This is a genomic window from Streptomyces sp. NPDC005070, assembly GCF_053600395.1.
On sequence record NZ_JBSFZS010000028.1, the window covers coordinates 1 to 55,269 of the forward strand.

The following is a 55,269-nucleotide window of genomic DNA, read 5'->3' on the forward strand; positions in this document are numbered from 1 at the left end:
TGTCCGTGGCCCGCACGGCGAAGCCGAGCGCCTCCTGGTCGTTCCCGGCGCGGTGCAGCGCCCAGCCCAGCGCGTCCGCCACCGCGATGCCGGGCTGCCGCTGCCATTCGGCGCGCAGTTCCCGCACCGCGGCTTGCGGGTCGCCGTGATCCGCCTCGAAGAGCCCGAGGACCGGTTCGTCGTCCACCCCCGCGGCGCCGTCCCGTCGCGCCAGGTCCCGCAGCAGGTCGTACTGCGTGCGCGCCTCCGCGCCGCGCCCGAGCTCGTCGTACAGCTCGCCCAGCTCCAGCGCGTACCGCGGCACGGGCCGCTCGGCGAGCGCCGCCCGGTACGCGCGCAGCGCTTCGGGCATGCGCCCCAGTGCCGCCAGCGCGCGCCCCTGCCCGGCCAGCGCGTCGTACGCGTGGGCATCGGCGCGCACCGCCGCCCGGTAGTGGTCCAGCGACTCCTGGCGGTCACCGCGCTCCCCGGCCAGGTCCCCGGCCTGCGTGAGGAAGGCCGCCTGCTCGGGCGCGGTGGCCGCGCCCGCCGCCGCGTCCGAGATCGCCGCCGCCGCGTCCTCGCGCCGGCCGCGGTCCCGGTACACCCGCGCGGCGACGGCCTGGGCCGCCGGCCCGGAACGCAGCGCGAGCAGCCTGCCGAGGGCCCTGTCCACGGCCTTGTGGTCACCGAGCCCGGAGTACGCGTCGATGAGCGCCGGATACGTCGTCCACCGCTTCGGCGCCAGCTTCTCCGCGGACTCGCCCCACTGCCGCGCGGCCCGGAAGTCGCCCCGCGCGCCCGCGAGCGAGGCGAGTCCTTCCAGCGCCGCCGCGTTGTCCTCGGGCCGCAGTTCCAGCGACTTGCGCAGCGCCTTCTCGGCCTTCGGGTAGGACGCGGCCGCAGCCGTCCGCCGTGCCCGTTCCGTGTACGCGGCGCCCAGCACCGCCCACGACGCGTCGTCGCGCGGACGGGCCCGTACCCGGGCCTCGCGGTCGTGGATGAGCGCGGTGAGATCGGGCAGCGCCGCGGGCACTCCGGCACCCACCGCGCTCACCGCCCGCGCCACCGGACCCGGGGCGGGCCGCGGCGCCCCGCGCCCGTTCAGGGAGGGCAGCAGCACCAGCACACCGCCGAGCACGGCACAGCCGGCCACCGCTCCGATCAGCGTGCGCCGGGTGAGCGGGGAGCGGCGCGCGCCGGAGGGCTCGGGGGACCGTGCGGCGGAGGCCTCCGGGGACCGCTCGCCGACGGTCTCCCCGGACCGCGGTCCGGCCGGCACCGGCTGTCGCTCTTCGATCTCCATGCGGTTCACTGTGCGTCAATAGGAAGACCGCACCCCGGCATGCGAAGCCTCCCGCGAATGGGGTTCACACCGATGGCCCCGGGTGCGACCCTGTGATCATGAGCCGTATCGAAGCCCCGCGCGATGAGGACACGGCGGCGACCGGCAGCCTCCTCGACCGTCTGCTGAGCGGTCTGCCGGCCGAGGCCGTGCTCACCGACCCGGACGTCACGGTCTCCTACGCCAACGACATGGCGAGCTTCTGCGAGGCGGGCACACCCGCCGTGGTCGTCCTGCCGCGCACGGTCGAGCAGGTCCAGCACGTCATGCGCGTCGCGACCGAACTGCGCGTCCCCGTCGTCCCGCAGGGCGCCCGCACCGGCCTGTCCGGAGCGGCCAACGCCACCGACGGCTGTGTGGTGCTGTCCCTGGTGAAGATGGACCGCATCCTGGAGATCAGCCCGGTCGACCGTATCGCCGTCGTCGAACCCGGTGTCGTCAACGCCGCGCTCTCCCGCGCCGTGGGCGAACACGGGCTGTACTACCCGCCGGACCCGTCGAGCTGGGAGACGTGCACCATCGGCGGCAACATCGGCACGGCCTCCGGCGGCCTGTGCTGCGTGAAGTACGGGGTGACCGCCGAGTACGTCCTCGGTCTGGACGTCGTCCTCGCCGACGGACGGTTGATGTCCACCGGGCGCAGAACCGCCAAGGGCGTCGCCGGGTACGACCTCACCCGCCTCTTCGTGGGCTCCGAGGGATCGCTCGGCATCGTCGTACGCGCCGTCCTCGCCCTGAAACCTCAGCCGCCCCAACAGCTCGTGCTGGCAGCCGAGTTCGGGTCGGCACGGGCCGCCTGTGACGCCGTCTGCAAGATCATGGAGGGCGGTCATGTGCCCTCCCTGCTCGAACTGATGGACCGTACCACCGTCAAGGCCGTCAACGACCTCGCGCACATGGGCCTCCCGGAGACCACCGAGGCACTGCTGCTCGCCGCCTTCGACACCCACGACCCGGCGGCCGACCTCGCCCTGGTGGGCGCCCTCTGCGAGGCCGCCGGCGCGACCCAGGTGGTACCCGCCGAGGACGCTGCCGAGTCCGAACTCCTGCTCCAGGCGCGGCGGTTGTCGCTCACGGCGCTCGAAGCGGTCAAGGGCACCACGATGATCGACGACGTGTGCGTGCCGCGCTCCCGGCTCGGCGACATGCTCGACGGCATCGAACGCGTCGCCGAGAAGTACGCCCTGACCATCGGCGTCTGCGCCCACGCGGGCGACGGCAACACGCATCCCACCGTCTGTTTCGACGCGACCGATCCCGACGAGTCCCGGCGCGCCCGCGAGTCCTTCGACGAGATCATGGCCCTCGGACTGGAACTCGGCGGCACGATCACCGGCGAGCACGGCGTGGGCGTGCTGAAGAAGGAGTGGCTGGCCCGCGAGATCGGCCCGGTGGGCGTGGAGATGCAGCGGGCGATCAAGACGGCGTTCGACCCGCTGGGCCTGCTCAACCCGGGCAAGCTGTTCTGAGATCCGGGACCGGCCGTCCGCCGGGCGGCCCGTCAGGACGCCCACCGTCCGCCTCCCACCGTCCGACTCTTCGTCGGACCGGTCTTCGCCCGCCGGCCCGTCAGGACTGGTCTCCGTCCGTCGACTCGTCGGACGGCCAGGGGTCGCGCAGCCACAGATCGTCCGGGGACGGCCCTCCCGTCGGGTCTAGCGGGGCCGAGAGCCTCGGGGACGGCGCGAGCAGCTCGGCCAGACCGGCGTCCATGCCGAGCTGCCCGGCTTCCGTGCCCGGGGGGACCGCCCTGAGTGTGCGCTCCAGCCAGGCGGTGATCTGCGTGGCGGGCACTTCGAGCAGCGCGTCGCCGTCCGGCGAACTCAGCGCCATCAGGACGACGCTCCGGCCGCCGACCTTGGTGGGCCACACCCGTACATCGCCGTGACCGCACGGCCGGAACACCCCCTCGACCAGCAGCTCACGGGCGAATGTCCAGTTGACGGGATGATCGGAGCCGACGTGGAAGGTGATGCGGACGGCGTACGGGTCGTCGGCGCGGTAACTCAGGCGCGCCGGTACCGGGATGCTGTGTTCCGGCGACAGGACGAGATGAAGCTCGAGCTCGCGTTCCACCACGGTGTGCATGTCGATGCGCTCCCTTTCGTCGTACGGGCTCCTGCGGACGGGCCCGTACGAGTGGAGAGCGCCTGGCGCCGTGACCATTACGCGGGTTCGGAGAAAACTTTCGGGACCGCTTCGGACCCTGTCCGGGCACACCGTCCACAGCCTCGGACGCCCGGCCGCACGAGGGGGCCGAACCTTGCCCGAAAGGAGTGGGTACCGCGGGACCGGCCGTGACGCGTGCGCCGGTCTGGTAGATGTGGACGTCCCACACGACCCCCGAGCAGATACGGGACGACGGACATGAGCGCCCCAACCCCGGCCCCCGGTGACGACAGGCCCCGCGAAGGGTATTACCCGGACCCCTCCATCCCTGGATACGTCCGGTACTGGAACGGCGCCGCCTGGGTGCCGGGCACGAGCCGCCCGGCGCCGTCGGGCGGCGAGGCGCTTTCCCCGCCGGCCGCCGCGCGTCCCGCGCAGGTGCCCGCTCCGGCGTCGTCCCCCGAGTTCTCCGCCGCACGCGGGCAGACGGGCACTCCCGCCGTGGAGGAGACGGGCCCCCACTTCTTCGACGAGGACCTGGAGCCTCAGGGCACCGCCTCCGCCGAGCCGCAGGGCGCCGCCTCCGCCTCCGCCGAGCCTCACGGCACCGCCTCCCCCGAAGCGCACCGCGCCGCCTCCGCCGAGGCCCAGCACGGCAGTCGGCCCGAGCCGGCCGCCTCGTGGGGTGCCGACCGCTCCCGCCAGTCCGGCTTCGGCGGCGACCAGGACCGCCGGGTGTCCTGGGGCGCGCCGAGGACGTCCGGCGTGCGCGACCCGCGTACCGCGGGGTTCACCGACGCGGTGAGCGGGCCCGACGGGGCGTCGGCGCGCACGGACGGCACGACGACGATTCCGCCCGCCGACTCCGGCGCCGCCCGGCCCCCGGCGTCCCCGAGTCCGGTGGTCTTCCGCCGCCCCACCGGTCCGGTGCCGTCCACGGGACCGGAGGGCGAGACGGGCGCGGGCGGTACGAGCCGTACAGGCGGGGCGAGTTCGGACGGAGCCGTCGCGGGGCCGTCCACGGCGGACCCCGAGGGCGACACGAGGTTCCGTGCGCCCTCCCCGCGTACGGAGCGGCAGGGCGGGGGCACGACCCCGCCGAGTGCGCCGGGTGTGTCCGCCGGGTCGGGCCCGTCGGCCGCCCCTGCCGGATTCGGACCGCCCGCCGTGGCGGCCACGTCCGGTCCCTCCGATGCCCCCGCCGGGGCCGGGCTGTTCGCCGCCCCTGCCGGGTCCGGGGCGCCCGCCGTGTCCGGGGCACCGGCCGCGCCCGCCACGTCCGGTTCGTCGGCCGCCCCCGCGGCCGGTTCCTCCGGCGTGCCCGCGGCGGGCGCGGCGGCCGTACCCGGCACATCCGCGGCCTCCGGAGGCGGCTTCGGCGCCGGTCCGGGTGCCGTCGCACCGGGCACCCCGGGTGCCGTCGCCCCTGGTGTCGGGCAGGTCGCTTCCGGCCCCGTCGTCCCTCAACAGCCCGGTGGGGCCGCCCCCATGGCCTCCGGGGCCGGCGGGGGGCAGCCCTCCTGGGCGCAGCAGGTGCATCAGCTCGCGGGCGACCCGGCCGACGAGGGGCAGCGGGTCGCGCCGTGGAAGCCGCCGGTCGACGACGTGTTCCAGGCGGCCGCACGGCTCCAGGCGTCGGCCCGCCCGGCCGGCCTCGGCCGACGGCTGGCCGCCCGACTGCTGGACACCGTCGTCATCGCCGGCGTCACCGCGGCGGCAGCCGTCCCGCTGGGCACCAGGGCGGTCGACCACATCGACGCGAAGATCGACGCGGCCAAGCTGTCCGGCGAGAAAGTGACCGTCTGGCTCCTCGACCCCACGACCGCCTCCTGCCTCGGTGCCGTCCTCGCCGTCCTGCTCGTCTTCGGCGTCCTCTACGAAGTCCTGCCCACCGTCAAATGGGGCCGTACCCTCGGCAAGAAACTGTGCGGCATCGAGGTGCGCGACATAGAGGGTCACGAACCGCCCACCTTCGGCCGGGCACTCGGCCGCTGGCTCGTCCTCAGCGTGCCGTCCCTGCTGGTCGTCGGCCTCGTGGGCGTCGTGTGGTGTCTGTTCGACAAGCCCTGGAGCCAGTGCTGGCACGACAAGGCGGCGCACACGTTCGTGGCGGGCCCGGCCCGGTAATCCCGTCCCCCGGACGGCCCTTCGCCGGATGCGGAGCCGGGGGGTTCGCGGTCGACTCGGGCCATGAGCAGCGAACCGCCGCCCCCGGACTCCGGCCGGCCACCGGACGAGGACCCGTTCAAGAAGCAGCCCCCGCCCGGTGAGGGCGCGGGCTCCCCGTACGACCCGCCGCCTCCGTCCGGCGACCGGACCCCGCCGTACGGCAGCGAGCCGCCCCCGTTCGGCGGCGGTGGCGGTGGCCCCTACGGCGAGGGCGGCGCGTACCCGGGAGGCGGTCCGTACTCCGGAGAGGGGCAGCAGCCGGGCGGCGGCGACCCCTACGGCGGTGGCGGTCCCTACGGCGGCGACCCGCTCGCCGGCATGCCGCCGCTCGCCGACAGCGGGAAGCGGGTGCTGGCCAGAATCCTGGACATGATCCTGGTGGGCATCGTGGTGTGGCTGCTGTCCTGGGCGTTCGGGGTCACCGAGTACGACGTGGACTCGAACAAGATCGAGTACAGCAAGTCGCTCGGGCAGTCCCTGGTGGCCGCGGTGCTCTACGTGGCGTACGACACCGTGATGATCAGCAGGACGGGCCAGACCCTCGGCAAGCGGCTGCTCCATCACCGGGTCGCCAACCTCGACAACGGCTCCACACCCTCGGTGCAGACCTCCCTCGTCCGCGCCCTGGTGCTGTGGATCCCGTTCGCGTTCTGCTGCGCCTGCATCTGGACGGCGATCGCGGGCGGCTGGAGCTTCTTCGACAAGCCCTACAAGCAGGGCCTGCACGACAAGGCGGCCAAGACGGTGGTGGTCGACACCGGCTGAGGCCCGTCGACGACCTCGCGGTACGGGACGACCGGACAGCGGGCCGGACAGCGGGCCGGGCGACGCGTCGCCCGGCGGGAGCGCACACCGGAACGGCGGGTCCGTGGTCGACGGGCCCGCCGTTCCGGTACGAGGTCGCGGCGTCCGGGGTGCCGGCGCGTACGCGGTCTCAGGGCCCCGCGGGTTCGCGCACGGGCTCGGGCGCGGAGGACACGGAGGCGGACACGGACGCGGTCTCGCGCTGCGCCGGTACTCGCTCGTGGACGACGGCCGAGGCGGCGGGCGCCGGCTTCGGCAGGGGGACCGTCATGGCCACCAGCAGTCCGAGAGCGAGCGCGGAGAGGGTGATCAGCACGATCCCCAGACTCGAACTCGTCTGTGACAGCAGCAGCATGGCGAGGGTGGAGAAGATCACGGTGCAGGAACCGTAGGCGAGCTGTGCGGCGGTCGGACGAGGCATGGCAATCGTGTCCTCGGATGGGGGTTCTCCCCCCGGTGCCTCTCGCGATGGGGGAGGGTGCGGATAGATGTCGGGGGTGGGACAACGGTGTCGACGTGACTGTCCGCCGGCTTCCGACGTTCGCCAATCGACTCTATTCGCCTGCATGCCCGAGTGGAACGTCCGGTAAGCGTGACCTTACCCACGGTGCCGGTGCACAGGGGGCGCACGGATTCATCGCGTCCTTCAAGTGGGCCGGAAAGCGCGCCTGTTGGTGGCGTTCGGGGCCGTCCGGATACCGAACGGAGGCTCCGCATAATGCACTTGCCAGGTTCAAGTCAAGATCTGTTTTTTCTTTCGTAACTCCGGTCAAATGTCGTCACTTGAATCGCGTAGACGCGTGCGGACCTCCATGACCCGGAACCCCCTCCGCGCGAACGTGCGCGGGGGAGGACATCAAGTGACCAACAGACCATGGACGTTCAGAGCAGCCGCGGTGGGCGTAGCCTTCGCGGCGGCCACCGCCGCGTTCTCGACGTACGCCGTGGCGCAGGCCGACTCGGCCGCCGCTTCACCCGTCGTGGACCGCCACGACCCGCAGCCGGTCAAGAACACGGTCGACCACGACCTCGACGGCCCGCTGAGCAAGACCCAGGACGCCCAGCGCCAGGAGGCGCTGAACCAGGTCCTGTCCGGCGACGCCAAGGTGCAGAAGCGCAACGGCTCGCAGGTCGTCCAGCTCAAGAGCAAGAAGGGCGACAGCAAGTACGTCGAGCTCGGCCGCGAGAAGACCGACAAGATCTTCACGATCCTGGTGGAGTTCGGCGACAAGACGGACCCCAAGTTCGGCGGCACCGCCGGACCCGGGCACAACCAGATAGCCGCGCCGGACCGTGCGAAGGACAACAGCACGGCCTGGCAGGCGGACTACAACCAGAAGCACTTCCAGGACCTCTACTTCGGCACCGGCAAGAACGTCGAGTCGATGAAGAAGTTCTACGAGACGCAGTCCTCGGGCCGCTACTCGGTGGACGGCAAGGTCGCCGACTGGGTCAAGGTCCCGTACAACGAGGCCCGTTACGGCAACAACGCCTGTGGCAGCACGAACTGCCCGAGCGTGTGGAACGTCGTCAGTGACGGCGTCACCTCCTGGGTCGCCCAGCAGAAGGCGGCGGGCAGGACCGACGCGGCCATCAAGGCGGACCTGGCGCAGTTCGACCAGTGGGACCGCTACGACTACGACGGCGACGGCAACTTCAACGAGCCGGACGGCTACATCGACCACTTCCAGATCGTGCACGCCGGTGAGGACGAGTCCGCGGGTGGCGGCGTCCAGGGCAAGGACGCGATCTGGGCCCACCGCTGGTACGCCTTCGGCACCGACGCGGGCGCCACGGGTCCCGCGGACAACAGGCTCGGCGGCGCGCAGATCGGCGACACCGGCATCTGGGTCGGCGACTACACCATCCAGCCGGAGAACGGCGGACTCGGCGTCTTCGCCCACGAGTACGGCCACGACCTCGGTCTGCCGGACCACTACGACACCGCCGGCGGCGACAACTCCACCGGTTTCTGGACCCTGATGTCCTCGGGTTCGTGGCTCGGCACCGGCAAGAAGTCCATCGGTGACCTCCCCGGCGACTTCAACGCCTGGGACAAGCTCCAGCTCGGCTGGCTGAACTACGACACCGCCAAGGCCGGCAAGCAGTCCACGCACAAGCTGGGCGTCGCCGAGTACAACACCTTCGACAAGCAGGCGCTCGTCGTCTCCCTGCCGGAGAAGGCGGTCACGACCACGGTCGTCAACCCGGCGCAGGGCTCGTCCCAGTGGTGGAGCGGCAGCGGTGACAACCTGAAGAACACGCTGACCCGGTCCGTGGACCTCACGGGCAAGTCGTCGGCGAAGCTGACCCTCGACGGCTGGTACGACATCGAGGCGAACTACGACTACCTCTACACCGAGGTCTCGACCGACGGCGGCGCCAACTGGACCGCCCTGGACGGCACGGTGGACGGCGCCGCCATCCCGCGGGACGGCAGCGACAAGCCCGCCCTCACCGGCACGGTCGACGCGTACAAGAAGCTCGTGTTCCCGCTCGACGCCTACGCGGGCAAGAAGATCGACCTGCGCTTCCGCTACCAGAGCGACGGCGGCGTTGCGCTCAAGGGCTTCGCGGCCGACGAGCTCAGCGTCATCGCCGACGGCACCGCGCTCTTCTCGGACAACGCCGAGACGGCCGACGCCGCTTGGACCGCCGCCGGCTTCTCCCGCATCGGCGCCTCGTTCACCAAGGACTACGCGCAGTACTACCTCGCGGAGAACCGTCAGTACGTGTCGTACGACAAGACCCTCAAGGTCGGCCCGTACAACTTCGGCTTCTCGACGACCCGTCCGGACTGGGTGGAGCACTACGCCTACCAGACCGGTCTGTTGATCTGGAAGTGGGACACCTCGCAGGCGGACAACAACACCAGTGAGCACCCGGGTGTCGGCCTCGCGCTTCCGGTCGACTCGCACCCGAAGGCGCTGTGGTGGGACAACGGCACGCTGATGCGCAACCGCATCCAGGCCTACGACTCGCCGTTCAGCCTGAACCGCACGAGCGGTATCACGCTGCACAGCGCGGACGTCGCCACGAAGATTCCGTCGTCGAAGGGGGTGTCGGTCTTCAACGACCACACCAGCGACTACTACGACAACCGGAACCCGACCGGCGGTGTCAGGGTCACTGACACCAACACCAAGATCGAGATCGTCAAGCAGGCCAAGGATGGCTCGACGATCTCCCTCAAGGTCGGCCCCGCGGTGAAGTAACAGCATTTTCGCAGGTCAGAAGCGTATCGGCGGCAACCCCTGGCGGGTTGCCGCCGATCGTGTTTAGGTGCCTCCTGTGCCTGGCTTATTGACACCGACATCCGAACCGACTCGCACGGGGGTGTGACCGCATGGCCGCAGGAGGTTTCTGCAGACTGCCGAACGGCAGCGTCGTGGTGGCGCTGAACCTGCCCAGCCCGGCAGGTCCGGCGGGCGGCTGCGTGCGCTTCCTGGTCGTCGCGCCGAACCGCGCCCGCGCCCTGACCAGGCTGCGCAACCTGGGGCTGCGCGCCGTCTACCTCCGGGGCAACGGGTCCCCGCCGAGCCCGGACGAGATCACCGCGGTCCTGCATCACCCCGACGGGCTCATATGGCGCACGGCCCCCGAGAGCGGTTGCACGGAGCTCACCCAGGAGCTGTGGCACCCGGTCAGAACCCTGCTCAGACGCCCGGCACCCCAGCCGTGACCTGGGCGGATGCGGGCCGAGACGGCCCGGGACATGCCACGTCGCCGCCCGGCGCCCGCGTGACGGGTCCGGGCCCGGGCCCGGGATCACGGGCGGCCGGGCTCTAGACCACCGGCTTGCCCGTGAGGTCGATCCCGGCGGCGCGCATCTCCTCCAGCGCCCGCTCGGTCGTCTCCTCCGCCACGCCGGCTGTCAGGTCCAGCAGGACGGTCGTGCGGAAGCCCTGCCGCGCCGCGTCCAGGGCGGTCGCCTTCACGCAGTGGTCGGTCGCGATGCCGACCACGTCCACCTCGCCGATCCCGCGGGCGCGCAGCCAGTCGCCCAGCGGCAGCCCGTTCTCGTCGGCGCCCTCGAAGCCGCTGTACGCCGCCGCGTAGGCGCCCTTATCGAAGACCGCGTCGATCGCGCCGGAGGCGACGGCCGGGGCGAAGTTGGGATGGAAGCCGACCCCCTCGGTCCCGGCCACGCAGTGCGCGGGCCAGGAGTGCACGTAGTCGGGGTTGTCGGCGAAGTGGCCCCCGGGGGCGATGTGCAGATCGCGGGTGGCGACCACGTGCCGGTAGCCGGCCGGGGCCTGCCCGATCAGCTCCGTGACGGCGGCGGCCACGTCGGCACCCCCGGCCACGGCGAGGCTGCCTCCCTCGCAGAAGTCGTTCTGCACGTCTACGACGATCAAGGCGCGGCGCATGGGCTGTGTCCTTCGGCTATGGGGGCGGCAGACAAGGGTGCGGGCCCGGCCGTTGAACTTCCGAGCCTAGAGAATTCCGGGGTGGTGCGGGAGGGGGTATTCGGCTTCCGCGGCCCGCGCGGGCACGCTGCCGTTGCATTCCCGCTCACCGAGGGTTCATGCGCGGTGCCACTCCGGTAACGCCCGCACCACCCGTCCCTGGCATCTCAGACGTATTCGGTGGGGATCACCGGCTCGCCGCGCGAGAGCTGGGTCGCCGACAGCGGCAGCCGGGCGCGGGCCGCCGCGTGCCGGTCGCGTACGACGTCGAGCGGCTCGCGGGACAGGACCTGTCCGCCCTTGACCAACTGGACCAGGAGCTGCCGGTCGGCCAGCTCGGCGGGCACCGGCCCGACGCCGATCACCTCGGCTTCGGCGACCTCTTGTCCGTCCACGCGCCGCGCGGCCCACTTGCGGCCGCCGATGGACGTCTTGCCGCCCGTGGACTTCTTGGCCACCGGCTCCAGCGGAGCCTTCGGGTCGGCCGACTCGGCGCGGGCGACCAGTTTGTAGACCATCGAACACGTCGGATGGCCGGATCCCGTCACGAGCTGGGTGCCGACGCCGTACGCGTCCACGGGCGCCGCCGCGAGCGAGGCGATGGCGTACTCGTCGAGGTCGGAGGTCACGACGATCTTCGTCTCCGTCGCGCCCAGCTCGTCGAGCTGGCGGCGCACCCGGTGGGCGACGAGCAGCAGGTCACCGGAGTCGATGCGCACCGCGCCGAGTCCGGTCCCGGCGACCTCGACGGCCGTGCGGACGGCCTCGGCGACGTCGTAGGTGTCCACGAGCAGCGTGGTGCCGCGGCCCAGCGAGTCCACCTGGGCCCGGAAGGCGTCCCGCTCGTGGTCGTGCAGCAGGGTGAAGGCGTGCGCCGACGTGCCCACGGTCGGGATGCCGTAGCGGAAACCGGCGGCCAGGTCGGAGGTGCTGGTGAACCCGCCGACGTACGCGGCACGCGAGGCGGCCACGGCGGCCAGCTCGTGGGTGCGCCGGGCGCCCATCTCGATCAGCGGGCGGGTTCCGGCGGCGGAGGACATGCGGGAGGCGGCCGCCGCGATGGCGGAGTCGTGGTTGAGGATCGAGAGGATCACCGTCTCCAGGAGCACGCACTCGGCGAAGCTGCCCTCGACCCGCAGGACGGGCGAGCCCGGGAAGTACACCTCGCCCTCGGGGTAGCCCCAGATGTCCCCGCCGAAGCGGTACGAGGCGAGCCACCGCAGCGTGGGCTCGTCCACGATCCCGCGCTCGCGCAGGAAGCCGATGACGTCCGGGTCGAACCGGAAGTTCTCGACGGCGTCCAGGACGCGCCCGGTGCCCGCGAGGACTCCGTAGCGCCGTCCTTCGGGCAGCCGGCGGGTGAAGACCTCGAAGACCGAGCGCCGCTCGGCCGTCCCGGCCGCGAGCGCGGCCTGCAGCATCGTCAGCTCGTACTGGTCGGTGAAGAGCGCCGTAGAGGGAACATCCACCGGCAGCCCAAGGTCCGCTGTGTTCATGGCAGGGATCGTACCCCCATTTCGTCAGTTTGACGATTTCCGTCGGGGTGGCGGTTCCCGGGGCGTTCGAGCCCCTGTTCCGGGGCCCGTTTATGCGGGTGCCCCCCTCTGGTGGGAGCATGGGCGGTGTGACGGCTCCCGCACCTCTAGAGATCGAGAAGACCGAGTCGGCGGAGGAGGTTTTCGCCGTACCCGAGCCGGACGTCCCCTGGGTCACGATCGTCCACAACGACCCGGTCAACCTCATGAGCTACGTGACGTATGTCTTCCAGTCCTACTTCGGGTATCCCAAGGACAAGGCCACCAAGCTGATGATGGACGTGCACCACAAGGGCCGGGCCGTCGTCTCCAGCGGCACGCGCGAGGAGATGGAACGCGACGTGCAGGCCATGCACGGCTACGGTCTGTGGGCCACCCTTCAGCAGGACCGGAAGTAGCCGGCACCCTGTCAACCGACCGCCCGCAGGACCGGAAGTAGCGAACTCACTCCATGCCCGGACACTTCGAACCGCTCCCCGGCGGCGGCGCGGCCGTCGCGCTCGACGAGGTCGAGATCTCCATCATCCGCTCCCTCGCGGTCCAGCTCCTGGAGCTCATCGGTCCCGGCCCCGCGGAGGACGACTCCGCCGACCCGCTCGCCGAGCTGTTCGCCGAGGGCCCCAGCGAACCGCCGAGCGACCCGGTGCTCCTGCGCCTGTTCCCCGACGCCTACAGCGGTCCCGGCGTCGACGCCGGGACCCCCGAGCAGGCCGAGGAGCAGCGCGCCCACTCCGCCGAGTTCCGCCGCTTCACCGAGAACGACCTGCGTGCGGGCAAGCGCGAGAACGCCCTCGCGGTGATCCGCTCGCTGGACGCGCTGACCCCCGGTGGCGACGGGGGAGCGGTCCTGGAGCTGACCGCCGCGCAGTCCGGGCAGTGGCTGCGCGCCCTCAACGACCTGCGCCTCGCCATCGGTTCGCGGCTCGACGTCGTCGACGAGGAGGACACCGACCTCCTCTACCGCCTCCCCGACGAGGACCCGCGCAAGCCGATGGTGATGGCGTACCTCTGGCTGGGCGGCCTCCAGGAGACCCTGGTCACCACCCTTATGCCCTGATCCATCCGAAATCCGCCGCCGGGCACGCCCGTATGAGTGTTCGCTCAGAGGACGCTCAAATCCGAATAACGATCACGTCACCGTAACCGCGCCCTTTGGGGCGCGGTTCGACATTTTGTCCGGTTCTTCCTGTGGTCTGCGCAACACGAGCCGCAGCCGATCAACGCCGCCCCCGTGATAGATCTTCACGACCGCCCGGCAGGACACCACCCATGTCCCGCCGGGTGCGCCACCGAGCCGGCGGACCGCCGGCCAGGCACAGGCTCCACCTGTCCGGGGGGATCGGAAGCCGATGCGAAGCCAAGGGACTGGCTCGTTCCGGTATGGAGAAAGGCGCACCAGACATGACCTCATCGCAGGTCGACAAGAGTCGCGACGGCAGTGAGGCCGTGGGCGGCGACGCCCCCGAAGAGGGGTACGAGCGCGGGCTCGGCAGCCGTCAGGTCCAGATGATTGCGATCGGCGGCGCCATCGGCGTCGGCCTCTTCCTGAACGCCGGGGCGAACATCGCCAAGGCCGGCCCCAGCCTCATCGTGATGTACGCCCTCGCGGGCGTGATCATCTTCTTCATCATGCGGGCGCTCGGCGAGCTCCTGCTCTACCGCCCGGTCTCGGGTTCCTTCGCGGAGTACTCCCGCGAGTTCCTCGGCCCGTTCTTCGGCTACTTCACGGCCTGGACGTACTGGCTGATGTGGGTGGTCACCGGCATGGCGGAACTCACCGCCGCCGCGATCTACATCAACTACTGGTTCCCGTCGATCCACCAGTGGGTGTCGGCGCTGATCTTCCTTGTCATCCTCTTCGTGGCGAACCTGATCTCGGTGAAGGTCTTCGGCGAGATCGAGTTCTGGGCCTCGATGGTCAAGGTCACCGCGCTGATCGGCATGATCGTGATCGGCCTCGGCGTCCTCACCTTCGGCTTCAGCTCCGCCGGTGACACCGCCTCCGTCAGCAACCTGTGGCAGTTCGACGGCTTCTTCCCCAACGGCATCGGCTCCTCCCTGATGACCCTCCAGGGCGTCATGTTCGCCTACCTCGCCGTCGAGCTCGTCGGCGTCACCGCGGGCGAGTCCGAGAACCCCGAGAAGACCCTCCCGAAGGCCATCAACACCCTTCCGTGGCGTATCGCCCTCTTCTACGTCGGCGCCCTCACGGTCATCCTCTGCGTCGTGAAGTGGACCGAGTTCATGCCAGGGGTGAGCCCCTTCGTGAAGGCGTTCGCCGTGATCGGCATCCCGGCCGGCGCCGGCATCGTCAACTTCGTGGTGCTCACCGCCGCCCTGTCCTCCTGCAACTCGGGCATGTACTCCACGGGCCGCATGCTGCGGAACCTGGCCGACAACGGCGAGGCCCCGAAGGCCTTCAACAGGCTGTCCTCCACCAAGACGCCCGCCATCGGCATCACGGTCTCCGTGCTCTTCATGGGCATCGGCGTGGTCCTCAACTACGTCGTCCCCGAGAAGGCCTTCGGCTACGTCACCTCGGTGGCCACCGCGGCCGGCATCTGGACCTGGCTGATGATCCTCGTCAGCCACATCCTCTACCGCCGCGCGGTCGACGCCGGCCGGCTGCCGGCCTCGCCCTTCCCCGCCCCGGGCGGCGCGAAGTGCAGCTATGTCGCCGTCGCGTTCCTCCTCTTCGTCACCGGCCTGATCGCGTACGACGCGGACTCCCGCATCTGCCTGTACGTGATGGCGATCTGGGCCGCCGTCCTGGCCGCCGGCTGGGCGATCCTCAAGGCACGCAACCCCCAGGTCACCGAACGCCGCGAGCCGGAGCTCGAGAACGTCGGCTGACCGCCACCACGGACGCCCGGCCCACCGGGCCACCGCTCAGGACGTCCGGCATACGGGCCGTCCCGTACCACGCCTCGGTACGGGACGGCCCTTCTGTCTATTCTGACCAGCATGCTGACCATCACCGAGGCCCTGTTCGACCGGATCGTCGACCACGCGCGCCAGGACCACCCCGACGAGGCGTGCGGCGTCGTCGCGGGCCCCGCCGGCACCGGCCGCCCCGAGCGCTTCATCCCCATGCTCAACGCGGCCCGCTCGCCCACGTTCTACGAGTTCGACTCCGGCGATCTCCTCAAGCTCTACCGCGAGATGGACGACCGCGACGAGGAGCCCGTCGTCATCTACCACTCGCACACCGCGACCGAGGCCTACCCCTCCCGCACCGACCTCGCCTACGCCAACGAGCCCGGCGCGCACTACGTCCTGGTCTCCACGGCGGACACCGACGACGCCGGCCCCTTCCAGTTCCGCTCCTACCGGATCGTGGACGGTGAGGTCACGGAGGAGGAGGTCAAGGTCGTGGAGAGCTACTGATCTCACCCATCGACCAAAAAGCGTCCGGAATGCGAGATCACACTCCTGGGCCCGTACCGGGAATCGATACGATGAGCTCATGGTTCTGAACGACGTGAGCGACAAGACGCCGGGCATGCTGCTCGTGGCGCGCCTGCACGTCGACCTCTGCAGGCTGCAGAGCGCCATCTGTACGCACTGACCTGCCGCCGCCGTACGGCCGGAGAGCCGCGCCTCCGCAACCGGCGTACCCCCTGCCCCGCCCGCGCTGCCGCGCGTCGTCCGACCTGACTTCCTTCCGACAGGAGCCCGCAACCATGGCCATCGAGGTCCGCATCCCCACCATCCTCCGCACCTACACGAACGGCGAGAAGGCCGTCGAGGGCGGCGGGGCGACCCTCGCCGACCTGTTCACCGACCTCGACACCCGTCACGCGGGCATCCGGGCCCGGATCGTGGACGGCGGCGAGCTGCGCCGCTTCGTCAACGTCTACCTGAACGACGAGGACGTCCGCTTCCTCGACGGCATCAACACCAAGCTCACCGACGGCGACAACGTCACCATCCTGCCGGCCGTCGCCGGCGGCATGGCCTGATCGGACCCTGGTCACCGATGCGCTACGACTCCCCGCTCGCCGCGGTGGGCAACACCCCTCTGGTGCGCCTGCCGCGGCTGTCGCCGTCCGCGGACGTCCGTATCTGGGCGAAGCTGGAGGACCGCAACCCGACCGGTTCCGTCAAGGACCGGCCGGCCCTCCACATGATCGAGCAGGCGGAGAAGGACGGCCGCCTGACGCCGGGCTGCACGATCCTGGAGCCGACCAGCGGCAACACCGGCATCTCCCTGGCCATGGCGGCGAAGCTCAAGGGCTACCGCATGGTCTGCGTCATGCCCGAGAACACCTCCCAGGAACGCCGTGACCTGCTCGGCATGTGGGGGGCCGAGATCATCCCCAGCCCGGCCGCCGGCGGATCCAACACCGCCGTGCGCGTCGCCAAGGAACTCTCCGCGCAGCACCCGGACTGGGTGATGCTCTACCAGTACGGCAACCCGGACAACGCCGGAGCCCACTACGCCACGACGGGCCCGGAGATCCTCGCCGACCTCCCGTCCATCACCCACTTCGTGGCGGGGCTCGGCACCACCGGCACCCTCATGGGCGTCGGCCGCTTCCTGCGCGAACACAAGCCGGACGTCAAGATCGTCGCCGCGGAGCCGCGCTACGACGACCTGGTCTACGGCCTCAGGAACCTGGACGAGGGCTTCGTACCGGAGCTGTACGACGCCTCCGTCCTCACCACCCGCTTCTCCGTGGGCTCGGCCGACGCGGTCACCCGCACCCGGGAACTCCTCCAGCAGGAGGGCATCTTCGCGGGCGTCTCCACCGGAGCCGCGCTGCACGCCGCGATCGGCGTCGGCAACAAGGCCGTCAAGGCCGGAGAGCCGGCCGACATCGCCTTCGTGGTCGCGGACGGCGGCTGGAAGTACCTGTCGACGGGCGTCTACACGGCGGCGACGACGGAAGAGGCCATCGAGACACTGCAGGGCCAGCTCTGGGCGTAGCCACGTACCGGACTCACCGAGGGGCGCGCGGACCGGTCGACGGTTCCCGCGCCCCTCGTCGTTGCCACGAGCCCGCCGCGGTGCCTCAGCGGGCCAGATAACGGACCTGGTCCCACAGGACCGGATCCACCACACCCACCCGGCGCCGGAAATCGCCCACCGGCACCACCCGCAACTCGTCCGTCTCCAGGAAACTCGGCCGCCCCTGGGAGTCCCCCACGGCCCCGGGCGGCAGGGGGATCACCCCGGGCCGCTCGTCGTGGTACTTGCTGGTGATCTTCGCGACGGTCACCCGCTTACCGCGCACCACGAGCACCAGACACGGCCGGTCCTTGGCCCCCGGCCCGTCCTCGTAGGGAACGTTCGCCCACCAGATCTCCGCCGCCCGCGGCAACGGCCCACCGCGGGCCGTACCGCCCCGGCGAGGTCCCCGGGCCCGGCCCGGCGGACGCGTCCGACCGGCCGGCCGGCGCCCGCGGCGCCCCCAGCCGTCCACCAGCGTCGCGACCAGCGCGAGCAGAACCACCGCCGCCAACGCGAGCCACCAGGACGTGTCCACAGCAATGAAGGTACCGGCGCCCTCGTGCCCCCGCCCGCCCTGCGCGAACCCCGGGCACGCGGAGAGGGGCGTCCGAACTGATCCAAACGCCACCCCTCAGGTCCATCCGAACCGGTGACAGCACAGGTGAGTTCGCCCACAACAGCCCCTGGCGGAGGAGCGACCAACCCTTTTGCGCCTTACGCTCGACGGACCGCACGACCCCCGTCCTCCCCCTTCCAGTAGTCACCCGCCAGCGGAGGTTTCTGCTTTATGAAGCTCACCGTCGTCGGCTGCTCGGGGTCGTTCCCGTCCGCGGAATCGGCCTGCTCGAGCTACCTCGTAGAGGCCGACGGCTTCCGGCTGCTTCTCGACATGGGCAACGGCGCCCTGGGCGAGCTGCAGCGCCACTGCGGTCTCTACGACCTCGACGCGATCTTCCTGAGCCATCTGCACGCCGACCACTGCATCGACATGTGCGCCTACTTCGTCGCGCGCTACTACCGGCACGACGGCGGCCGCTGCGCGCCGCTCCCGGTCTACGGCCCCGAAGGCACCGAGCACCGCCTCACCACGGCCTACGCCGACACCCCCACCGCCTCGTCCATGAGCGAGGTCTTCGACTTCCACACGGTCAAGCCGTCCACGTTCGAGGTCGGCCCCTTCACCGTGCACACCGAACGGGTGGCGCACCCGGTGGAGGCGTACGGCATCCGGGTGGAGCACGGCGGACGTTCGTTGACGTACTCCGGTGACACCGGGGTGACCGGAGCCCTGGACGAACTCGCCCGCGACACGGACCTGTTCCTGTGCGAGGCCGCGTTCACCCACGGCAAGGAGAACATCCCCGGCCTCCACCTCAACGGCCTCGAGGCCGGCGAGACCGCCGCCCGCGCGGGCGCCCGCCGCCTCGTCCTCACCCACATCCCCCCGTGGACGGACGCCTCCACCAACCTGACGGACGCCCGCTCGGCGTACGCGGGCCCGGTGGACCTGGCGGTTCCGGGGGCGATGTACGAGATCTGACGCCCCGGCGTGCACGAAGGCCCCCGGAACCAGACGGTTCCGGGGGCCTTCGGCCGTAGGGGAGGACGGCTCACGCCTTCGTGAGGTCCTCGATCTCCTCCTCGGGCTCACGGCCCGGGGTGGGGAGGTTGAACTTGGTGATCGCGAAGCGGAAGACCACGTAGTAGATCGCCGCGAAGACCAGACCGATCGGGATGATCAGCCAGGGCTTGGTGGCCAGGTTCCAGTTGAGCGCGTAGTCGATGAAGCCCGCGGAGAAGGTGAAGCCCGCGTGGACACCGAGCGCCCAGGTGACCGCCAGGGACAGGGCGGTCAGCACCGCGTGGATCGCGTACAGGAGCGGGGCGATGAACATGAACGAGAACTCGATCGGCTCCGTCACACCCGTCACGAACGAGGTCAGCGCCAGCGAGATCATCATGCCCATCACGGCCTTGCGGCGCTCGGGGCGGGCGGAGTGCGCGATGGCGATCGCGGCGGCCGGCAGACCGAACATCATGATGGGGAAGAAGCCCGACATGAACATTCCGGCGCTCGGGTCACCGGCGAAGAAGCGGTTGAGGTCACCGTGGACCACCGTGCCCGCGGAGTTCTTGAAGTCGCCGATCTGGAACCAGGACACGGCGTTCACGAACTGGTGCATGCCGACCGGGATGAGCGCGCGGTTGATGAGACCGAACAGACCCGCTCCGACCGTGCCGAGACCGGTGATCCACTCGCCGAAGTTGGAGATGCCGTCACCGATCGGCTCCCAGACCAGACCGAAGAAGACGCCCATGGCCGTGCCGACGAACGCCATGATGATCGGCACCAGACGGCGGCCGTTGAAGAAGCCGAGCCAGTCCACCAGCTGCTTGCGGTGGTAGCGCTGCCACAGGACGGCGGACAGCAGACCCATGATGATGCCGCCGAGGACACCGGGGTTGTTGTAGGTCGCCGCTATGTCGGCGCCCTTCTGGATCTTCGCCTCGGTGACCGGGAAGGCCTCGAGCACCTTGCTGTAGACCAGGAAGCCGACCAGGGCCGCGAGCGCGGTGGAGCCGTCCGCCTTCTTGGCGAAGCCGATCGCCACGCCGATGCAGAACAGCATCGCCAGGTTGTCGAAGATCGCGTGACCGGCGGTGGCGAACACCAGCGTGACCTTGTCGGGCAGGTGCAGCTTCTGTGCGATGTCCGGCACTCCCAGACGCAGCAGGATGCCCGCCGCCGGAAGCACGGCGATCGGCAGCTGCAGGCTGCGGCCGACCTTCTGCAGGCCCTGGAACAGGCCGGATCCCCGCTTCTTCGCGGGTGCCGCCGAGACGGTGGCGGTGCTCATAGTTCCTCCATGCGCTGGGCGCTGCCGGGGGACGGGAAGGTACGACAGGGGTCGGCAGCGACCATGTGGTCTACACCACCAGTGGTGTAGACCTGTTTCTAGCACGGTGAAGGCCGGATAAGGAAGGTCCGAATTTTGTGGCCTCGGCCATAACGGGAATAACTGGTTCCGATCATGCCGAAGGCCCCCGGACCGGCAGGTCAGGGGGCCTTCACTGTGAGCAGCGGGCGCGGAACGCTACGCCTTCGTGGTGTCCTCGATGTCCTCCTCCGGCTCCCGCCCCGGAGTCTTCAGATCGAACTTCGTGATCGCGAACCGGAAGATCGCGTAATAGACCGCGGCGAAACACAGCCCGATCGGAATGATCAGCCACGGCTTCGTCGCCAGGTTCCAGTTGATGACGTAGTCGATCAGACCCGCGGAGAAACTGAAGCCGTCATGCACACCGAGCCCCCAGCTCACCGCCATCGACACACCCGTCAGCACCGCGTGCACCGCGTACAGCAGCGGCGCGATGAACAGGAACGAGTACTCGATCGGCTCGGTGATGCCCGTGACGAACGACGTCAGCGCCACCGAGAGCATCAGGCCGCCGATCTCCTTGCGCCGATGCGGCTTCGCGGTGTGCGTCATCGCGAGGGCCGCCGCCGGCAGCGCGAACATCATGATCGGGAAGAAGCCCGTGAGGAACTGCCCCGCGTTCGGGTCGCCCGCCAGGAACATGTTGATGTCGCCGTGCACGACCTGACCGTCGGGCTTCGTGTAACTGCCGAACTGGAACCAGATGGGCACGTTCAGGAACTGGTGCAGCCCGATGACCAGCAGCGCCCGGTTCGCCAGGCCGAACACACCCGAACCCCACGCCCCGAGACCCACCAGCCAGTCGCTGAAGTTCTCCAGCGCGTCACCGATCGGCGGCCACACCCACAGGCACAGCGAGGCGAACGCGATGGACACGAACGCCATGATGATCGGCACCAGGCGCCGCCCGTTGAAGAAGCCGAGCCAGTCCACCAGCTTCGTACGGTGATAGCGCTGCCAGAAGTACGCCGACAGCAGCCCGATGACGATGCCGCCGAACACCCCGGGATTCTGGTACGTGAACTCGGCGACCGAGTTGTCCTCCAACTGGCAGCCCAGCGCGATCTTGACGCTCCCGCCCGGACAGGTCTTCGGGAACGCGCGCAGCACGTTGTAGTAGACGAGGAAACCCACGACCGCCGCCAGCGCCGTCGAGCCGTCCGACTTCTTCGCCATCCCGATGGCCACGCCGACGCAGAACAGCATCGGCAGCCCGAGGTTGCCGTCCAGCAGTGCGCCGCCCGCCGCGCCGATCACCTTGGACAGGTTGTCCCAGCCGAGCCCGTCCGCGCCGAACACATCCGGCTGGCCGAGCCGGTTGAGAATGCCCGCCGCCGGCAGCACGGCGATCGGCAACTGCAGGCTGCGGCCCATCTTCTGCAGTCCCTGGAAGGCCTTGTGCCAACGGGCGCGCGCCGGCGATACGTCACTTACGGCACTCATGGGCGTCCTCCGGGCGGGCCGGTTTGGCGACTACCCGCCCACTGGTGTAGACCAGTTGCGGCGGGTCGCTCTGTCGTGATCGCCATCCTTCGGCACGCACGACACGGCCGCTCGCGAAGTTGGGCCAACTGTGGGTTACTGCGACAAAGCGGTTCGGATCAGGGAGTAGGACATGGCCACCAAGGCTGAGAAGATCGTCGCCGGGCTCGGCGGCATCGACAACATCGAAGAGGTCGAAGGCTGCATCACCCGCCTGCGCACCGAGGTCCATGACGCCTCACTCGTCGACGAGGCCGCCCTGAAGGCCGCAGGCGCCCACGGCGTCGTCAAGATGGGCACCGCCATCCAGGTCGTCATCGGAACCGACGCCGACCCCATCGCCGGCGAGATCGAAGACATGATGTGACCACCGGGAACCACTGAAGCCACCCGGCCCCCGACACGCGCCGCACACCGCTTCAGGAGCCGCACCGGCTCACCCATGAGGGGCTGAATCCGCCACCGGCGGACAGCCCCTCACGCCTGTGCGGATAGGCTCGACACCATGTCTCGAATCGACGGCCGCACCCCCGAACAGCTTCGCCCCATCACCATCCAGCGTGGCTGGAGCAAGCATGCCGAGGGCTCCGTCCTCGTCTCCTTCGGCGACACCAAGGTCTTCTGCACGGCCTCCGTCACCGAAGGCGTCCCGCGCTGGCGCAAGGGCAGCGGCGAGGGCTGGGTCACCGCCGAATACTCCATGCTCCCCCGCGCCACCAACACCCGCGGCGACCGCGAATCCGTCCGCGGCAAGATCGGCGGCCGCACCCACGAGATCAGCCGCCTCATCGGCCGCTCGCTGCGCGCCGTCATCGACTACAAGGCGCTCGGCGAGAACACCATCGTCCTCGACTGCGACGTCCTCCAGGCCGACGGCGGCACCCGCACCGCGGCCATCACCGGCGCCTACGTCGCCCTCGCCGACGCCGTCACCTGGGCCCAGGGCAAGAAGCTCGTCAAGCCCGGCCGCAAGCCCCTCACCGGCACCGTCTCCGCGGTCTCCGTCGGCATCGTCGGCGGCGTCCCCCTCCTCGACCTCCGCTACGAGGAGGACGTCAAGGCCGACACCGACATGAACGTCGTGTGCACCGGGGACGGCCGTTTCGTCGAGGTCCAGGGCACCGCCGAGGCCGAGCCCTTCGACCGCAAGGAACTCAACGCCCTGCTCGACCTCGCCGTCGCGGGCTGCGACGAACTCGCCGCCATCCAGCGCGCGGTACTCGAAGAGGCCTCACAGGCAACCGCGGGTTAACCCTTAGCGTTCTTATGGGTACGGGCGTACGGTCCTGCCGTGCGCCCGCCGGCCCCCTCGGGCGGATCGGGCCGACCGCGCAGCGGACCGGTGCGATGCGGTCGGTGTGGCCGCACCACACCACGCCCACGGGGAGGGACCGTTCCATGGCCGCGCGCCACCACCATCGCCGCCGTACCGCCGCACTTGCCGCCGTCGCCGCACTCGTCGTCCTGCCGGCGGCCGTCGGCTGCGACGCCGTCAGCAAGGCGCTCGACTGTGTACAGACCGCCGACTCGATAGCCGACAGCGTCACCGACCTCCAACAGGCCGTCGAGAACGCGGCGAACGACCCGTCGCAGACCGACGCGTCGCTCAACGCCATCGAGAACAACCTCGACAGGATCGGCGACCAGACCGACAACGCCGACGTCAACAAGGCGGTCGACGAGCTGAACAAGGCCGTCGCGAACGTCCGAACAGCCGTCAAGAACGGCGACGCGACCCCCGACATCAGCCCCGTCACGGCCGCGGCGGGCGAACTGACGAAGGTGTGCACGCCGTAAGAGGCGTCAGCGGGCGGGGGCGGCGGGCGCACGGGAAACCCGGCCCCCGAAGCGGGCTGCGGGACCGTCAGGAACCGGTCCCGGACCGGATTCGGCGATACTGGCGGGCATGACCCGCCTGATCCTCGCCACCCGCAACGCCGGAAAGCTCACCGAGTTGAAGGCGATCCTCGCCGACGCAGGGCTCACCCATGACCTCGTCGGCGCGGACGCCTACCCCGACATCCCCGACGTCAAGGAAACCGGCGTCACCTTCGCCGAGAACGCCCTGCTCAAGGCCCACGCCCTCGCCCGGGCGACCGGCCTGCCCGCCGTCGCCGACGACTCGGGCCTGTGCGTCGACGTCCTCAACGGCGCCCCCGGCATCTTCTCCGCCCGCTGGGCCGGCCGCCACGGCGACGACCGGGCCAACCTGGACCTGCTCCTCGCCCAGCTCTCCGACATCGACGCCCCCCACCGGGGCGCCCACTTCGCCTGCGCGGCGGCGCTCGCCCTGCCGGACGGCACGGAACGCGTGGTCGAGGGCCAGTTGCTCGGCACCCTCCGCCACACCCCCACCGGCACGAACGGCTTCGGCTACGACCCGATCCTCCAGCCGGACGGCGACACCCGCACCTGCGCGGAACTGACACCCGCGGAGAAGAACGCGATCAGCCACCGGGGGAAGGCGTTCCGGGCCCTGGTGCCGGTGGTGCGGGAGCTGTTGGGCTAGCCCGGCCCGCGGGAGCCGCACGCATGGAGGCCCGGTCCGGATGTCCGGACCGGGCCTCCACTTCGTAGCTGTGCGGTCGGTGGGACTCGAACCCACACGGGATTTCTCCCACGGGCACCTAAAACCCGCGCGTATAGCCCATTCCGCCACGACCGCGTCAAATCGAACATCTTGCCTGTCCGTGCTGCTCCGTGCCGATCAGTGTACGGGTGACTCCGCACCGACTGAAGGTCGCCCATCTTTTCGGCGGCACCATGTCGACGTCAGTGCACGGCAGTTCGGGCACGGGTATCGCAGGTATTCGGCTCGATTGTCCAGGCGGTCGCCGTTGACGTGGTCGATCTGCAAGGTGATCGGCTGGCCCGACCACTCACCGGTGTCGAGATCGAGGCGAAGGCTTCGGAGATGACCGCATCCGGGGCTTGCGACCGGGGGATCAGTGGCCCGATGTCGCCTTCAGGCCTACCACCGACGCCAGGAGCAGGCAGATGAAGAAGATGCGGGCCGCTGTCGCCGGTTCGCCCAGGAGGGCCATCCCCAGGATCGCGGCGCCGGCCGCGCCGATGCCGACCCAGACGCCGTAGGCGGTGCCGATGGGGAGCGATTTGGCCGCGTAGGAGAGGAGGACCATGCTCGCGACGATTCCCGCGCCGGTCAGGATGCTCGGGACGGGACGCGTGAAGCCGTCTGTGAACTTCATTCCGATCGACCAGCCGACTTCGAGCAGACCGGCGACGATCAGCAGGACCCAGGCCATGGGAGGTACCTCCGGGAGACGACGGCATCACAGGGTGCGTCGTCTTTGCCAGGCCCGGTACGGCGCGTCTCGTCGGGGTCCTTCCAAGGTAGCAAAAGAATGGCAAAAGGGGCTGGTGACCATGGTCACCAGCCCCTTCAGGCGGCGTGTGCCCTACAAATACAAGCCCGTCGAGTCCTCGGACCCCTCGAAGCGGTCCGCGGCCACGGCGTGCAGATCCCGCTCGCGCATCAGCACGTACGCGGTCCCGCGCACCTCGACCTCGGCCCGGTCCTCGGGGTCGTACAGGACCCGGTCGCCCGGCTCCACCGTGCGGACGTTCTGTCCGACCGCGACGACGTCGGCCCAGGCGAGACGGCGGCCGACGGCCGCCGTCGCGGGGATCAGAATGCCGCCGCCGGAGCGCCGCTCGCCCTCGGCGGCGTCCTGCCGTACCAGCACGCGGTCGTGCAGCATCCGGATGGGCAGCTTGTCGTCATGGGTGCTGTGCGTTTCACGGTTGGCGCTCACGCCCTGAACCTACCTGTCCCGGCCGGTTTCGTACGTGGGTGGGTCATCGGTCAGCCTTTGCGGCGCCGCGTGCCCACCACGAGCAGTCCCACGAGCCCCACCGCGACCAGAGCCACCGGCACGATGCGCTCCAGCCGGGGCGCGCCGTCCTCCGAGACGAACTGGCCCTTCACATCGCCCACGACGCGGTTGACGCCGACGTAGGCGCGCCCCAGCGTGTGGTCGATGTTGGAGGCCACCTTCGCCCTGGCGTCTCCGACGATGGTCTTCGGGTGCACCCGTACGCCGATCTCGTCGAGCGTGTCGGCGAGGGTTGTGCGGCGGTGCTTGATGTCCGCCTCGATCTGCGCCGGAGTCCTGGTATCCGGCGTTCTCGACGTATCCGACACCGCGCTGCCTCCGTGGTCGTGTAGTGACTCCCTGATTCGGACAGTCTGTCAGTTCGTACCGGACCGCACCCCTCGGCACCCCCCATTACGCTCGTTCCGTATCCATTCCACCGGCCACGTGAGGTTCCGATGAGCGAGCGACTCCAGCCCGGCGACACCGCCCCCGCCTTCACCCTGCCCGACGCCGACGGCAACGAGGTCTCCCTCGCCGACCACAAGGGCCGCAAGGTCATCGTCTACTTCTACCCGGCCGCGCTCACCCCCGGCTGCACGAAGCAGGCCTGCGACTTCACGGACAACCTGGAGCTGCTGGCGGGCGCCGGTTACGACGTGATCGGTGTCTCCCCGGACAAGCCCGAGAAGCTGGCGAAGTTCCGTGAGAAGGAGTCGCTGAAGGTCACCCTGGTCGGGGACCCCGACAAGACGGTCCTGGAGGCGTACGGGGCCTTCGGCGAGAAGAAGCTGTACGGCAAGACGGTCGTCGGTGTCATCCGCTCCACGGTCGTCGTGGACGAGGAGGGCAAGGTCGAGCGGGCGCTGTACAACGTGAAGGCGACCGGGCACGTGGCGAAGATCATCAAGGACCTGGGCATCTGATCGCCATCTCTGGCATGACGACCCCGCTCAGTGCCTCCCCCTCCGGGGTGTGAGCCCGCTCAGTGGTCCCTGGCCCGCGGTGCTGCCCGTGGTGCCGGTGTCGGTGGGGTCTCCGCCGGTCGTGGTGCCGGCCGAGGCGTCGCCGGTCGTGGTGCCGTCCGTCGTGGCGGTTCCGGTGGTGCCTCCGTCCGTGGGGGTGCCACCGGTGGTGCCGGCCGTGGTCCCGCCGTCGGTGTGACCCGGGGTGTGGCCGTCGGTCCGGCCCGGGGTGTGGCTCTGTCCCGGGGTCCGGCCGTTCGGCGTCGCCGGTGCGCTGCCGCCTGCCCCGCCGACCTCCTCGCCGCCGTCCGTGCCGCCGTCGTTCTGTCCGCCGGTGGCGTCCGGGTCGTCGGTGGCGTCGCCGGGGTCGTACATCTCCTCGGCGCCCGGCTGGAGTTCGAGATCGAAGTCCGAGACCTCGGTTCCCTCCAGGGCGTTCCGGGTGAACTGGGCCCAGATCTGCGCGGGGTAGCCGCCGCCGTTGACGCGGGCCTGTCCGAGGGCGCCGTAGAGGGACTTGTGGGCGCCGGTGGCGGGGTCCTGGCCCATGACGGCGACGACGGTGGCGAGGTCGGGGGTGTAGCCCGCGAACCATGCGGCGGTGTCCTCCTCCGCCGTGCCGGTCTTGCCCGCGGCGGGCCGGCCGGCGTTCTGCGCGGCCTGCCCGGTTCCGCCGTCGACGACGCTCTGGAGCATGGAGGTCGTCGTGTCGGCGGCCTCGCGGCTCACGGCCTGCCGGTCGGCCGACCCCTCGTCGTCCTGGGCCGGCAGCTTCACGTTCTGCGACCCGTCCTTGGTGATCTTCTCCACGAGGGTGTACGGGCCGTGCCTGCCGTGGTTGGCGAGCGTGGCGTAGGCCTCCGCCATGTCGAGGACGCTGGCGGTGGCCGGGCCGAGCGCGATGGAGGGGGAGGCGGTGAGGTCGGGGGTGTCGGCGGGCAGGCCGAGGGCCACGGCGGTCTTCTTCACGCTCGTGGGGCCGACGTCGACGGCCATCTGCGCGTACACCGAGTTGACCGACCTGTCGGTGGCGGTGCGCACGGAGATGTCCCCGTACGATTCGCCGTCCTCGTTCTCCGGTGCGTAGGTGCTGCCGTTCCAGCCCCGCACGGGCCGCTGATCGGTGCCGTCGTAGACGGTGTTCGGGGTGATGGCGCGGCCGTCCTGGGTCCGTGCGCCGTTCTGGACGGCCGAGGCGAAGACGAACGGCTTGAAGGTGGAGCCGACCTGGTAGTCGCGGCGGGTGGCGTTGTTGACGTACTGCTTGGTGTAGTCGATGCCTCCGTACATCGCGAGGACCTTGCCGCTGGAGGGGTCGATGGCGACGCCGCCGGCGCGGACGTAGGTGTCCGCCTTGCGGTTCTCCTTGTCGAGCCGGTCCGTCACCTGGTCGTTCACGGCCTCCACGAAGGCGTCCTGCTTGGCCTTCTGGAGGGTGGTGGTGATGCGGTAGCCGCCGCGGGTGAGGGTGTCCTCGTCGAGGATTCCGTTGGAGGTGAGATAGGCGGTCACGGCCTGGACGAGGTAGCCGCGCTGGCCGGACAGTCCCGCCGAGCCCCTGGCCTGCCGGGGGGCCGGGAAGGAGACGCGGTCGCGTGCGGCCCGGGTCAGCCACTTCTGTTTGACCATGCCGTCGAGGACGTAGTTCCAGCGGGCGAGGGCCCCGGCCTTGTTCTCGGGGTGCGCGATCACGTCGTACTCGCTGGGCGCGTTGAGCAGGGCGGCGAGGTAGGCGCCCTGGCCGACGGTCAGGTCCTTGGCGTTCACGCCGTAGTAGGCCTGGGCCGCGGCCTGGATGCCGTAGGCGTTGCGGCCGTAGTAGCTGGTGTTGAGGTAGCCCTCCAGGATGTCGTCCTTGCTCTTCTCCCGGTCGAGCTTGATCGAGATGAAGAACTCCTTCACCTTCCTGGTGACGGTCTGTTCCTGGCCCAGGTAGTAGTTCTTGACGTACTGCTGGGTGATGGTCGAGCCGGACTGTCTGCCCTTGCCGGTGACGGTGTTCCAGCCGGCGCGCACCATCGCCTTGGGGTCGATGGCGGATTCGCTGTAGAAGTCGCGGTCCTCGGCGGCGAGGGTGGCGTGCTGGGCGTCCTTGGAGATGTGGTCGAGGGTGACGTTCTCGCGGTTGACGTCGCCGTCGCGGGCGAGCTGGCTGCCGTCGGCGTACAGGAAGACGTTGCTCTGCTTGACCGCTGCGGCGTTCGCGGAGGGGATCTCGACGAGGAAGTAGCCGAGCGCGAAGAGGCCGGCCAGGAGCAGTGCCGTGCCGAGGACGGTGCCGAGCAGCATGCGCCAGGTCGGGACGAGTCTGCGCAGGCCGGTCCGCTTCGGCCGCTGCTCCCGCTTCCGCTTCTGCTTCGCCGTCTGTGCCGCCGGCTGCTTCTGGTTCTGCTGCGCGCCGGGGCGTGCGCCCGGTCCGCCCGGTCCTGTTCCCGGCCCCGACCGCCGGCCCGTCTGCGGTCCCGCCGCGGGGGACGGGTTCGGGTGGGGACCCGCTTCCGGTTCCCTCGGTGCCCAGCCCTGGCTGCGCTGCTGCGGCTCGTCGCTCATCTGTTCGCCGGACTCCTGTTTCGCATCGTACGTAGTCGTACGCCCTCATACGCCTGGTGCGCCCCGTATGAAGACTCTCGCACCATGTGTTCCGTTCCTCGATCCCGGCACGCGTCCCGCCGGAAAATGCCTGGCGGCCCGCGCGGGGCCGGTACTAGGCTCCTGCGCTTTGGCTCAACGCTGAGGAAAGGGACGGGTTGTGGGCACGGCGCGGTTGTACGCGGCTGTCGCGGCCGGCGGGTTCCGGCGGTACGCCACCTATCGGGTCGCCACCGCCGCCGGGGTCTTCACGAACACCGTCTTCGGGCTGATCCTGGCGTACCTGTTCATCGCCCTGTGGGACAGCAGGCCGCACCTCGGCGGCTACGACCAGGCGCAGGCGCTCACCTATGTGTGGGTCAGCCAGGGGCTGCTGATGGTGGTCGCGATGATGGGCGGCGGTTTCGAGGACGAACTGATCGAGCGCATCCGTACGGGTGACATCGCGATCGACCTGTACCGGCCGGCCGACCTCCAGGTGTGGTGGCTCGCCCAGGACATGGGCCGGGCGCTGTTCCATCTGCTGGGCCGCGGAGTGGTGCCGCTGCTGTTCGGCGCGCTGGTCTTCGACCTGGCGCTGCCCTCGGATCCGCTGACCTGGCTCGCCTTCCTGGTCGCGGTCGCGCTCGGGGTGGTCGTCGGGTTCGCGATCCGCTTCCTGGTGGCGCTGTCCGCGTTCTGGCTGATGGACGGTGCGGGGGTGGCGCAGCTCACCTCCATCGCGGGGATCTTCTGCTCCGGGATGCTGCTGCCGCTGAACGTCTTCCCGGGCGCGCTCGGCGAGGTCGTACGGGCGCTGCCGTGGTCGTCGCTGATCCAGGCGCCCGTGGACGTCCTGCTCGGCACGGCGGATCCGCTGGGCACGTACGCGGTGCAGGCCGCCTGGGCGACGGCGCTGCTGGCGGCCGGGCGGCTGGTCCAGTCGGTGGCGACACGGAGGGTGGTGGTCCAGGGTGGCTGATCCGGTGGAGCGGGGGACGGGGGTCGTGGCGGGCCCGGCGCGGGAACGGGAGGCTGAGCGGGAGCGGGAGCGGGAGCGGGGTGCGGCCGGGCGGGCCGGTGCGACGGTGCGGGCGCTGGAGTTCCGGCCGTTCGAACGGCAGGGCGCGTACGAGCGGCTGCGGGACGGGCTCCGGGCCTACCGGCTGATCACCGCGATGTGGATCCGCTCGACGATGGCCTACCGGGCCTCCTTCGCGATGACCGCCTTCGGGAACTTCGCGGCGACCGCGCTCGACTTCGTGGCGATCCTGCTGATGTTCTCGCGGGTCGACCGGCTGGGCGGCTACAGCCTGCCCGAGGTCGCCCTGCTCTACGGGGTGTCCGGTACCGCGTTCGGGTTCGCGGACCTCGCCCTCGGCTCGATGGACCGGTTGGGACGCCGGGTGCGCGACGGCACCCTGGACACCCTGCTGGTGCGCCCGGCGCCGGTGCTCGCGCAGGTCGCCGCGGACCGTTTCGCGCTGCGCCGCCTCGGCCGGATCACCCAGGGACTCCTCGTCCTCGGGTACGCCCTCGCCGTCCTCGACATCCACTGGACGCCGCTCAAGGTGTTGATGATGCCGATGATGCTGCTCAGCGGCGCGGCGATCTTCTCGGCGGTGTTCGTGGCGGGCGGGGCGTTCCAGTTCGTCGCGCAGGACGCCTCCGAGGTGCAGAACTCCTTCACGTACGGCGGCAATACGCTCCTGCAGTACCCGCCGACCGTGTTCGCCAAGGACATGCTGCGCGGGGTGACGTTCGTCCTTCCGCTCGCCTTCGTCAACTGGCTGCCCGCGCTGTACGTGCTGGGGCGGCCCTATCCGCTCGACCTGCCGGTGTGGGTCGCGTTCGCACCACCGGCCGTGGCGGCGCTCTGCTGCGCGCTGGCCGGGCTCGCCTGGCGTGCGGGGCTGCGCGCCTACCGGAGTACGGGAAGTTAGGGGAACAGACGTGGCCATCGCGGCGGACAGGGAGTCGGCGGGTCCGGGCGGGGAACCGGGTGCGCGGACCGGGTTCATCGAGCTCGACGGGGTCGAGAAGGTCTTCGACGTGCGCAGGAGGACGGGGTTCCTGCGCGGCGAGCGGCGGCAGGTGCGGGCCGTCGACTCGATCTCGTTCACCGTGGAGCGCGGTGAGATGGTCGGCTACATCGGGCCGAACGGCGCCGGCAAGTCGACAACGATCAAGATGCTCACCGGCATCCTCACTCCGTCCGGCGGCAGGCTGCGGGTCGCCGGTCTCGACCCGTCCCGCGAGCGCACGCGTGTCGCGCGCCGGATCGGGGTCGTGTTCGGGCAGCGGACCACGCTGTGGTGGGACCTCCCGCTGATCGACTCGTACCGGCTCATGCACCGGATGTACCGGGTGCCGGACGCGCGGTTCCGGGAGAACCTGGACCGCTGTGTCGAACTCCTGGAGCTCGGCGCCCTGTTGGACGTGCCGGTACGGCAGTTGTCGCTGGGGCAGCGGATGCGCGGCGACATCGCGGCGGCCCTGCTGCACGACCCCGAGGTGCTCTATCTCGACGAGCCGACGATCGGGCTCGACGTGGTGAGCAAGGTGCGGGTCCGGGAGTTCCTGCGGGATCTGAACGCCGAACGCGGCACGACGGTCCTGCTCACCACGCACGACCTCACCGACATCGAGCAGTTGTGCCGTCGGGTGATGGTCATCGACCACGGGCGGCTGATGTACGACGGCGCGCTGAGCGGGCTGCACGAGGTGGGGGAGAGCGAGCGGACCCTGGTCGTGGACCTGGAGCGCGAACTGCCCCCGATCGAGCTGGAGTCGGCGCGGGTGGTGAAGGTGGAGGGGCCGCGTCAGTGGCTGGCGTTCCCCGCCGCGACGTCGGCCGCTCCGCTGGTGGCGCGGATCGCGGCGGAATATCCGCTGGTGGACCTTTCGGTACGGGAGCCGGACATCGAGGCGGTCATCAGCCGTATGTACGCCGGGAAAACAGGGGCGTAGCGGGGCGGCCGCACAGGTGGTGCGGATGGCCCCCGGGCGGGGGACCTCGTAGGCTGCTGCCATGACCGACGAACTCCCGGAGCTGCGTGCCTCCGACGCCGATCGTGAACGTGTCGCCGAACAGCTCAGGGACGCCCTCGCGGAGGGCCGCCTCGACATGGAGGAGTTCGAGGAGCGGCTGGAGGCGACGTACGCGGCCCGTACGTACGGGGAGTTGACGCCGATCACCCGCGATCTGCCGGGAGCGGTGACGTCCCCTCGGGTCTCCATGGTCAAGCAGCCCGTGGACGATGGTAGTTGGGGCTCTCGAATCGTCGGCGGCGAGGGAACGTCTTCGTGGGGTGTGGCGGTTCTGTCCGGCTTCGAGCGCAAGGGCCGCTGGACGGTGCCGAAGCGCTTCAACTCCTTCACCTTCATGGGCGGCGGCGAGATCGACCTGCGCGAGGCGAACTTCGCGGACCGTGAGGTCGTCGTCAACTGTGTCGCGGTCATGGGCGGGTTGAACGTCATCGTGCCGCCGGGCGTCGAGGTCGTGGTCCGCGGTATCGGCATCATGGGCGGCTTCGACCACCGTGAGGAGGGCCGTCCGGGCGACCCCGGCGCGCCTCGGGTGATCGTCACCGGGTTCGCCTTCTGGGGTGGGGTCGGCGTGGAGCGCAAGCTCACCCGTGCCGAGCGCCAGCGCCTGAAGGAGGAGCGCCGGCAGGAGAGGCTGGAGCGCCGGGAGGCCCGCAAGGAGCTTCAGGGCTCCCGGGGCGGTGGCCTCGACGACATGTTCGACGCGCTCGACGAGGCCCGCGACCTGATACGCGAGCGCCACGACGAACGCCGTGAGCGTCACGAGGAGCGTCACCTGCGCCACGAGGAGCGCAGGGACCGCGACCGGGAGCGCCGCGAGGACCGCCGACGGCGGCACGACGGGGACTACTGAAGTCAGGGCGCGGGGTGGGTCAGTCGGCTTCCGGCCGATCAGAACTCCGCCGCTCCGGCGGATCACCCTTCCGCCCCCTCCGGCGGATCACAGCTCCGCCGGAACCGCGCCCTTCAGTTCCTTCAGGTCGAACACCTCGGCCATCCGGCGGAACCCCTGGTCGCTGGGGTGCAGATGATCGCCCGAGTCGTAGTCGGTCCGCAGCCGGCGATGGTCGTACGGGTCCCGCAGCGCGGCGTCGAAGTCGACGACGGCGTCGTACACCTTCCCGGCCCTGATCTCCGCGTTCACGGCCTGGCGTACGGCCTCCCGGTTGTCGGTGTAGCCGCGGTGCCCCTGGAAGGGCATCAACGTGGCGCCGACGACCCGCAGTCCGCGGGCGTGGGCCTGCCGCACCAGGGTCCGCAGGCCGTCGGTCACGGTGGTCGGATCGACCTGGTTCGGGTTGCGCAGGATGTCGTTGACGCCGAGGTCGATGACGACGGCCTCGACGTTCGTACGGTCGAGCACGTCGCGGCCGAACCGGCTGAGCCCGCTGGGGTTGTCGGCCGGCCGGCCGAGCCCCGCCGCGAGGACCTGGTTCCCGCTGATGCCCTGGTTGACGACGCTGTAGCGGGGCGTGTCACCGGACCCGGCCGCGGTGCGCAGCCGCTCCGAAAGGACGTCCGTCCAGCGGCTGTTGGCCCCCACGGTCGAGGTGATGCCGTCGGTGAGGGAGTCGCCGAGGACGACGACGGTGCCCGTGGCGTCGTCGCTGAGCACGTCGAGCGCGGTCAGGTAGCGCCAGTACGGGCTCTGTTCGGCGTACGAGGCGGCGCTCACGTCCTCCGTGCGGTCGGCGTCGGCCACGTACGAGATCTGCTGGGCGTGCGGGTGGTAGGTGACCGGGCCGGACGGGGTCGGCGAGTACGTCGTGACGAGGACGTCCACGTCGTGCGGGACACGTACGCGTACGGCATCGCTCGTCACCTGCCGGCCGACCGGGATCTCGACGCTCGTGGCACCGCCGAACGTGAGGCGGCGCATGGTGTCGACGGTGGCGGCGGCGCTGTTCGCGGTCGCGGCGACGGCGATCGTCGCGTGCGTGACGACCAGGGGCTGCTGCCCGTAGAGATTGGACAGCGTGATGCGGGCACTCGTACCCCCGGCGGCCGTGTGCACGACGTTGCGCACGGAGCGGCCCGCCATTCCGTACGGCTCCGTGCCGGGCTCGGCTCCGGCCGGGGAGGCGGACCAGGCGCCGACCCAGGTGCCGGTGGAGGCGGGGGCGGCGTCGTGCGACGTGTGGCCACCGGCCACCGCGGCCTTGGCGTCGGTGCCGTCGTCCGCGCCGACGCCGATGTATATGGCGGCTGAAAGGATCACGACCACGGAAAGGATCGCGGTGAGCAGGGCATAACCGTGACGCTTGGTCATGCGGTGCGTGTCTCCTCGGACGAGGGAGCCCGAGGCTCCGAATGTGATCACTCCATGATGCGTCATGGGTCGGGAGAGCGACGATGCGCCCCCTAGGGGACACCCCTGGTCGATTCCCCATCCGAACAGACGCCGGGAACTCCTGGGGCGTTCCAGGAGTCGGTGAGAAGAGAGTGAGAAAGGGACACTGTGTACGAGGCGTGACGTGGCCTGCGAACGGGTGGAGTGAATGGGACGCACGAATTCGGGTGAAGGGGACGGCATGGAGCAGCATGCCCGACCCGCCGACGCCGCGAACTCCGGCGACGCCGCGAAGGGCGCTGGGGCCGCTGACGCCGAGGGCACCGCGGACACCGCGGGCACCGGGGCGACGGACGCCGGTGCCGCGCGTGCCGCGGGTGCCGCCGGTACGGCGAGGGCCGTTGAGGCCGCGGACACCGGCGAGGCCGCCGGTTCCGGGAAGGCCGTCGACACCGGCGGGGCCGCCGACACCGCGGGCACCGGCGAGGCCGCTGGTGTCGGGAAGGCCGCCGGTGCCGCGAGTGGCCGGACGGCCTTCGTGCCGGGGCGGGCGATGAACACCTTCAGCCCCGCCGACGAGGAGAAGCGCCGCGGGGTGCGCCGGATGAAGGCGACGGCCACCGGCCTGCTGCTCTTCGTCGCCCTCGTCTACGTGCTGGCGAAGTGGGCCTCGAACGAAGGCGCGGGTGCCTGGGCCGGCTATGTCGCGGCGGCCGCCGAGGCGGGCATGGTCGGCGCGTTGGCCGACTGGTTCGCGGTCACGGCCCTCTTCCGGCACCCGCTCGGCCTGCCCATCCCGCACACCGCGATCATCCCCACCAAGAAGGACCAGCTCGGCGTCTCGCTGGGCGAGTTCGTCGGCGAGAACTTCCTCTCCGAGGAGGTCGTCCGCCAACGGCTGCGCGCGGTGGGCATCGGCAGCAGACTGGGCGCCTGGCTCGCCGATCCCGAGCACGCGGACCGGGTCACGGCCGAACTGGCCGCCGCGCTCAGAGGCGCCCTGACCGTGCTGCGCGACTCCGACGTCCAGGCCGTCGTCGGGGAGGCGATCACGCGCCGCGCCGACGCCCAGGAGATCGCGCCCGGCATAGGGAAGATGCTGGAGAAGATCGTCCTGGACGGCGGCCACAAGCGGTTCGTCGACCTGGTGGTGGTCCGTGCGCACGACTGGCTGGTGTTCCACGACACGCAGGTGATGGACGCCGTCCAGGGCGGCGCGCCGGGCTGGACCCCCCGTTTCGTCGACAAGAAGGTCGGCGAACGGGTCTACAGGGAACTGCTCCGCTTCGTCACCGAGATGCGCGACTCCCCGACCCACCCGGCCCGCGGCGCCCTCGACCGGTTCCTCACCGACTTCGCGTCCGATCTGCAGTCCGACACGGACACCCGCGCGCGGGTGGAGCGGCTCAAGGGCGAGGTGCTGGGCCGCGGCGAGGTCCAGGACCTCATCGCCTCCGCCTGGACGGCCGTGCGGTCGATGATCGTGTCCGCGGCGGAGGACGAGCGCAGTGAGCTGCGGCTGCGCGTGCGGGCCTCCCTGCTGTCCCTCGGTGCCCGGATGGCGACGGAGCCCAAGCTCCAGGCCAAGGTGGACGGCTGGGTGGAGGGGGCCGCTGTGTACGTCGTGACGACCTACCGCAAGGAGATCACCTCGCTCATCACGGACACGGTCGCGGGCTGGGACGCCGAGCACACGACGAGGAAGATCGAGGCACACATCGGCCGCGACCTGCAGTTCATCCGGATCAACGGCACGGTGGTCGGCTCACTGGCCGGACTGCTGATCTACGTGGTGTCACGTGGGCTGGGGGCTTGACGGGCCGAAGGGCGGGAACCCGGCGGAGGCCAAGGCCGAGCGGCGCTCGCTGGAGGACAGCGCGGCGCCACTGTCGAGGCACCCTCGGCAGCCGCCGCCTCACCGGCGTCCACCGCACGGGCGAGCTGAACCGGGCTCCGGCCCGCGCGAGCGGTTCCTTCCAACTCCCCGGTTCCGCGACGCTTCGTCGCTCGTCCACGGTTCTGAGTACGCGTACTCTGTCGCGGCCCCGCCGGGCGCGTGACCCTCGTACGCATGACCGAGAAACTGCTCCGCCCTTTGCGAACGCGCCCTTGGCCGGAACGCTGGCTGACGCGTGTGCTCGGCGCCGCCCTCTCCTGCGCGGCGTACCTGATCTGTCTCCCCTGGGATCTGCGCGGCCGCCCGGAGACGCCGGGCTCCACCGTGGAGACCACCCCCGTGACCGGTACGGGTGTCCTCGCCCTCGCCGCGGTCCTGCTGCTCCTGGCCGTCCACTTCGGACTCCGGGACGCGCTGGCCTGGCCGTTGCTGCTGGTCGCGGCACCCCCGGCGATCCTGCTCCACGTGTCGCTGCGGACCCACCCGGGACCCCCGGACGGCCTGGCCGGGGTGTGGCCGCTGACCTGGGCGGCCGTCACGCTGCTCGGGGCCACCTCCGTGCTGGTCGTGAGCGCGGTGGCACGCCAGTTCAGGACGGACCTGGCGGACGCCCTGGAGGAGGAGCGGGTCCTGGCCGGGCAATGGTGACGTGGAAACACGCGGGACCCGGGCCGGCCGGCCCGGGTCCGCCCGCCGCCCGCCCAGGCCCGCTCACTGCCCGTAGAAGTACTGCGAGCTCTTCTCGTTGAAGTACGAGGCGTAGACGCGCCCGAGGACCGGCTTGCCGCGGTACATCCCCACGTACTGACGCGAACTGTCGACCACGACGGGCCGTGTCATGCAGGCGAACTTGACCCGCTGCTGCGCCTCGGCCCACTGCACGGCCGCCGGGTCGACCCGGTCGCTGACGAGCAGCGGGAAGGCGCCGATGCCGTTCTGGAATCCGACGGGCAGACCGCCCTTGGTGTCCTTGGCGTACTTCATCACCTGGTCGGTGAAGCCGGAGATGGCCTGCACGGTTATCTCCGGGACGACCGCGGCCACCGTGAACAGGTGCAGCTTCGTCCCCATCCAGCGCATCCGGAACTCGGCCCGTCGCCCCACGAGTACGGGCACCCCGGCCCAGTCCTCCCACCGCGTGGCACATCCGTCGGCGGTCAACTGCCGCTCCAAGAAGGTCAGATAGGTGCCCGGTGCGGATTGCTGCTGGTTTGCGTCCATGGCGGGATCCTAGGGCCCGCGGGCGGCGGCCGGAACGGGGGCCGCCTGATCGGCTAGGCGCCCGTCGTGGACCCCGGCCGGATGATCATCAGGACGGTGACGGTGGCCCACAGCAGGTTGAAGATCCCGGTGAACATGGCGAGCCGCACGGTCGCCGCACGGTCGACGGTCCTGTCCTGGACGGCTCCCTCCAGGATCGCGCTCTGCCGGGGCAGGACCAGTGCGGCGAGGACCACGGCCGCCAGCGCCGTCAGCGCGATCGAGACGATCAGCCAGGTGTCGCCGAGGACGCCCATGTCGCTCGCCGTGGCGAACCCGAAGACGGGAACGACGACGCCCGCCACGGCATACACCTGGCAGATGCGGTGCAGGAGCCGGGTGGTGGCGAGGGCGCTCGGGTCGTCCGGCGCTTCGAGAACCTTGCGCGCGGCCGGCGGGAACATGCTCGCGGCGACGGTGACGGGCCCGATGGCGACGATCGCGGCGATGACGTGGACGGCGAGGAGGAACTTGGTCACGGGGTGACGGTAGAGGCCGGGCGGATCATGGAGAAGTGGCACTTTTGCCAGGGGGCAACGGATTCTGGCCAGAGCCTTTTGGTCGAGGTCGCCAGGGTTGCCGGGTCGCCGAGGTGCCGGGGTTGCTGGGGTCGCCAGGTCGCCAGGGTGAGGGAGCGGACGCGCCGCAGACGCGCCACGACGGCGGAACCCGACATACGGGCCTGGCGAGAACCTGGTGGATGCCTCGGCGCCTGGCGGGAACCCGGCGTATGCATAGGCTCTGGTCATGCATACCGTGGCCGTCCTGGCGCTCGACCAGGTCATCCCGTTCGATCTCGCAGCCCCGATCGACACGTTCGGCTGGGCCCGGCTGCCCGACGGCCGTCCGGCGTACCGGACCCGGGTGTGCTCGGTCACGGCCGACGCGGAGGTGAGCGCGGGAGCGTTCACGCTGCGCGCCCCGTACGGCCTGGAGGCGCTGGCCGACGCGGACACGATCATCCTGCCGGGCGTGGCCGACCTGTCCGCCCCGCTCCCGCCGGGCGTCGCGGAGGCGCTGCGCGCGGCGGCCGCGAACGGCACCCGGATCGCCTCGATCTGCGTCGGCGCCTTCGCCCTCGCCGCCACCGGCCTGCTGGACGGACTGCGCGCGACCACGCACTGGGTCGCGGCCGCGGAACTGGCGGTCAGGCACCCGGCGGTGACCGTCGACCCGAACGTGCTCTACGTCGACAACGGCCAACTCCTGACCTCGGCGGGGGCGTCGGCGGCGCTGGACATGTGCCTGCACATGATCCGCAAGGACCACGGCTCCGCCGTCGCCGCACACGCCGCCCGGATGTCGGTGATGCCCCTCGAACGGGAGGGAGGCCAGGCCCAGTTCATCGTGCACACCCAGCCCCCGGCACCGGCGGGCACGACCATGGAGCCGCTGTTGGACTGGCTGGAGGAGAACGCGGACCGGGAGCTGACCCTGGAGGACATCGCGGTCCACGCGGGCATGAGCGCCCGTACCCTCAACCGCCGCTTCCGCGAACAGACGGGCACGACACCGCTCCAGTGGCTGCACCGGGCCAGGGTGCGCCGCGCCCAGTACCTCCTGGAGACGACCACATACCCGGTCGAACGCATCGCCACCCAGGCGGGCTTCGGCTCCCCGACAGCCTTCCGGGACCGCTTCAAGAGGGTGGTGGGAACGAGCCCGCAGGCGTATCGGCGCGCGTTCCGGGGGACGGAGGAGCGGGCTTCCTGAGGTTCCGCCGGGTCGCTCCGGCGCCGCAGTCGGCGTCGGCCCGGTGTTTCCGTGAGCGTTGGGGGGGGGCTCAGGCGCGTCGGTCGGCCACGGCCCAGGAGACGACAGCCATGGCACCGGCGACACCGAAGACGGCCGGCCAGGCGCCCACCTTCTTGGCCAGCGGATGCGACCCGGCGAACGCGGCGACGTACCCGGCGGTCAGCACACCGGCCGCCGCACCGCCGGCCTCCTGCTTCCACTGCCGGGCGGCGACGACCCCCGCGGCGGCGAGCACGACCCCGCCGAGCTGCCGCTTCCTCGTCCACCGGGCGACGCCGTACCCACCGACAAGCCCCGCGGCGGCCACCATCGAAGCCGGTACCTTCGCCATTGCTGCCTCCTTGTTCGTCACCCGAGGCTAACGCCCTGCCGGAGCGGGTCGGGCCCGGGCCCCGACACATGGGGCCGACTGTCGGTGGCACCCGCTTGGATGGCCTCATGACAGTCCGAGACATCGCCGCAGCCCTGCCCGACATCGACACCCTGAAGGACCTCTGCCGATCGATGGCCATGGCCGAGGCGATCCTGAACCCCGACGGCGAGTGCATGTACTCGTACAGCGCCCGGTGGTCGGATTCCGAGCAGGCGGCCTCCATGCGCAACGGCTCGGGCGACGAGTACGACATCGTCTTCGCCCCTGAAGGCGCGTACATCCGCGGCTTCGACCACGAGTCCCCTCTGAGTCCGTACCACCACGAGGACGTGCCACGGCCCTGGCCGGGTGTGCTGGACTCGGTGCCCGAGGTCTTCCGGCGCCACGTGGACGAGCCCGCGTTCACGGACGAGACCGGATGCCCCGTGGTGACGGCATGCCTGTGGCGCGAAACGACCGCCCCGTCCTGGCAGACGGGCCGGATCACCTTCCCCGCCCACCACCCGGACCCGGATGGCGCGACCTGGCTCTTCGAACTCCTCCTGAACCCGACCCCGGAGGCGTTCCAGGCGTTCGCCGAGGACTACTACGAGGTATCGGTGGACGTCGAGGCACTTCGCCACATCTACTCCCTGCGCGCCCTCGGGCAACGGGACGTCGTTGCCCTGAACCCGTCGGCCGACGCCGAGACAGTCATCGCGGCGGCCAAAGCGATCGGCTACCCCCTCGCCGTCGACTTGAGGCCGGCTGCGGGGTGAATCCTCGCGCCGTCGGCGATCACTTCGTTGGTTCCGTTGCTCCTCGTTCGGGCAGGTGGCGCATGAAGGCCTGCCATACGGCGGTTGATACCGCGACGATGGGGCCACGCGTGTGTTTGGAGTCCCGTATGAGGACAGCGCTCGGCGTGAAAGACGCCTCCACGCACTCGACCGCGCGCAGATGCATGACGAAGCTGAAGCGGACGCCGCCTAGTGGGACGTTGTTCAATCAGACTTCCCCATCTGCCTCCGAAGGTCGGCAGGGGTGCGCCAGGATTCTCCAAGGAAGCTCCTGTGGCACATGCGGTGGCAGTTCGCGCACAGCAGGGCAAGATCTGCGATCCGGGTCTCCGTCACACCCGATATGTGGAGAGGCAGCCTGTGGTGGACCTCGATGTACCCGGCTCCCAGCTCGCCATAGGCAGTACTGAAGCCGAACGAGCACACTTCACAGTGCAGAGTGCCGCCCTCCTCCAGGACCGCCCGGATCTTCCGGACGCGCAGAGGCTTGCTCCGCTCGCGGTGGAGGGCCCAGCGCGTGAGGAGCTGCCCCTCGCGTGCCGTACCTGTCTCGCCTTCCTGGGCGGGTATGCGAACGATCTCTGCGGATGCCGCACCCGCGTGCAGGGCCCGGGCGGCGGCAAGCATTTCGGCGGGGTGGTCTGTGAAGTCGGCCACCACCTCCCGCGTCAGTCGGCCGCCCTTCATTGCGGCTCCGTGGTATCCGGCCCGGGCTGTCACGATGTTGCCCGTCTTCAGGCTGACGCTGCCCGGGGAGCGGAACTTCGGGTCCTGCGTGGCGCCATCGTGCAGCGGAAGCCTTCTGAGGATCTGGGACAGGTGCCGCACCCGCTCGTCGGCTTCCCGCAGCTCGCGCCAGCCGTTCTCGGCAACGAGCGCGCAGGCCAGCACCAGCTCGTCGCGCGTCCAGTCAATTCTCGCCACAGCGGTATCGTACGAGCATTCGAAATTGCCCATGCTGCCGGTGACCGAGGTAGGGCAGAGGATGCCGCACACTGGTGTGTGTTGCCGTGTCGAGTCGCAATGTCAGTGGGTCGTGTCACCCTCTGTGATGGCTGCCGTATGAGGCGTCACTGGTATTCGTGCAAGAGGAGGGGTCATGACCGAGACTGACCGGGGCTATACGTCGATCGAGATCTGCGCCGGCGCTGGCGGGCAGGCGATCGGTCTGCACGCGGCCGGTTTCAGGCACCTTGCCCTCATTGAAATCGACAAGTACGCGGCGGCCACCCTGCGCGAGAACATCGAGGTGCACCCGAAGTGGGACTGGGAGCGCGCCAACTGTGATGTTCTCTGCCAGGACGTAACGGCGTTCGACCCCGCGCGTGACTTGGTGAAGAGTGCCGGTCTCTACAAGCAAGGTGAGGTTGACCTGCTTGCCGGGGGTGTGCCGTGCCCGCCTTTCTCTCACGCTGGCAAGCAGCTCGGTGAGGACGACGAGCGTGATCTCTTCCCGCGCATCCTGGAGCTGGCCGAACTCGTCCGTCCTCGCGCCGTGATGATCGAGAACGTCCGCGGACTCATGGATCCCAAGTTCGACGACTACAGGTCGCGGATCCGGGCCAGCCTTGAGGGGATGGAGCCTGACGAGGACGGGCGGCCAGGCTACGAGGTCGTGGGGTGGAAGGTTTACGAGGCGGCGGAGTTCGGTGTTCCGCAGCTCAGGCCGCGCTCCATCCTTGTCGCCTTCCGAAAAGACGTGCTCAAGGACCTGAAGTACGAAGCTCCCGCGCCCAGCGCCGAGACAGTATCGGTCTATGAGGCCCTTAAAGACACGATGCAAGAACGCATTGCACCGTTTTTGGAGGGGGCTCAAGCTGTCCAGGCGCAGAAGGTCTTCGATGATTGGGCAGATGGCGCCAAGAAAGGCGTAGCTCCCACGCTCGTAGGCGGTTCTAAGAAGCACGGAGGTGCTGACCTCGGTCCCAGCCGGGCTAAGAAGGCATGGGAGAAGCTAGGTGTCTCGGGCATGGGTGTGGCCAACACGCCAGTGGGCGGCAAGCCGACTGGCACTGAGGGTCGTGATCTGTTCCGTGCCGGGGGGCCCATGCTGACGGTTCGCCAGGCCGCGATCATTCAGGGGTTTCCGACGTACTGGGAGTTCACGGGAGGCAAGACGGCCCAGTATCGGCAGGTAGGCAACGCGTTTCCGCCGCCCGTCGCGCAGGCCGTCGGTGAATCGATCATCGAGGTACTCAAGGCCGATCGCAACCGTGGTGCTAGCGAGTGACTGAGAGCCGCTGAGAGGCGGGACACCTCGGAGTGGCCCCGCCCCTCAGCGGCCTGTCAGTTGTGGCCTAGTAGTTTTTCGATATAGCCGATCAGTTTTTCATTTTCGCCATGAGGCAGCTTGCGCGCGCGGTCATGTGCGCGATCGAGCTTCGACCGCGAGCGTTCGCCCGTGCGGAGCCAGCCCAGGAGCAGCCCTAGATCGGCCTTTCTTAGCTGCTTGATTTCTGCGGCTACTTCATCATATTGCTCCGGATCAGGGAGCTCGTTCCGTACGGTCTCGTTGCAGCGGGCGCACTCTGTTCGCCAATTGTCTCTATCGTCGACGGCGCCTCGTGAGCGCAAGCGCTCTTGCGGGACACGGTGCCCAATAGTGAGTTTGGCTCTACTGTCCGGTTCGCCTGGGTAGGATTCTCCGCCGCCGACCCCGCACACCTTGCAGCGCGAGTCGTCTCGATCGAGGACGATTCGACGCGTGCGCTGCGAGGGTTTGGGAGCGTCTTGGGAACCCTTCCTTTCCTTCTTCAGCCAGAGTCTGCGTCCCTTGGCCTCCAGTCGGTAAGTGTCCTGCGGGAGGGTCCGGTCATCCTTGTAAGACAGGATTATCCACTCGAACTCCCTCAGCTTGCGAAGCCGCCGGTTGAGCTGCTCTGACTCGCCTGCGATTTCTGGGCCCAGCGCTGTTCGCAGTTCCCTCATGGTGAAGGTCTCGCTGACTTCCTTATGGAACCAGAGCCAGGCTCCTAGTTTCGGTTCCTGGCCGAAATCTCTTTTAGTGCCAGGCCAAAAAGAAAGTTCCCACCAGAGCGTGCCCTCGGGAGCTCTCTGTTCGTTGTGAGACCCGTCCGCGTCTATCGGAAGCATGCGAGGGAGTATGGCCGGCTCGGCGGACCCTTGCCGAGATGCCTCGCCATGGTGGTTGCGGTAGCGGCAGGGCTGAGGCTCGGTTTGTCCTGCTGGAGACTGGCTCATGTCTTGGGGCGTCTTGACGTCACCGCATGACAGATCGCCGCGCTGCATTCTTCCGCTGTCTCATGCTCCCAGAAGCGCATGACCAGCCAGCCGGCGGCCTGTAGGCGCTCATCTGTATCGCGGTCGCGAGTTATGTTCCGCGCCACTTTGCCAGACCAGTAACCGGGGTTCGTCTTGGGGGGAACGTAATGATCAGGGCAGCCGTGCCAGTAGCACCCATCAATGAAGACGGCTACTTTGGCCGGCCGGAAGACCATATCGGCGGTGCGGCGAAGATCTGAGAGCGGGCGAGCCGCCACTCGGTACCGCAGCCCCTGGGCGTGTATCAGCCGACGGACAAGCAGCTCCGGGGTGGTGTCCCGGCTTCTGATCGCCTGCATGTTGCGGCGGCGCGCGGCGGACGACGCCCACGAGCCCTCGGGCGGCACCCAACTGGCCGTTGGCGGATCTGGTTCTGAGGTGGGTTTGCTCATCTATGCCGGCTTGGGAGAGATGGAAGCCCCGCTCGGCAGTAGCTTCCTGGTCCTCTGCAGCCTTCCGGCAGAGGAGGCGAGTGTGAATGGCACCTGCATTGTCAGTCCTGCCTGGTGTGTGATGGCAAGGCCGGGGCGGGTTCAACCGGGTCGTCTGACCGCGCGAGGACCCATTGCTTCCCGTCCAGTGTGACTCGCGGGGCATCGCCGTGCTGAGGCCCTGAGGTGACCACTCGGGCGCTGACAAACTCGCCTTCCTCCGGGAGGGGGAGCTCCAACTGGGCGGCGATCTCGCGATGACTGGCGTAGTCCCCCATGATGAGGATGCCCTCCGCCCTCAGTGCCGACCGGCTGCCGCCGTTGCCGCGGACTCGCTTCATGTAGTCCTTCTGCTGGGCCACTGTGCGGACCACGTTGCGGCCAATCCGCCGTTTCTGGGCGCGCCGGAAGAGCTCGTTCAAGCGCCCCTGTCCGGAGTTCACGGCGAACACGGCGTCACGATCCGCAACGTCCATGTGGAGCAGCACATTCTCGGGTAGGGCCTCGTCACGCCAGAGCCACTTGACCTTGTCCCGGTAGGCGGCCTTGATCGTGAGCTTGAGGTCCCGGTTGTTCCCCGTGTTCAGCCACTCGTCGCGTATCCGGACGAGGCCGACGCTCCAGAGAGACTTGTAATCGTCCGCCCAGGCCAGGAGACAGAGGTGGCCCATCGCCTCTGGCGGAATCATCCAGCCCCCGAACTGCTGGGAGTACTTGCAGTCCACGTCGACGCCGGCGATCTGGTAGTCCATAGCGTCGCCGTCGGCAAACCTGAACTCACGCTGCAGATTGATCTCTACGAGTGTTCCCGCGTGGGTCTTCTCGGTCTTGAAGAGCGTCTTCCAGTCGTAGCGTCCGGTCACCTCGCCGTTGAGCAACTGGTCGATGGTGTCACGGAGGACCCTGGCGAAACGTTGGCCCGTCGGGTCAAGCGCCCTGATGTGCCCGTAGACCGCGTCGAGTTCAGGGTCCACCCAGGCTTCCGCCTGCTGCTGAGCGATCGAAATGGCGGCTTTGATGTCGGCCTCTTCGAAGGGAAGCATGCTCTCCTCGTCCGTGAGTGATGTGCTTCGCGCGGAGCTGTCGTGCCTCAGAATGCGTTGACGACAACCGCGTCCGGGCGGCTGGAGTCCATCGTCCTGAAGCGCACGAGCTGCTGTTTCGTGTCGATGGCCGCCTTCGGCGGAATCACGGTGAACGCCATGGTGACCCGGTCAGCGGCAGCAGAACCCGTCGCGGCAACGGCCTTCACCTCATCATCCTGAGCGGCCTCTACGACGGGATACAGAAGGACTACGCCTTGAGTCGCTCCGAGCAGAGGTGCGCTGTCCTCAGGAGAGGCCGGGTCTGGCTCGCTGATCAGCTGCTGGGCGTACAGGCGGTGTTCCAGGCCCGAGATACGGCCGAAGGACAGCTTGCCGGCCTGCCGGCTTCGGCGGAACAGGGAGAAGGGGCCCTGGTCCAGCAAGGTGGCTTCGATCCGGTTGCGTTGCGTGCGCTGTGGAGCGATGACCAGCCAGTCGTCGACCTTGGCCAAGCGTCCGTCGAGCTGGGACAGGTAGGCCAGGTGCGGGGCGAGTACGTTGCCGTCCTCCCACTCCAGCGAACCGAGGATGGAAAGAAGCTGGGCGTGCGGGATCACCGTGGTGGCTGCCTGGAAGCTACGGGACAACGGTGACGTGTCATCCGGCCTCATCAGGCAGGTCGTTGGAGTCCCGTGGAGGGCCGCGAGAATGGACTTCCAGCGCTCGGTGTTACGCGCCGTCATCTTAGAGTCCAGTGGGTATGCCGCCGGTTCGATCGGTGTTCCCGGCGACCGTACCTCCACCAGCTCCGCGTTGAACATCTTGTTCCGGGCCGACGGTTTCACCCACGGGAGGTGCTGGCTCACCAGGGGCGGGATCTGGGCGGGGGTGACCTGGGGGCGGCCGTCCACCAGCGGGGCGTAGCGGGCCAGTTCGGCGCGGAAGAGTTCCTCGTCTCGGCAGATCGCCTCGAAGGCCTCGTACAGGTCGACGGTCTTGGCCGCTCGGCCGCGGCCGAGGGTCTCCTCGCGGCCGATGTAGAGACGTACGAGATCCCGGTAGCCGGGGCGGAAGCCGAACCAGCGGCCCATCTGCATCAGGGTGTCGGCCTGCTGCGTCGTGCGGCGGTAGTACGTGATCGTCAGGCCCTCGACGGTGAAGCCGCGGGACAGCTTGGTGCCGCCGACCAGGATCTTCCAGACGTTCGGGGTGCGGTCGAAGTCGAGGTCCGGCCGGTCGTAGTCGCGCTCGCTCTCGCCGTTGACGACGATGACGGGGCTGCCGCCCTGGCCGATGAGCTGGCAGGCCCGGGAGACGTGCGGTCTGAGGTCCGCGTAGGTCGCCGGGGTGGGCAGGGTGTCGTCCGCGTAGGTGTGGAAGTCCTTGTCGAAGAGGGCTTCCAGACGTGTGTGGTCCTGACCTTTGTACGCGGCGTTGTGCCACATCGTCTCGATGCGCTGGGCGAGGACAGCGTGTTCGGCCATGCGGACCGATTCGTGCACCAGCATCGTGTGGTGCCGGAACGGACCGGACGGGACACCGTGCTTCTCGCGGTAGATCTTCAGGGCGCCGGTGAGCACGAAGGCGTCCAGGGCCTCCTGGAGACGATCGCCCTCGGAGGCGTAGATGCCCCGGACGTGTTTCTCCTCGGTCGTGCCCTCGTCGTCGACGGCGTCCAGGTCGTGGAAGTCCTGAACGCCCATGTATCCGTGGGGCCGTGGCAGCGAGATCAGGAAGTCGCGCGGGAAGAGATCTTCCTCGTCGCCCGGATCGACGAACACGTTGGCGAACGGGGTCGCGGTGTAGCCGACGTACTGGGCGCGGGGCAGCAGCTTGAGGAGCTTGCTGATCTGGCCGTTGATCGCGGTGCGGGTGACCTTGCCGTCCTCCCACTTCTTGGGGTCCGTGGTGTTCACGGAGGCCTGGTCCGACTCGTCGTCGATGATCAGGGCCGGGATCTCGCCGAGGATCGGACCCATCTTCTTGAGGTCCTTGACCAGCTTCTCCAGCACCGACTTGTTCTTCTTCACGACCATGATCCGTGCGCGGGCCGCGTGCAGGTTCGCCGGGTCGTGCAGCGGGCGGGTGCGGTCGGGCTTCTCGAACTCCAGCGCGCTGATGCCGCGTTCCAGGGACATGTAGTCACGGTCGCGGGAGGTGAGGCGCTCGATGTCGAAGGCGCCGAGGTCGGAGGGACGGGCGCCGAAGGAGACGAACTTGGCGGGCCAGTCCTCGTCGTCCTGGTAGTCGATGCCCACCAGAGCGTCCGGGTCGTCCGGGTCGGCGGCGCCGAGGATGTTCTCCTGGCCGATCAGTTCCATGTCGAGTCGGCGCTGGGTCTGGCCGCGCAGCAGGTTCAGCGTGCCGCCGAGCACGATGACCAGCCGGTAGCCCGCGTCGATGGCCTTGGCCGTCACTCCGGTGAAGTTGGCCGTCTTTCCGGACTGCACGTAGCCGACGACCAGTCCGCGCGCGCCGTAGGGGTCGTCGCGGGTGGGGTCGGCGAGGCGCTCCACGACCGCGTGGGCGGCCTCGTCCAGACCGGAGACCGCGGTGTCGTTCCAGCCCTTGCGGCGCAGCAGCCGTTCGTAGGACGCCCAGTAGAAGGAGCGGTTCGCCGCGTGCTCCCTGGTGTACCAGGGCTGGAACTCACGGCTGATGGTGACGGGACCGGGTTCCGTGTGGACCGGGACGGCGGTGTCGAACGCCTTGCGGAGATCCGCGTCCAGCGCGAGCTTGTCGTAGACCTCGGCGCGGCGCTCCGGGGTGCGTGCCGTCGTGGCCGACCACGAGGGGGTCTGCTCGAAATCCCAGGCGGTGAGCTTGCGGCGCCAGACGGCGAGCAGGTCGTCCCCGGGGGCCGCGGCCAGGATGCGCTCGTGGAATCCGGCCACGACCGTGTCCGCAGGCTCGTCGTCGTCGGCGAGTGCGAAGGCGAGCTTGGCGAAGTGTTTGGGGCCACGCCGGCTCATCGCGTCGAGCACCTCGCCGTGAAGGTCGGTGAGGCGGTCGGGAGCGGGCGCGTTCTCGGCGGTCACGGTGTTCGGGTGGCCTCTCTGGTCTGCGGGAAGATACGGGGGGAGCACGGTGGACTACTCCTCGACGCGGGCGAGTTCGGCCCGTACGGCGCTGACGAGCACGCTGTTCCACAGGGCGACCCTGTCGGTCTGGTTCGCCCAGACCCGCTCCTTCTGGAAGATCTCGTTGAGCATCAGGTAGAGGAGGCTCTTGAGGACCGGAGCGTCGTTGGAGCCTCCGCGCCGACCGCCGTTGAAGGCGTGCCGGTAGTCCTTGTTGAGGACGACCAGGCGCTCCTTGTGATCGATCGTGAAGAGCAGATCGGCGGAGTCGGCATCGGCCGCCACGTCGAGCCTGGCCCAGACGAAGGTGATGGGGTCGTCGCCCTCCAACTGCGGCAGTTCGTCCCGCAGCGTCCGCTTCAGTTTGGGGTCGATGCCCTTGCCGGGCGGGATGACGGCGGTGCGCTTGACTTCCGTGCGCCGCTTGGCGGCTTCGCGGTAGGCGGTCTCCGCGTCACGGACGTAGTCGGCGAAGGTGTGGCCGGTGTCGGCGTTCGCCGCCTTCTCCAGGCCGCGGGCGAAGGCCGGGGTGACCTGGACACCGTCCTTCTTGACGGTCAGGGAGAACACGTCGTTGGGCTCGGACGGCAGGTCCAGGGCGATCCTGGCGAGGGCGAGGTGGCTCTCCGGACTGCGGGTGTCGTTCCAGCCGCCGGCCTGGACGAGGCGGTCGTTGCGATAGAGGTAGAAGCCCTGGCGTTCGGCGAGCGGGCCGATGCCGCGGTAGGCGACCAGTGGAGACTTGGGCGGCCATATGTGCGCGGTGAACGAGACGTCTCCGAGGCCTTCGACAGGGGCTGTGTACGTATGGGGATAGCCGGGGCGGCCGGGGACCCGGTACCCGAACGGGTCGATGGGCTCGACTCCTCGGTGGTCCAGTTCCTCCCGGGTGTGGACGTCCTCGACGACGATGTCTATGTGGAAGTCGTCGCGGGCCAGGAAGCGGTGGAGGTGGAGACCGAGGTGGGTCTCCAGACGGTCGATCGCGTCGTTGAGATAGCGGTCGGTCTGCCCCGCGGTGATGGTCTCGAACGCGCGGACCTGGTCCCAGCGCACGATCGTGCCGTGCCAGCCGATGATCCCGTCATAGCGGTCGACCAGGTCCTGGCAGTACGTCGCGTCGACGATGTCGCAGGTGAAGTCGGCCTGCGCGCGGGCGGTGAGCCAGCGACGGCCGGTCGACGGGCTGCGCTTGGTCCGGCTGATGACGGTGAGCGCGTCGGCGTGCGAGAGGGAGGCGGCCTTCAGCCCGGCGCCGAAGTGCCCGAGGGCCCCGACGGCGTAGTTCTCGCGTCCGCCGACGGTCATGGCCGTGTCCAGGCCCGCCTCGTCCATGCCGTGACCGTTGTCGATGACGAGCAGGCCGACGAGGCGGTCCCGTCCGCCGCGTTCGCCCGTGTCCCGCAGGAAGCTCACGACGACGTCCCGGGCCCCCGCGTCGATCGAGTTGTCGATCAGGTCGGCGATGGCCGCCTCGAAGCTGTATCCCTGGTGGGCGAGTGATTCGAACGACCTGGCTGCCGGGGGAAGCCGCTTGCTTCCGCTCGTGGGTACGTCGAACTGCCAGTCGGAAGACGGCTGGTAGGGCATACGTGGTCCTCGCGAGCAGGGACACGCCCTGAGTGTGTGCGGGCATGCCGGTTCAGCAGATCAGGTGTGACGTTAGCGTGAACGAGTTGTGGAGGAGTGACGGGGCCGACATAAATGCGAACGCGGCCCCTGGTCTTTCCAGGGGCCGCGTTTCAAGGGTGTACCGCCGCCGGTCTCAAGCGTCCTGGGCCCCGTGGCACTCCGCATAAGAAGCCCCCGACCCGCACCAGCACCCCGCCCCCCGCTGCGGCGGCCACGCGACCGCCAAGCCGCGGGCTGCCAGCGTTGTCGTGTACTGGGGGAGCAGGGTCGTGTCCGCGGGGGAGGAGGCCTCCGAGGCGGCGAAGGCCTCGTAGGACGGGACCGTGGCGGTGACGATGCCGAGGTTCGGGGTGCCGGAGACGGCCAGTTCGCGCAGGGACGCCTCTATCGTCGCGAGGTGCTCGTCGTGCGACGGGTACTCGATGGTGAGGTCCGGGTACGCGGTGGTCAGTTCCGTGAGTTCGGGGGCCGACCAGTGCAGGACCGCCACCGGGAAGGGGCGCGAGAGGGCCTCGCGGTAGGCGCCCAGTTCGGCCTGGAGGCGGATGATCTCGGCCTGGAGTTCCGCAGGGTTGTCCGAGCCGAGGGACCAGACCCGCTTCGGGTCGTGGAGTTCGTCCAGGGAGATCGGGGACGAGTGCAGGGTGTCGGCCAGCGCGTCCCACTCGTCGTGCGCCGCGCCCAGCATGCGGCGCACCCGGTGACGGCCGAACAGGAGGGGGAGCGTGGAGTAGGGGGGTTCCGCCACGTCCGTCAGGAGCAGGGTCGTTCCCTCGGTGAAGGTGTCCTGTGCCGCCTGCAGTTCGTCGTGCGACTCCAGGGCCTCCGCGACGATCACCCAGGGAGCCGGGTCGCGGGGGGCCGCCGCCCGGACTCCGTCGATGATCGCGCGGGCCTCGGCCTCGTGGTCGTACTCCCACAGGTTCGAGGCCTTGAGGGCGCGGACCAGATACGGCTTCTCCAGGGGAGTGTCCGAGGAGAGAAGGCTGTCGTAGAGAGTGGTGGCGCCGGGGCGGTCGCCGGCCAGTTCGAGGTGGGCCGCGGCCTGCAGGAGCAGGTGCTCGGCGTCCTCCGGGTACAGGCCGGCGGTCCGCTCCAGGCGAGCCGCTTCGGCGGTGTGGTCGACGTTCTCGGCAGGCGTGTCGGGGCGCATGGTGGACACCGTACTGCCGCCGGGCCGCCAAGGAGAGAGACCTGCAGGCCAGAGACGCGGGGAGTCCCCGACGGCACATTCCGGGATCCCCGCCCGGGTGTCGGTTGGCGCCTGCCGGTCGCCGGGATCCCGTCCGGGTGTCGGGCTGGAGTCGGTCGGTCGCCGGGGTCCCTGCCCGGGCGTCGGCGGGAGCCCGCCGGCCGCCGTCGCCGCGGTGCGTGGTGCTCGGCGGCCTCCGGGCACACGCCGGCGGTCCGCCCCGGGCGCAGGCCGGCGGTCCGCTCCGGGCGAGCCGCTCCGCGTCCGGTCAGCTCCGCCTCACGCCACCACCCCGTCCACCTGCAGCGTCTGTACCGCCCCGGCCGGGAAGGGGACGGCCACGGACTTGCCGCTCAGGTACGTGTCCGCGTGGGCGGTGTAGAGGTCGCCGGTGCCGGAGGTCTGGGTGTTCCAGCGGGGGACCAGGCCGCCCGTGCCGCCGGAGACCGTGGTGAAGCGGGAGAGGTCGAAGGTCAGGGTCTGGGCGGACGTGGCCTTGTTCGCCGCGACGATCACCAGGCGCCTCGCGCTCGCGTCGTACGCCGCCACCGCGTAGTCCACACCCGTGTCCACGATCGTCATGCCGGGGCGGATGTGGCGGCTGAACTGGGCCATCACATACAGCTTCGTCTCGACCGCGCCGGCCGTCAGGGTGCCCGCGTCGTACTTGATCATGCCCCAGCCGGCCGTGGGGTCCATCACCTGCCAGTAGACCCAGGCGGTCGGGTGCAGCCAGCGGAAGTCGAGGAGGAGGTTGCTCGCCAGGGTCAGGCCGGTGCCGTCCCCGTCGCCGTACTCGGAGTTCCACAGGGCCTTGCCGGACGACGTCACGGCGTCCGTGTAGAGAAGGTCCCGGCGGCCGCCCGAACCCTGGTAGCCGTGCACGTTGACCCGGTTGACCAGGGCCTTGGTCGTCGAGCTGAAGGAGCTCCATGTCGTACGGGCCAGGTCGTAGCTCGTCTCGTCGGACGCGGAGATCCTGGTGGCCGTCAGGCCGCGCTTGTCCAACTCGCTCCGCAGGTAGGGGAGTACGGCCGACTGGACGGAGGCATCCATGTGGCAGCCCTCCTGGGTGCCGGTGGACGTCCACCAACTGGAGGAGGGCTCGTTGAACGCCTCCACGGTGGCGAAGTTCACGCCCCAGTTCGTCTTCGCGTAGAGGGCGACCGCCGCGAGGTGGGAGGCGTGCTGGCGGTAGTTCCAGGACTGGAGGTTGTTGCCGCCTCCGGACGCGCCCGACGGGTTGTGGTTCAGACACATCCACCACATCGGGGAGTTGGCGAACAGCTCACTCGTCGCGCCGCGCGCCGTCGCCTTGGTCAGGGCGGCGCGCTGGGTGGCGTCCGCCGTCCACTTCCAGGCCGAGGACGTCGGGTCCTCGTTGTTCCAGTCCTGCCAGTAGCCCTCGATCTGCTTGAAGGAGGGGATGTTGGCGGAGGCGGTCATGGTCTCGCCGCCCACGCTGTTCGCACTGCACGCGCCCAGGTTGTAGCGGGCGATGGTCAGTCCGAGACCCGGGCGCGAAGCGCCGTTGTACGTCGTCGACTTGGTGGTGAAGAAGAGGTCGGCGAAGTCGTCGCGGGCGCCGAAGACGCCTGCCCACCACGCCAGTGAGGTGCCCCACCCCTCCCATTTCCCGTACGTCGTCGACGGGTTCACGGCGATCGTCGCGTCCGCGCGGGCCGTACCGGTCGCCAGGGCGCCGCCGAGGACCGCACCGCCCGCGGCGCCCAGAAGTGTTCTGCGTCGGATCATGGCTGGCTTCTCCGTCCGTCTCAGCGCAACTCACGTCCCTTTCAACGGAGTTGGCCGTGGCTGTCGACTCGACTTCGAACTGGGTCGCCGGTTCGTTCCCGCCGGCGCTTACCCGTTCCACTGATGCCATCAGGAAGCATCGGGTGTGGCGCCTGAGGTTGTCGAGGGTTGTGACAGCCCTTTCTAAAACCGGTGGAGGAAGCCCCGGGCCGGACAGGAGCCGCGCGGGGCTGGAGAGTTGGCGGGGTGACGCCTATCGTGCGCCCGGCGAAGGGGGCGTACGGATGCGGGCTCCGGGGGTCGTGCACCACGGCACGCGGCGACGGCGGGCCGCGTACCGGCGAGCGGTCTGGAGCGGTGCCGAGGTGCTCGTCACCGTCGGAGTGGTGCTGCTCCTCCTGGTGGCGCACCAACTGTGGTGGACCAACCGGCAGGCGCGGCACGGTGCCGAGCGCAAGGTGCAGGCGCTGGAGCGGGAGTGGGGGACCCCGGACCCGGGGACCTCCGGGCTCGACGCGGACGCGACGGGGGCCGGGGGGACCGGGAGCGGCAAGACCGGCGACGGGAAGGCCGGGGTGGGACACCCGGCGGGGCGGAACTCCCCGTCCGGGTCCGCGGTCGACAGCGCTCGGAAGCAACCCCGCTGGTCGCAGGCCTACGCCGTCCTCGGCATTCCGCGGCTCTCCCTGCGGGTGCCGGTCGCGGAGGGCGTCAGCAAGGCGAACGTCCTGAACAAGGGCTACGTCGGTCACTACCAGGGCACCCAGCAGCCGGGCCGGGCCGGGAACTTCGCGCTCGCCGGGCACCGGAACACCCACGGGGAGCCGTTCCGGTACCTCACGAGGCTCCGGCGCGGTGACACGATCACCGTGGAGACGAAGGCCGCTGTCTACACGTACACCGTCGACCGGACGCTGCCGCAGACGTCCGCGCGGGACGTCGGGGTGATCCGCCCGGTGCCGCGCAGCACCGTCCGGCCGTCGTACGGGTACACGCGGCCGGGGTACTACATCACGCTCACCACGTGCACCCCCGAGTACACCTCCCGGTACCGCATGGCGGTGTGGGGGAAGCTCACCTCCATGCGGCCCCGCTGACGGTCAGGGCTCACGCCCGGTCCCGCAGGACCAGGACGCTCGCCGCGGCCACGGCGGCCAGTCCCGCCGACACCGCGATCGCGATGTCCGCGCCGTGCGCCGGCCCGCCGGTGGAGGTGACCAGGGCGATCGTGAGGGCGACCCCTGCGCACGAGCCGATGTAGCGGAAGGTCTGCTGGGCGCCCGAGCCCATCGCCGCTCGGGTCGCCGGCACGGACTCGACGGCCAGCAGGGGCAGCGCGGCGTTCAGCAGGCCGCTGCCCACCCCGGAGAGCACGAAGCCCGGCAGCAGGTGGGTCCAGGAACCGGAGCCGATCGCGCCGAGCATCGTCAGGACGCCGGCCGCGTGCAGCGCGAAGCCGAGGGCGAGCTGATGGCGGTGCGAGACCCGGCCGGCGAGACGGCGGGCCTGGAGGGCGACCGCGAAGGAGAGCCCCGACCACAGCAGGAACAGCCACGCCGTGTCCATGGCGGACATCCCGAGCGTCCGCTGGAGCAGCGCCGGCAGGAAGCTGAACAGGCCGATCACCGCGAGGCCCATGAAGAGCCCGCCCGCCGACGAGGCGAGGAAACGGCGGTGCCGGAGCAGGCCCAGGTCGATCATGGGCGTGGCGCTGCGGCGTTCGACGGCGACGAACACGGCCATCAGGACGAGGAACGCGGCCAGCAGCAGGCCGACCGGAGCGCGCAGCCAGCCGTCGCGGCCGAGCGTCAGCGCCGCCACCAGCGACACCAGCGCGAGGCCGAAGGTCAGCGCCCCGGCGAGGTCGGGCCGGCCGCCGCGCGGTGCGCGGGACTCGGTCAGGGCGCGGGTGCCGAAGAGGGCGACGGCCAGCGCGGCGGCGCCGAGAACGGCGTACGCCATCCGCCAGTCCCAGCCCGCTATCGCCCCCGCGAGAAGCGGGCCCGCCGCGATTCCGCCGCTGACGAAGGCGCCCCACACCCCCGTCGCGTGCAGCCGCCCGCGCGGGGTCGGGAAGGCGTGCACGATCAGCCCCAGGCTGCTCGCGAGGATCGCCGCGCTCGCCGCTCCCTGCGCGATGCGGGCCAGGGTGAACAGCCAGGTGGAGCTCGCCAGCGCGCCCAGGGCGGTGGTGAGGCCGAGGGCGACCGTGCCGGCCAGGAAGATCCGGCGGCGGCCGTAGTCGTCCGCGAGGCTGCCCGCGACCAGGAGCAGCGCGGCCAGGCCCAGCGGGGTGCCGTTGAGCAGCCAGGCCTGGGCGGAGACCGAGGTGTGCAGGGCGGCCGCGGTGTCGGGGAGCGTGACCATCGGGGCCGT

The 55,269-nt window shown here is 69.9% G+C and carries 54 protein-coding genes, 1 tRNA gene and 1 riboswitch (1 of these 56 only partly in view); of the genes, 28 read left to right on the plus strand and 27 right to left on the minus strand.

Going from position 1 to position 55,269, the window contains the following annotated elements; translation table 11 throughout:
* On the minus strand, positions 1–1,285 hold a 1,285-nt coding region (locus ACWEBX_RS12365; protein WP_451884813.1), incomplete at its 3' end, for a tetratricopeptide repeat protein.
* Between the two features lie 92 nt (positions 1,286–1,377).
* Here ACWEBX_RS12365 and ACWEBX_RS12370 point away from each other — a divergent pair.
* On the plus strand, positions 1,378–2,793 hold the full coding sequence (locus ACWEBX_RS12370; protein ID WP_451884814.1) for an FAD-binding oxidoreductase: 1,416 nt from the start codon (positions 1,378–1,380) through the stop codon (positions 2,791–2,793).
* A gap of 100 nt (positions 2,794–2,893) precedes the next feature.
* On the opposite strand, the gene ACWEBX_RS12375 is transcribed toward ACWEBX_RS12370, so the two are convergent.
* A complete protein-coding gene (locus ACWEBX_RS12375) occupies positions 2,894–3,412 on the minus strand; it encodes an SsgA family sporulation/cell division regulator (protein ID WP_451884815.1) in 519 nt (172 codons plus the stop codon).
* Between the two features lie 279 nt (positions 3,413–3,691).
* On the opposite strand from ACWEBX_RS12375, the gene ACWEBX_RS12380 reads away from it, so the two are divergent.
* Positions 3,692–5,560, plus strand: coding sequence for an RDD family protein (locus tag ACWEBX_RS12380; protein ID WP_451884816.1), 1,869 nt, complete (start codon positions 3,692–3,694; stop codon positions 5,558–5,560).
* 63 nt (positions 5,561–5,623) lie between these two features.
* Entirely contained in the window at positions 5,624–6,367 is a 744-nt protein-coding gene (locus tag ACWEBX_RS12385) for an RDD family protein (protein WP_451884817.1), read from the plus strand.
* A gap of 169 nt (positions 6,368–6,536) precedes the next feature.
* Here ACWEBX_RS12385 and ACWEBX_RS12390 read toward each other — a convergent pair whose 3' ends face one another.
* Complete coding sequence (locus tag ACWEBX_RS12390; RefSeq protein ID WP_355760995.1) at positions 6,537–6,827, minus strand: hypothetical protein; 291 nt, start codon at positions 6,825–6,827, stop codon at positions 6,537–6,539.
* A 439-nt stretch (positions 6,828–7,266) separates the two neighbouring features.
* Between ACWEBX_RS12390 and ACWEBX_RS12395 the strand changes: the two genes are divergently transcribed.
* Together ACWEBX_RS12395 and ACWEBX_RS12400 are read left to right on the plus strand one after the other, a co-directional pair.
* The gene (locus ACWEBX_RS12395; protein ID WP_451884818.1) at positions 7,267–9,621 is read left to right on the plus strand and encodes an immune inhibitor A domain-containing protein; all 2,355 of its coding nucleotides are present in this window, start codon (positions 7,267–7,269) and stop codon (positions 9,619–9,621) included.
* A 131-nt stretch (positions 9,622–9,752) separates the two neighbouring features.
* Positions 9,753–10,088 carry a hypothetical protein gene (locus tag ACWEBX_RS12400; RefSeq protein WP_451884819.1) on the plus strand — a complete coding sequence of 112 codons (336 nt, stop codon included), beginning with the start codon at positions 9,753–9,755 and terminating at the stop codon, positions 10,086–10,088.
* A 103-nt stretch (positions 10,089–10,191) separates the two neighbouring features.
* Here the strand turns inward: ACWEBX_RS12400 and ACWEBX_RS12405 are convergent, their stop codons facing one another.
* Positions 10,192–10,776, minus strand: a complete 585-nt coding sequence (locus tag ACWEBX_RS12405; RefSeq protein ID WP_451884820.1) for an isochorismatase family protein — start codon at positions 10,774–10,776, stop codon at positions 10,192–10,194.
* 206 nt (positions 10,777–10,982) lie between these two features.
* Positions 10,983–12,311, minus strand: coding sequence for a nicotinate phosphoribosyltransferase (locus tag ACWEBX_RS12410; protein ID WP_451884821.1), 1,329 nt, complete (start codon positions 12,309–12,311; stop codon positions 10,983–10,985).
* Positions 12,312–12,430: 119 nt separating this feature from the next.
* Between ACWEBX_RS12410 and clpS the strand changes: the two genes are divergently transcribed.
* From clpS to ACWEBX_RS12445, 7 genes are all read left to right on the plus strand, one after another.
* Positions 12,431–12,748 carry an ATP-dependent Clp protease adapter ClpS gene (gene clpS, locus ACWEBX_RS12415; RefSeq protein ID WP_451884822.1) on the plus strand — a complete coding sequence of 106 codons (318 nt, stop codon included), beginning with the start codon at positions 12,431–12,433 and terminating at the stop codon, positions 12,746–12,748.
* Between the two features lie 53 nt (positions 12,749–12,801).
* A complete protein-coding gene (locus ACWEBX_RS12420; RefSeq protein ID WP_451884823.1) occupies positions 12,802–13,407 on the plus strand; it encodes a DUF2017 domain-containing protein in 606 nt (201 codons plus the stop codon).
* A gap of 344 nt (positions 13,408–13,751) precedes the next feature.
* Positions 13,752–15,203 carry an amino acid permease gene (locus ACWEBX_RS12425; RefSeq protein ID WP_451884824.1) on the plus strand — a complete coding sequence of 484 codons (1,452 nt, stop codon included), beginning with the start codon at positions 13,752–13,754 and terminating at the stop codon, positions 15,201–15,203.
* A gap of 111 nt (positions 15,204–15,314) precedes the next feature.
* Positions 15,315–15,737, plus strand: a complete 423-nt coding sequence (locus ACWEBX_RS12430; RefSeq protein ID WP_451884825.1) for a Mov34/MPN/PAD-1 family protein — start codon at positions 15,315–15,317, stop codon at positions 15,735–15,737.
* Between the two features lie 79 nt (positions 15,738–15,816).
* Positions 15,817–15,918, plus strand: a complete 102-nt coding sequence (locus tag ACWEBX_RS12435) for a putative leader peptide (protein WP_339129578.1) — start codon at positions 15,817–15,819, stop codon at positions 15,916–15,918.
* A 115-nt stretch (positions 15,919–16,033) separates the two neighbouring features.
* A complete protein-coding gene (locus tag ACWEBX_RS12440) occupies positions 16,034–16,312 on the plus strand; it encodes a MoaD/ThiS family protein (protein ID WP_451884826.1) in 279 nt (92 codons plus the stop codon).
* A 17-nt stretch (positions 16,313–16,329) separates the two neighbouring features.
* A complete protein-coding gene (locus tag ACWEBX_RS12445) occupies positions 16,330–17,280 on the plus strand; it encodes a PLP-dependent cysteine synthase family protein (protein WP_351861836.1) in 951 nt (316 codons plus the stop codon).
* A gap of 85 nt (positions 17,281–17,365) precedes the next feature.
* Here ACWEBX_RS12445 and ACWEBX_RS12450 read toward each other — a convergent pair whose 3' ends face one another.
* On the minus strand, positions 17,366–17,839 hold the full coding sequence (locus ACWEBX_RS12450; protein WP_451884827.1) for a type II toxin-antitoxin system PemK/MazF family toxin: 474 nt from the start codon (positions 17,837–17,839) through the stop codon (positions 17,366–17,368).
* A gap of 252 nt (positions 17,840–18,091) precedes the next feature.
* Between ACWEBX_RS12450 and ACWEBX_RS12455 the strand changes: the two genes are divergently transcribed.
* Positions 18,092–18,844: an MBL fold metallo-hydrolase gene (locus ACWEBX_RS12455; RefSeq protein WP_451884828.1), complete on the plus strand. Its 753-nt coding sequence runs from the start codon at positions 18,092–18,094 to the stop codon at positions 18,842–18,844.
* Between the two features lie 70 nt (positions 18,845–18,914).
* On the opposite strand, the gene ACWEBX_RS12460 is transcribed toward ACWEBX_RS12455, so the two are convergent.
* Together ACWEBX_RS12460 and ACWEBX_RS12465 are read right to left on the minus strand one after the other, a co-directional pair.
* Entirely contained in the window at positions 18,915–20,162 is a 1,248-nt protein-coding gene (locus tag ACWEBX_RS12460) for a PTS transporter subunit EIIC (RefSeq protein ID WP_451884829.1), read from the minus strand.
* 237 nt (positions 20,163–20,399) lie between these two features.
* Positions 20,400–21,686, minus strand: a complete 1,287-nt coding sequence (locus ACWEBX_RS12465) for a PTS transporter subunit EIIC (RefSeq protein WP_451884830.1) — start codon at positions 21,684–21,686, stop codon at positions 20,400–20,402.
* 172 nt (positions 21,687–21,858) lie between these two features.
* Between ACWEBX_RS12465 and ACWEBX_RS12470 the strand changes: the two genes are divergently transcribed.
* The 4 genes from ACWEBX_RS12470 (at position 21,859) to rdgB (ending at position 24,234) form a co-directional block, all read left to right on the plus strand.
* Positions 21,859–22,092 carry a glucose PTS transporter subunit EIIB gene (locus ACWEBX_RS12470; RefSeq protein WP_069920430.1) on the plus strand — a complete coding sequence of 78 codons (234 nt, stop codon included), beginning with the start codon at positions 21,859–21,861 and terminating at the stop codon, positions 22,090–22,092.
* A gap of 138 nt (positions 22,093–22,230) precedes the next feature.
* The gene (gene rph / locus ACWEBX_RS12475) at positions 22,231–22,977 is read left to right on the plus strand and encodes a ribonuclease PH (RefSeq protein WP_103554520.1); all 747 of its coding nucleotides are present in this window, start codon (positions 22,231–22,233) and stop codon (positions 22,975–22,977) included.
* A gap of 146 nt (positions 22,978–23,123) precedes the next feature.
* Positions 23,124–23,522 carry a hypothetical protein gene (locus ACWEBX_RS12480; protein WP_451884831.1) on the plus strand — a complete coding sequence of 133 codons (399 nt, stop codon included), beginning with the start codon at positions 23,124–23,126 and terminating at the stop codon, positions 23,520–23,522.
* Between the two features lie 109 nt (positions 23,523–23,631).
* Positions 23,632–24,234 (plus strand): RdgB/HAM1 family non-canonical purine NTP pyrophosphatase, encoded by a 603-nt coding sequence (gene rdgB / locus ACWEBX_RS12485; protein WP_451884832.1) that lies wholly within the window; start codon positions 23,632–23,634, stop codon positions 24,232–24,234.
* A 71-nt stretch (positions 24,235–24,305) separates the two neighbouring features.
* On the opposite strand, the gene ACWEBX_RS12490 is transcribed toward rdgB, so the two are convergent.
* From ACWEBX_RS12490 to ACWEBX_RS12505, 4 genes are all read right to left on the minus strand, one after another.
* Positions 24,306–24,390 (minus strand) — tRNA-Leu (locus ACWEBX_RS12490).
* Between the two features lie 280 nt (positions 24,391–24,670).
* Complete coding sequence (locus ACWEBX_RS12495; RefSeq protein WP_451884833.1) at positions 24,671–24,991, minus strand: DMT family transporter; 321 nt, start codon at positions 24,989–24,991, stop codon at positions 24,671–24,673.
* A 33-nt stretch (positions 24,992–25,024) separates the two neighbouring features.
* A riboswitch (guanidine-III (ykkC-III) riboswitch) is annotated at positions 25,025–25,085 on the minus strand.
* Positions 25,086–25,144: 59 nt separating this feature from the next.
* Positions 25,145–25,447, minus strand: a complete 303-nt coding sequence (locus ACWEBX_RS12500; RefSeq protein WP_326790934.1) for a GroES family chaperonin — start codon at positions 25,445–25,447, stop codon at positions 25,145–25,147.
* A gap of 104 nt (positions 25,448–25,551) precedes the next feature.
* Positions 25,552–25,890: a DUF3618 domain-containing protein gene (locus tag ACWEBX_RS12505; protein WP_451884834.1), complete on the minus strand. Its 339-nt coding sequence runs from the start codon at positions 25,888–25,890 to the stop codon at positions 25,552–25,554.
* A 129-nt stretch (positions 25,891–26,019) separates the two neighbouring features.
* Here ACWEBX_RS12505 and bcp point away from each other — a divergent pair, with 129 nt between their 5' ends.
* Positions 26,020–26,487, plus strand: a complete 468-nt coding sequence (gene bcp / locus ACWEBX_RS12510) for a thioredoxin-dependent thiol peroxidase (protein ID WP_361681563.1) — start codon at positions 26,020–26,022, stop codon at positions 26,485–26,487.
* A gap of 27 nt (positions 26,488–26,514) precedes the next feature.
* On the opposite strand, the gene ACWEBX_RS12515 is transcribed toward bcp, so the two are convergent.
* Positions 26,515–29,076 carry a transglycosylase domain-containing protein gene (locus ACWEBX_RS12515; RefSeq protein WP_451884835.1) on the minus strand — a complete coding sequence of 854 codons (2,562 nt, stop codon included), beginning with the start codon at positions 29,074–29,076 and terminating at the stop codon, positions 26,515–26,517.
* Positions 29,077–29,275: 199 nt separating this feature from the next.
* Here ACWEBX_RS12515 and ACWEBX_RS12520 point away from each other — a divergent pair, with 199 nt between their 5' ends.
* From ACWEBX_RS12520 to ACWEBX_RS12535, 4 genes are all read left to right on the plus strand, one after another.
* A complete protein-coding gene (locus tag ACWEBX_RS12520; protein ID WP_451884836.1) occupies positions 29,276–30,076 on the plus strand; it encodes an ABC transporter permease in 801 nt (266 codons plus the stop codon).
* A 106-nt stretch (positions 30,077–30,182) separates the two neighbouring features.
* Positions 30,183–31,037 carry an ABC transporter permease gene (locus ACWEBX_RS12525; protein WP_451884869.1) on the plus strand — a complete coding sequence of 285 codons (855 nt, stop codon included), beginning with the start codon at positions 30,183–30,185 and terminating at the stop codon, positions 31,035–31,037.
* 16 nt (positions 31,038–31,053) lie between these two features.
* Positions 31,054–32,064: an ABC transporter ATP-binding protein gene (locus ACWEBX_RS12530; RefSeq protein ID WP_451884870.1), complete on the plus strand. Its 1,011-nt coding sequence runs from the start codon at positions 31,054–31,056 to the stop codon at positions 32,062–32,064.
* Between the two features lie 61 nt (positions 32,065–32,125).
* Positions 32,126–32,995, plus strand: a complete 870-nt coding sequence (locus ACWEBX_RS12535) for a DUF1707 SHOCT-like domain-containing protein (protein ID WP_451884837.1) — start codon at positions 32,126–32,128, stop codon at positions 32,993–32,995.
* Between the two features lie 87 nt (positions 32,996–33,082).
* Here the strand turns inward: ACWEBX_RS12535 and ACWEBX_RS12540 are convergent, their stop codons facing one another.
* Complete coding sequence (locus ACWEBX_RS12540; protein ID WP_451884838.1) at positions 33,083–34,411, minus strand: SGNH/GDSL hydrolase family protein; 1,329 nt, start codon at positions 34,409–34,411, stop codon at positions 33,083–33,085.
* Between the two features lie 262 nt (positions 34,412–34,673).
* Between ACWEBX_RS12540 and ACWEBX_RS12545 the strand changes: the two genes are divergently transcribed.
* On the plus strand, positions 34,674–36,248 hold the full coding sequence (locus ACWEBX_RS12545) for a DUF445 domain-containing protein (RefSeq protein WP_451884839.1): 1,575 nt from the start codon (positions 34,674–34,676) through the stop codon (positions 36,246–36,248).
* A gap of 255 nt (positions 36,249–36,503) precedes the next feature.
* A complete protein-coding gene (locus ACWEBX_RS12550) occupies positions 36,504–36,977 on the plus strand; it encodes a hypothetical protein (RefSeq protein ID WP_451884840.1) in 474 nt (157 codons plus the stop codon).
* Positions 36,978–37,040: 63 nt separating this feature from the next.
* Here the strand turns inward: ACWEBX_RS12550 and ACWEBX_RS12555 are convergent, their stop codons facing one another.
* Complete coding sequence (locus ACWEBX_RS12555) at positions 37,041–37,550, minus strand: levansucrase (protein ID WP_451884841.1); 510 nt, start codon at positions 37,548–37,550, stop codon at positions 37,041–37,043.
* A gap of 53 nt (positions 37,551–37,603) precedes the next feature.
* Complete coding sequence (locus ACWEBX_RS12560; protein WP_451884842.1) at positions 37,604–38,068, minus strand: DUF2269 family protein; 465 nt, start codon at positions 38,066–38,068, stop codon at positions 37,604–37,606.
* Between the two features lie 268 nt (positions 38,069–38,336).
* On the opposite strand from ACWEBX_RS12560, the gene ACWEBX_RS12565 reads away from it, so the two are divergent.
* Positions 38,337–39,302, plus strand: a complete 966-nt coding sequence (locus tag ACWEBX_RS12565; RefSeq protein ID WP_451884843.1) for a GlxA family transcriptional regulator — start codon at positions 38,337–38,339, stop codon at positions 39,300–39,302.
* Between the two features lie 70 nt (positions 39,303–39,372).
* Here ACWEBX_RS12565 and ACWEBX_RS12570 read toward each other — a convergent pair whose 3' ends face one another.
* Complete coding sequence (locus tag ACWEBX_RS12570) at positions 39,373–39,675, minus strand: hypothetical protein (protein ID WP_451884844.1); 303 nt, start codon at positions 39,673–39,675, stop codon at positions 39,373–39,375.
* Between the two features lie 107 nt (positions 39,676–39,782).
* Here ACWEBX_RS12570 and ACWEBX_RS12575 point away from each other — a divergent pair, with 107 nt between their 5' ends.
* Positions 39,783–40,475 carry a hypothetical protein gene (locus ACWEBX_RS12575; RefSeq protein WP_451884845.1) on the plus strand — a complete coding sequence of 231 codons (693 nt, stop codon included), beginning with the start codon at positions 39,783–39,785 and terminating at the stop codon, positions 40,473–40,475.
* A 19-nt stretch (positions 40,476–40,494) separates the two neighbouring features.
* Here the strand turns inward: ACWEBX_RS12575 and ACWEBX_RS12580 are convergent, their stop codons facing one another.
* Together ACWEBX_RS12580 and ACWEBX_RS12585 are read right to left on the minus strand one after the other, a co-directional pair.
* On the minus strand, positions 40,495–40,662 hold the full coding sequence (locus tag ACWEBX_RS12580; protein WP_451884871.1) for a DUF397 domain-containing protein: 168 nt from the start codon (positions 40,660–40,662) through the stop codon (positions 40,495–40,497).
* A gap of 38 nt (positions 40,663–40,700) precedes the next feature.
* Entirely contained in the window at positions 40,701–41,453 is a 753-nt protein-coding gene (locus ACWEBX_RS12585; protein ID WP_451884846.1) for an HNH endonuclease, read from the minus strand.
* Between the two features lie 142 nt (positions 41,454–41,595).
* On the opposite strand from ACWEBX_RS12585, the gene ACWEBX_RS12590 reads away from it, so the two are divergent.
* Positions 41,596–42,726 (plus strand): DNA cytosine methyltransferase, encoded by a 1,131-nt coding sequence (locus tag ACWEBX_RS12590; RefSeq protein WP_451884847.1) that lies wholly within the window; start codon positions 41,596–41,598, stop codon positions 42,724–42,726.
* A 56-nt stretch (positions 42,727–42,782) separates the two neighbouring features.
* Here ACWEBX_RS12590 and ACWEBX_RS12595 read toward each other — a convergent pair whose 3' ends face one another.
* The 7 genes from ACWEBX_RS12595 to ACWEBX_RS12625 form a co-directional block, all read right to left on the minus strand.
* Positions 42,783–43,589: an HNH endonuclease gene (locus ACWEBX_RS12595; protein ID WP_451884848.1), complete on the minus strand. Its 807-nt coding sequence runs from the start codon at positions 43,587–43,589 to the stop codon at positions 42,783–42,785.
* Positions 43,590–43,693: 104 nt separating this feature from the next.
* Positions 43,694–44,170 carry a very short patch repair endonuclease gene (locus ACWEBX_RS12600; RefSeq protein ID WP_451884849.1) on the minus strand — a complete coding sequence of 159 codons (477 nt, stop codon included), beginning with the start codon at positions 44,168–44,170 and terminating at the stop codon, positions 43,694–43,696.
* A gap of 101 nt (positions 44,171–44,271) precedes the next feature.
* Entirely contained in the window at positions 44,272–45,252 is a 981-nt protein-coding gene (locus ACWEBX_RS12605) for a NaeI family type II restriction endonuclease (RefSeq protein ID WP_451884850.1), read from the minus strand.
* Positions 45,253–45,299: 47 nt separating this feature from the next.
* Entirely contained in the window at positions 45,300–48,206 is a 2,907-nt protein-coding gene (locus tag ACWEBX_RS12610; RefSeq protein WP_451884872.1) for a Z1 domain-containing protein, read from the minus strand.
* Positions 48,207–48,326: 120 nt separating this feature from the next.
* Positions 48,327–49,904 (minus strand): ATP-binding protein, encoded by a 1,578-nt coding sequence (locus ACWEBX_RS12615; protein ID WP_451884851.1) that lies wholly within the window; start codon positions 49,902–49,904, stop codon positions 48,327–48,329.
* Positions 49,905–50,079: 175 nt separating this feature from the next.
* Positions 50,080–51,099: an SEC-C domain-containing protein gene (locus tag ACWEBX_RS12620; RefSeq protein ID WP_451884852.1), complete on the minus strand. Its 1,020-nt coding sequence runs from the start codon at positions 51,097–51,099 to the stop codon at positions 50,080–50,082.
* 318 nt (positions 51,100–51,417) lie between these two features.
* Complete coding sequence (locus ACWEBX_RS12625; protein WP_451884853.1) at positions 51,418–52,893, minus strand: beta-1,6-galactanase; 1,476 nt, start codon at positions 52,891–52,893, stop codon at positions 51,418–51,420.
* Between the two features lie 284 nt (positions 52,894–53,177).
* On the opposite strand from ACWEBX_RS12625, the gene ACWEBX_RS12630 reads away from it, so the two are divergent.
* A complete protein-coding gene (locus ACWEBX_RS12630) occupies positions 53,178–53,990 on the plus strand; it encodes a class E sortase (RefSeq protein WP_451884854.1) in 813 nt (270 codons plus the stop codon).
* Positions 53,991–54,000: 10 nt separating this feature from the next.
* On the opposite strand, the gene ACWEBX_RS12635 is transcribed toward ACWEBX_RS12630, so the two are convergent.
* Positions 54,001–55,269, minus strand: the 3' portion of a protein-coding gene (locus ACWEBX_RS12635) for an MFS transporter (RefSeq protein ID WP_451884855.1). 177 nt of this gene lie beyond the right edge of the window; only the last 1,269 of its 1,446 coding nucleotides appear in the window; its start codon lies off the right edge, out of view; its stop codon occupies positions 54,001–54,003.

Bases quoted from the DNA above. Each gene is read 5' to 3' on its own strand.
- ACWEBX_RS12375 (WP_451884815.1), bottom strand. From the start codon at position 3,412: ATGCACACCGTGGTGGAACGCGAGCTCGAGCTTCATCTCGTCCTGTCG.
- ACWEBX_RS12380 (WP_451884816.1), top strand. From the start codon at position 3,692: ATGAGCGCCCCAACCCCGGCCCCCGGTGACGACAGGCCCCGCGAAGGG.
- ACWEBX_RS12385 (WP_451884817.1), top strand. From the start codon at position 5,624: ATGAGCAGCGAACCGCCGCCCCCGGACTCCGGCCGGCCACCGGACGAG.
- ACWEBX_RS12390 (WP_355760995.1), bottom strand. From the start codon at position 6,827: ATGCCTCGTCCGACCGCCGCACAGCTCGCCTACGGTTCCTGCACCGTG.
- ACWEBX_RS12400 (WP_451884819.1), top strand. From the start codon at position 9,753: ATGGCCGCAGGAGGTTTCTGCAGACTGCCGAACGGCAGCGTCGTGGTG.
- ACWEBX_RS12405 (WP_451884820.1), bottom strand. From the start codon at position 10,776: ATGCGCCGCGCCTTGATCGTCGTAGACGTGCAGAACGACTTCTGCGAG.
- ACWEBX_RS12410 (WP_451884821.1), bottom strand. From the start codon at position 12,311: ATGAACACAGCGGACCTTGGGCTGCCGGTGGATGTTCCCTCTACGGCG.
- clpS (WP_451884822.1), top strand. From the start codon at position 12,431: ATGGGCGGTGTGACGGCTCCCGCACCTCTAGAGATCGAGAAGACCGAG.
- ACWEBX_RS12420 (WP_451884823.1), top strand. From the start codon at position 12,802: ATGCCCGGACACTTCGAACCGCTCCCCGGCGGCGGCGCGGCCGTCGCG.
- ACWEBX_RS12425 (WP_451884824.1), top strand. From the start codon at position 13,752: ATGACCTCATCGCAGGTCGACAAGAGTCGCGACGGCAGTGAGGCCGTG.
- ACWEBX_RS12430 (WP_451884825.1), top strand. From the start codon at position 15,315: ATGCTGACCATCACCGAGGCCCTGTTCGACCGGATCGTCGACCACGCG.
- ACWEBX_RS12435 (WP_339129578.1), top strand. From the start codon at position 15,817: ATGGTTCTGAACGACGTGAGCGACAAGACGCCGGGCATGCTGCTCGTG.
- ACWEBX_RS12440 (WP_451884826.1), top strand. From the start codon at position 16,034: ATGGCCATCGAGGTCCGCATCCCCACCATCCTCCGCACCTACACGAAC.
- ACWEBX_RS12445 (WP_351861836.1), top strand. From the start codon at position 16,330: ATGCGCTACGACTCCCCGCTCGCCGCGGTGGGCAACACCCCTCTGGTG.
- ACWEBX_RS12455 (WP_451884828.1), top strand. From the start codon at position 18,092: ATGAAGCTCACCGTCGTCGGCTGCTCGGGGTCGTTCCCGTCCGCGGAA.
- ACWEBX_RS12460 (WP_451884829.1), bottom strand. From the start codon at position 20,162: ATGAGCACCGCCACCGTCTCGGCGGCACCCGCGAAGAAGCGGGGATCC.
- ACWEBX_RS12465 (WP_451884830.1), bottom strand. From the start codon at position 21,686: ATGAGTGCCGTAAGTGACGTATCGCCGGCGCGCGCCCGTTGGCACAAG.
- ACWEBX_RS12470 (WP_069920430.1), top strand. From the start codon at position 21,859: ATGGCCACCAAGGCTGAGAAGATCGTCGCCGGGCTCGGCGGCATCGAC.
- rph (WP_103554520.1), top strand. From the start codon at position 22,231: ATGTCTCGAATCGACGGCCGCACCCCCGAACAGCTTCGCCCCATCACC.
- ACWEBX_RS12480 (WP_451884831.1), top strand. From the start codon at position 23,124: ATGGCCGCGCGCCACCACCATCGCCGCCGTACCGCCGCACTTGCCGCC.
- rdgB (WP_451884832.1), top strand. From the start codon at position 23,632: ATGACCCGCCTGATCCTCGCCACCCGCAACGCCGGAAAGCTCACCGAG.
- ACWEBX_RS12495 (WP_451884833.1), bottom strand. From the start codon at position 24,991: ATGGCCTGGGTCCTGCTGATCGTCGCCGGTCTGCTCGAAGTCGGCTGG.
- ACWEBX_RS12500 (WP_326790934.1), bottom strand. From the start codon at position 25,447: ATGCTGCACGACCGCGTGCTGGTACGGCAGGACGCCGCCGAGGGCGAG.
- bcp (WP_361681563.1), top strand. From the start codon at position 26,020: ATGAGCGAGCGACTCCAGCCCGGCGACACCGCCCCCGCCTTCACCCTG.
- ACWEBX_RS12515 (WP_451884835.1), bottom strand. From the start codon at position 29,076: ATGAGCGACGAGCCGCAGCAGCGCAGCCAGGGCTGGGCACCGAGGGAA.
- ACWEBX_RS12535 (WP_451884837.1), top strand. From the start codon at position 32,126: ATGACCGACGAACTCCCGGAGCTGCGTGCCTCCGACGCCGATCGTGAA.
- ACWEBX_RS12540 (WP_451884838.1), bottom strand. From the start codon at position 34,411: ATGACCAAGCGTCACGGTTATGCCCTGCTCACCGCGATCCTTTCCGTG.
- ACWEBX_RS12545 (WP_451884839.1), top strand. From the start codon at position 34,674: ATGGAGCAGCATGCCCGACCCGCCGACGCCGCGAACTCCGGCGACGCC.
- ACWEBX_RS12550 (WP_451884840.1), top strand. From the start codon at position 36,504: ATGACCGAGAAACTGCTCCGCCCTTTGCGAACGCGCCCTTGGCCGGAA.
- ACWEBX_RS12555 (WP_451884841.1), bottom strand. From the start codon at position 37,550: ATGGACGCAAACCAGCAGCAATCCGCACCGGGCACCTATCTGACCTTC.
- ACWEBX_RS12565 (WP_451884843.1), top strand. From the start codon at position 38,337: ATGCATACCGTGGCCGTCCTGGCGCTCGACCAGGTCATCCCGTTCGAT.
- ACWEBX_RS12570 (WP_451884844.1), bottom strand. From the start codon at position 39,675: ATGGCGAAGGTACCGGCTTCGATGGTGGCCGCCGCGGGGCTTGTCGGT.
- ACWEBX_RS12575 (WP_451884845.1), top strand. From the start codon at position 39,783: ATGACAGTCCGAGACATCGCCGCAGCCCTGCCCGACATCGACACCCTG.
- ACWEBX_RS12580 (WP_451884871.1), bottom strand. From the start codon at position 40,662: ATGCATCTGCGCGCGGTCGAGTGCGTGGAGGCGTCTTTCACGCCGAGC.
- ACWEBX_RS12585 (WP_451884846.1), bottom strand. From the start codon at position 41,453: ATGGGCAATTTCGAATGCTCGTACGATACCGCTGTGGCGAGAATTGAC.
- ACWEBX_RS12590 (WP_451884847.1), top strand. From the start codon at position 41,596: ATGACCGAGACTGACCGGGGCTATACGTCGATCGAGATCTGCGCCGGC.
- ACWEBX_RS12595 (WP_451884848.1), bottom strand. From the start codon at position 43,589: ATGCTTCCGATAGACGCGGACGGGTCTCACAACGAACAGAGAGCTCCC.
- ACWEBX_RS12600 (WP_451884849.1), bottom strand. From the start codon at position 44,170: ATGAGCAAACCCACCTCAGAACCAGATCCGCCAACGGCCAGTTGGGTG.
- ACWEBX_RS12605 (WP_451884850.1), bottom strand. From the start codon at position 45,252: ATGCTTCCCTTCGAAGAGGCCGACATCAAAGCCGCCATTTCGATCGCT.
- ACWEBX_RS12610 (WP_451884872.1), bottom strand. From the start codon at position 48,206: ATGAGCCGGCGTGGCCCCAAACACTTCGCCAAGCTCGCCTTCGCACTC.
- ACWEBX_RS12615 (WP_451884851.1), bottom strand. From the start codon at position 49,904: ATGCCCTACCAGCCGTCTTCCGACTGGCAGTTCGACGTACCCACGAGC.
- ACWEBX_RS12620 (WP_451884852.1), bottom strand. From the start codon at position 51,099: ATGCGCCCCGACACGCCTGCCGAGAACGTCGACCACACCGCCGAAGCG.
- ACWEBX_RS12625 (WP_451884853.1), bottom strand. From the start codon at position 52,893: ATGATCCGACGCAGAACACTTCTGGGCGCCGCGGGCGGTGCGGTCCTC.
- ACWEBX_RS12630 (WP_451884854.1), top strand. From the start codon at position 53,178: ATGCGGGCTCCGGGGGTCGTGCACCACGGCACGCGGCGACGGCGGGCC.